This is a genomic window from Pseudomonas lijiangensis (assembly GCF_018968705.1).
In the GTDB taxonomy this organism is placed as follows: Bacteria; Pseudomonadota; Gammaproteobacteria; order Pseudomonadales; family Pseudomonadaceae; genus Aquipseudomonas; species Aquipseudomonas lijiangensis.
In genome coordinates, this window is record NZ_CP076668.1 from 2,569,131 (window position 1) to 2,626,801 (window position 57,671).

General features: G+C 58.8%; 48 protein-coding genes (2 of these 48 cut by a window edge). 26 read left to right on the forward strand and 22 right to left on the reverse strand.

Annotation, left to right across the window (positions count from 1 at the left end):
* The 3 genes from norR to KQP88_RS11205 form a co-directional block, all read left to right on the forward strand.
* On the forward strand, positions 1-14 hold the final stretch of the coding sequence (gene norR / locus KQP88_RS11195; protein WP_216705698.1) for a nitric oxide reductase transcriptional regulator NorR. Its footprint begins 1,537 nt before the window's first position; the window shows 14 of its 1,551 coding nt (coding positions 1,538-1,551); the start codon falls outside the window, past its left edge; the stop codon is at positions 12-14.
* Positions 15-139: 125 nt separating this feature from the next.
* Entirely contained in the window at positions 140-364 is a 225-nt protein-coding gene (locus tag KQP88_RS11200) for a DUF6555 family protein (RefSeq protein WP_216705699.1), read from the forward strand.
* A 95-nt stretch (positions 365-459) separates the two neighbouring features.
* Positions 460-1,914 (forward strand): MFS transporter, encoded by a 1,455-nt coding sequence (locus KQP88_RS11205; RefSeq protein WP_216705700.1) that lies wholly within the window; start codon positions 460-462, stop codon positions 1,912-1,914.
* Here the strand turns inward: KQP88_RS11205 and KQP88_RS11210 are convergent.
* The 4 genes from KQP88_RS11210 to KQP88_RS11225 form a co-directional block, all read right to left on the reverse strand.
* Positions 1,904-2,128 carry a hypothetical protein gene (locus tag KQP88_RS11210; protein WP_216705701.1) on the reverse strand — a complete coding sequence of 75 codons (225 nt, stop codon included), beginning with the start codon at positions 2,126-2,128 and terminating at the stop codon, positions 1,904-1,906. The genes KQP88_RS11205 and KQP88_RS11210 overlap by 11 nt on opposite strands.
* 116 nt (positions 2,129-2,244) lie before the next feature.
* Positions 2,245-2,439, reverse strand: coding sequence for a hypothetical protein (locus KQP88_RS11215; RefSeq protein ID WP_200980148.1), 195 nt, complete (start codon positions 2,437-2,439; stop codon positions 2,245-2,247).
* 70 nt (positions 2,440-2,509) lie between these two features.
* Entirely contained in the window at positions 2,510-2,980 is a 471-nt protein-coding gene (locus KQP88_RS11220; protein ID WP_025259956.1) for a hypothetical protein, read from the reverse strand.
* Positions 2,981-3,126: 146 nt separating this feature from the next.
* Positions 3,127-3,747, reverse strand: coding sequence for a LysE family translocator (locus KQP88_RS11225; RefSeq protein ID WP_216705702.1), 621 nt, complete (start codon positions 3,745-3,747; stop codon positions 3,127-3,129).
* Between the two features lie 165 nt (positions 3,748-3,912).
* Between KQP88_RS11225 and KQP88_RS11230 the strand changes: the two genes are divergently transcribed.
* Positions 3,913-4,395 carry an Lrp/AsnC family transcriptional regulator gene (locus KQP88_RS11230; protein WP_216705703.1) on the forward strand — a complete coding sequence of 161 codons (483 nt, stop codon included), beginning with the start codon at positions 3,913-3,915 and terminating at the stop codon, positions 4,393-4,395.
* A gap of 20 nt (positions 4,396-4,415) precedes the next feature.
* Here KQP88_RS11230 and KQP88_RS11235 read toward each other — a convergent pair whose 3' ends face one another.
* The 3 genes from KQP88_RS11235 to KQP88_RS11245 all read right to left on the reverse strand — a co-directional run bounded on the left by KQP88_RS11235 (position 4,416) and on the right by KQP88_RS11245 (position 6,039).
* Positions 4,416-4,712 (reverse strand): RcnB family protein, encoded by a 297-nt coding sequence (locus KQP88_RS11235; RefSeq protein WP_200994907.1) that lies wholly within the window; start codon positions 4,710-4,712, stop codon positions 4,416-4,418.
* A gap of 71 nt (positions 4,713-4,783) precedes the next feature.
* Complete coding sequence (locus KQP88_RS11240) at positions 4,784-5,083, reverse strand: RcnB family protein (RefSeq protein WP_198723746.1); 300 nt, start codon at positions 5,081-5,083, stop codon at positions 4,784-4,786.
* A gap of 98 nt (positions 5,084-5,181) precedes the next feature.
* Complete coding sequence (locus KQP88_RS11245) at positions 5,182-6,039, reverse strand: SDR family oxidoreductase (protein WP_216705704.1); 858 nt, start codon at positions 6,037-6,039, stop codon at positions 5,182-5,184.
* 91 nt (positions 6,040-6,130) lie between these two features.
* Here KQP88_RS11245 and KQP88_RS11250 point away from each other — a divergent pair, with 91 nt between their 5' ends.
* A complete protein-coding gene (locus KQP88_RS11250; RefSeq protein WP_216705705.1) occupies positions 6,131-6,553 on the forward strand; it encodes a winged helix-turn-helix transcriptional regulator in 423 nt (140 codons plus the stop codon).
* Between the two features lie 135 nt (positions 6,554-6,688).
* Positions 6,689-8,578, forward strand: a complete 1,890-nt coding sequence (gene mrdA / locus KQP88_RS11255; protein ID WP_216705706.1) for a penicillin-binding protein 2 — start codon at positions 6,689-6,691, stop codon at positions 8,576-8,578.
* Between the two features lie 6 nt (positions 8,579-8,584).
* Here the strand turns inward: mrdA and KQP88_RS11260 are convergent, their stop codons facing one another.
* Positions 8,585-9,847, reverse strand: a complete 1,263-nt coding sequence (locus KQP88_RS11260; RefSeq protein ID WP_216705707.1) for an MFS transporter — start codon at positions 9,845-9,847, stop codon at positions 8,585-8,587.
* A 300-nt stretch (positions 9,848-10,147) separates the two neighbouring features.
* Between KQP88_RS11260 and KQP88_RS11265 the strand changes: the two genes are divergently transcribed.
* The 7 genes from KQP88_RS11265 (at position 10,148) to KQP88_RS11295 (ending at position 30,266) form a co-directional block, all read left to right on the forward strand.
* Positions 10,148-11,068, forward strand: coding sequence for a LysR substrate-binding domain-containing protein (locus KQP88_RS11265; protein ID WP_216705708.1), 921 nt, complete (start codon positions 10,148-10,150; stop codon positions 11,066-11,068).
* 117 nt (positions 11,069-11,185) lie between these two features.
* Positions 11,186-11,800 carry an antibiotic biosynthesis monooxygenase gene (locus KQP88_RS11270; RefSeq protein WP_216705709.1) on the forward strand — a complete coding sequence of 205 codons (615 nt, stop codon included), beginning with the start codon at positions 11,186-11,188 and terminating at the stop codon, positions 11,798-11,800.
* Positions 11,801-11,945: 145 nt separating this feature from the next.
* Positions 11,946-13,784, forward strand: coding sequence for an amidohydrolase (locus KQP88_RS11275; protein WP_216705934.1), 1,839 nt, complete (start codon positions 11,946-11,948; stop codon positions 13,782-13,784).
* A gap of 56 nt (positions 13,785-13,840) precedes the next feature.
* Positions 13,841-14,464, forward strand: coding sequence for an isochorismate family cysteine hydrolase YcaC (gene ycaC / locus KQP88_RS11280; protein WP_025259968.1), 624 nt, complete (start codon positions 13,841-13,843; stop codon positions 14,462-14,464).
* A gap of 519 nt (positions 14,465-14,983) precedes the next feature.
* On the forward strand, positions 14,984-15,304 hold the full coding sequence (locus tag KQP88_RS11285) for a hypothetical protein (protein ID WP_216705710.1): 321 nt from the start codon (positions 14,984-14,986) through the stop codon (positions 15,302-15,304).
* Positions 15,305-15,741: 437 nt separating this feature from the next.
* Positions 15,742-29,841: a hemagglutinin repeat-containing protein gene (locus tag KQP88_RS11290; protein ID WP_216705711.1), complete on the forward strand. Its 14,100-nt coding sequence runs from the start codon at positions 15,742-15,744 to the stop codon at positions 29,839-29,841.
* 179 nt (positions 29,842-30,020) lie between these two features.
* The gene (locus tag KQP88_RS11295; RefSeq protein WP_216705712.1) at positions 30,021-30,266 is read left to right on the forward strand and encodes a hypothetical protein; all 246 of its coding nucleotides are present in this window, start codon (positions 30,021-30,023) and stop codon (positions 30,264-30,266) included.
* Between the two features lie 142 nt (positions 30,267-30,408).
* Here KQP88_RS11295 and KQP88_RS11300 read toward each other — a convergent pair whose 3' ends face one another.
* Positions 30,409-30,978, reverse strand: a complete 570-nt coding sequence (locus KQP88_RS11300) for a GNAT family N-acetyltransferase (RefSeq protein ID WP_216705713.1) — start codon at positions 30,976-30,978, stop codon at positions 30,409-30,411.
* Between the two features lie 186 nt (positions 30,979-31,164).
* Between KQP88_RS11300 and KQP88_RS11305 the strand changes: the two genes are divergently transcribed.
* The 10 genes from KQP88_RS11305 (at position 31,165) to KQP88_RS11350 (ending at position 41,167) form a co-directional block, all read left to right on the forward strand.
* Positions 31,165-32,115, forward strand: coding sequence for a LysR family transcriptional regulator (locus KQP88_RS11305; RefSeq protein ID WP_216705714.1), 951 nt, complete (start codon positions 31,165-31,167; stop codon positions 32,113-32,115).
* 212 nt (positions 32,116-32,327) lie between these two features.
* Entirely contained in the window at positions 32,328-33,788 is a 1,461-nt protein-coding gene (locus KQP88_RS11310; RefSeq protein WP_216705715.1) for an FAD-dependent oxidoreductase, read from the forward strand.
* On the forward strand, positions 33,785-34,759 hold the full coding sequence (locus tag KQP88_RS11315) for an ABC transporter permease (protein WP_216705716.1): 975 nt from the start codon (positions 33,785-33,787) through the stop codon (positions 34,757-34,759). Before KQP88_RS11310 ends, KQP88_RS11315 begins: the two co-directional genes overlap by 4 nt.
* Positions 34,756-35,661, forward strand: a complete 906-nt coding sequence (locus KQP88_RS11320; RefSeq protein ID WP_216705717.1) for an ABC transporter permease — start codon at positions 34,756-34,758, stop codon at positions 35,659-35,661. The genes KQP88_RS11315 and KQP88_RS11320 overlap by 4 nt, the downstream gene beginning before the upstream one ends.
* Positions 35,658-36,656 (forward strand): ABC transporter ATP-binding protein, encoded by a 999-nt coding sequence (locus KQP88_RS11325; protein ID WP_216705718.1) that lies wholly within the window; start codon positions 35,658-35,660, stop codon positions 36,654-36,656. The genes KQP88_RS11320 and KQP88_RS11325 overlap by 4 nt, the downstream gene beginning before the upstream one ends.
* The gene (locus KQP88_RS11330) at positions 36,646-37,653 is read left to right on the forward strand and encodes an ABC transporter ATP-binding protein (RefSeq protein WP_216705719.1); all 1,008 of its coding nucleotides are present in this window, start codon (positions 36,646-36,648) and stop codon (positions 37,651-37,653) included. The genes KQP88_RS11325 and KQP88_RS11330 overlap by 11 nt, the downstream gene beginning before the upstream one ends.
* Positions 37,654-37,710: 57 nt before the next feature.
* On the forward strand, positions 37,711-39,276 hold the full coding sequence (locus KQP88_RS11335) for an ABC transporter substrate-binding protein (RefSeq protein WP_200994916.1): 1,566 nt from the start codon (positions 37,711-37,713) through the stop codon (positions 39,274-39,276).
* 86 nt (positions 39,277-39,362) lie between these two features.
* Complete coding sequence (locus KQP88_RS11340) at positions 39,363-39,887, forward strand: CMD domain-containing protein (RefSeq protein ID WP_216705720.1); 525 nt, start codon at positions 39,363-39,365, stop codon at positions 39,885-39,887.
* Complete coding sequence (locus tag KQP88_RS11345; RefSeq protein WP_200994918.1) at positions 39,884-40,471, forward strand: peroxidase-related enzyme; 588 nt, start codon at positions 39,884-39,886, stop codon at positions 40,469-40,471. Before KQP88_RS11340 ends, KQP88_RS11345 begins: the two co-directional genes overlap by 4 nt.
* Positions 40,472-40,657: 186 nt before the next feature.
* Positions 40,658-41,167 carry a chalcone isomerase family protein gene (locus KQP88_RS11350; protein WP_216705721.1) on the forward strand — a complete coding sequence of 170 codons (510 nt, stop codon included), beginning with the start codon at positions 40,658-40,660 and terminating at the stop codon, positions 41,165-41,167.
* Between the two features lie 53 nt (positions 41,168-41,220).
* Here KQP88_RS11350 and moaA read toward each other — a convergent pair whose 3' ends face one another.
* The 9 genes from moaA to KQP88_RS11395 form a co-directional block, all read right to left on the reverse strand.
* On the reverse strand, positions 41,221-42,219 hold the full coding sequence (gene moaA, locus KQP88_RS11355; RefSeq protein ID WP_200994920.1) for a GTP 3',8-cyclase MoaA: 999 nt from the start codon (positions 42,217-42,219) through the stop codon (positions 41,221-41,223).
* A gap of 89 nt (positions 42,220-42,308) precedes the next feature.
* Positions 42,309-43,661 (reverse strand): cation:proton antiporter, encoded by a 1,353-nt coding sequence (locus tag KQP88_RS11360; RefSeq protein WP_216705722.1) that lies wholly within the window; start codon positions 43,659-43,661, stop codon positions 42,309-42,311.
* A gap of 169 nt (positions 43,662-43,830) precedes the next feature.
* Entirely contained in the window at positions 43,831-44,883 is a 1,053-nt protein-coding gene (locus tag KQP88_RS11365; RefSeq protein WP_216705723.1) for an ABC transporter substrate-binding protein, read from the reverse strand.
* Positions 44,880-46,064: an NAD(P)/FAD-dependent oxidoreductase gene (locus tag KQP88_RS11370; protein ID WP_216705724.1), complete on the reverse strand. Its 1,185-nt coding sequence runs from the start codon at positions 46,062-46,064 to the stop codon at positions 44,880-44,882. The genes KQP88_RS11365 and KQP88_RS11370 overlap by 4 nt, the downstream gene beginning before the upstream one ends.
* Complete coding sequence (locus tag KQP88_RS11375) at positions 46,061-47,440, reverse strand: FAD/NAD(P)-dependent oxidoreductase (protein ID WP_216705725.1); 1,380 nt, start codon at positions 47,438-47,440, stop codon at positions 46,061-46,063. The genes KQP88_RS11370 and KQP88_RS11375 overlap by 4 nt, the downstream gene beginning before the upstream one ends.
* Positions 47,437-47,727 (reverse strand): (2Fe-2S)-binding protein, encoded by a 291-nt coding sequence (locus KQP88_RS11380; protein ID WP_216705726.1) that lies wholly within the window; start codon positions 47,725-47,727, stop codon positions 47,437-47,439. The genes KQP88_RS11375 and KQP88_RS11380 overlap by 4 nt, the downstream gene beginning before the upstream one ends.
* Before the next feature lie 24 nt (positions 47,728-47,751).
* Entirely contained in the window at positions 47,752-48,546 is a 795-nt protein-coding gene (locus tag KQP88_RS11385) for an ABC transporter permease (RefSeq protein ID WP_200994926.1), read from the reverse strand.
* A gap of 3 nt (positions 48,547-48,549) precedes the next feature.
* Positions 48,550-49,422: an ABC transporter permease gene (locus KQP88_RS11390; protein ID WP_216705727.1), complete on the reverse strand. Its 873-nt coding sequence runs from the start codon at positions 49,420-49,422 to the stop codon at positions 48,550-48,552.
* Positions 49,419-50,447, reverse strand: a complete 1,029-nt coding sequence (locus tag KQP88_RS11395; RefSeq protein WP_216705728.1) for an ABC transporter ATP-binding protein — start codon at positions 50,445-50,447, stop codon at positions 49,419-49,421. The genes KQP88_RS11390 and KQP88_RS11395 overlap by 4 nt, the downstream gene beginning before the upstream one ends.
* 245 nt (positions 50,448-50,692) lie before the next feature.
* Here KQP88_RS11395 and KQP88_RS11400 point away from each other — a divergent pair, with 245 nt between their 5' ends.
* Together KQP88_RS11400 and KQP88_RS11405 are read left to right on the forward strand one after the other, a co-directional pair.
* Positions 50,693-51,526 carry an IclR family transcriptional regulator gene (locus tag KQP88_RS11400; protein ID WP_095068018.1) on the forward strand — a complete coding sequence of 278 codons (834 nt, stop codon included), beginning with the start codon at positions 50,693-50,695 and terminating at the stop codon, positions 51,524-51,526.
* Positions 51,527-51,616: 90 nt separating this feature from the next.
* Positions 51,617-51,997 carry a RidA family protein gene (locus KQP88_RS11405; RefSeq protein ID WP_200994930.1) on the forward strand — a complete coding sequence of 127 codons (381 nt, stop codon included), beginning with the start codon at positions 51,617-51,619 and terminating at the stop codon, positions 51,995-51,997.
* A gap of 128 nt (positions 51,998-52,125) precedes the next feature.
* On the opposite strand, the gene KQP88_RS11410 is transcribed toward KQP88_RS11405, so the two are convergent.
* The 4 genes from KQP88_RS11410 to KQP88_RS11425 form a co-directional block, all read right to left on the reverse strand.
* Complete coding sequence (locus KQP88_RS11410) at positions 52,126-53,322, reverse strand: HD-GYP domain-containing protein (RefSeq protein ID WP_216705729.1); 1,197 nt, start codon at positions 53,320-53,322, stop codon at positions 52,126-52,128.
* A 74-nt stretch (positions 53,323-53,396) separates the two neighbouring features.
* The gene (locus tag KQP88_RS11415; protein ID WP_216705730.1) at positions 53,397-55,019 is read right to left on the reverse strand and encodes a methyl-accepting chemotaxis protein; all 1,623 of its coding nucleotides are present in this window, start codon (positions 55,017-55,019) and stop codon (positions 53,397-53,399) included.
* A 288-nt stretch (positions 55,020-55,307) separates the two neighbouring features.
* Positions 55,308-56,675, reverse strand: a complete 1,368-nt coding sequence (locus tag KQP88_RS11420) for a heavy metal sensor histidine kinase (RefSeq protein ID WP_216705731.1) — start codon at positions 56,673-56,675, stop codon at positions 55,308-55,310.
* Complete coding sequence (locus tag KQP88_RS11425) at positions 56,672-57,346, reverse strand: heavy metal response regulator transcription factor (protein WP_216705732.1); 675 nt, start codon at positions 57,344-57,346, stop codon at positions 56,672-56,674. Before KQP88_RS11425 ends, KQP88_RS11420 begins: the two co-directional genes overlap by 4 nt.
* 313 nt (positions 57,347-57,659) lie before the next feature.
* Between KQP88_RS11425 and KQP88_RS11430 the strand changes: the two genes are divergently transcribed.
* Positions 57,660-57,671, forward strand: the 5' end (the start) of a protein-coding gene (locus KQP88_RS11430) for a TolC family protein (protein WP_200994951.1). It continues 1,224 nt past the right edge of the window; only the first 12 of its 1,236 coding nucleotides appear in the window; its start codon is at positions 57,660-57,662; its stop codon lies beyond the right edge, outside the window.

Genomic DNA, 57,671 nt, shown 5'->3' on the forward strand with positions numbered 1-57,671 from the left:
TGCGAATTCGCTGAATACCCTCTCGATAACAGGCGATATGTGCTCACTGGTCGGCTGTTATTAAAAAAGAATGAATTTTTTGGCGTGCCGTTGTGTCATCTCTAGTCCATGGACACTACTCAAGAGGTATAGCCTAATAATGGCACTGCCCAAGCACTACCGCATTGATTACTTATTAAACGGATCGTTCAAAAGTTTCTATATCCGTGCCGATAATATGGACAACGCTGAGGCCTGGCACTACGCAAGTGTTGATGCCGGTCTGGCTCGTATTCCCAAATACCGACTGGAGAAAGTACCCCGTGTAACGAAACCACATGCCGAGAACTTTGGTATTACCAATGTTGAGTGGGTAAAAACCTGACAGCCGCTTAGTTCTCGTTAGTGCAGCATCGGGCGGGCTCTGATCCTGCCTGATGCGATCATCCGATGCCTGATTTTCCTTGAGTGAAACCGGCCATGAAGACCATTGAGCCATTCCAGCAGGGGCGTGTCTTCGAGACGGACCTGCCTGCACGACTGGATCGGCTGCCGTGGGGCCGTTTTCATACTCTGCTGGTAATAGCCCTGGGGATCACCTGGCTGCTCGACGGTCTTGAAGTGACCCTGGCCGGTTCCGTCGCGGGCGCTCTGAAAGACAGCCCGGTTCTCAACCTCTCCAACAGCGATATCGGCCTGGCAGGTGCGGTGTATATCGCCGGTGCGGTGCTGGGAGCGCTGTTCTTCGGCTGGCTGACCGACCGTCTCGGGCGTCGCAAACTGTTTTTCATCACCTTGCTGCTGTATGTAGGGGCCACAGCCGCCACAGCGTTTTCATTCAACCTGTGGAGCTTCCTGCTGTTTCGCTTTTTGACCGGCATGGGCATTGGCGGTGAATACACCGCGATCAATTCGACCATTCAGGAGTTCACGCCCGCGCGCTATCGAGGCTGGGTGGACCTGAGTATCAACGGGACGTTCTGGCTGGGCGCAGCCCTGGGGGCCGGCGGTTCTATCCTTTTGCTGGACCCGCAGTGGCTGGGTGGTGAAGCGGGCTGGCGGCTGTGTTTCGGCATTGGCGCCATTCTGGGGCTGTTTATCCTGCTGATGCGTCTCTGGTTGCCGGAAAGCCCGCGCTGGCTGCTGATTCATGACCGGCCCGAGGAAGCCAGGCGTATCGTCGAGCAGATCGAGGCCGATATGCGTCGTCAGGGGCATGTGCTGCCCGAACCGCAAGGCCCTCCGTTGCGTCTGCAGGCACGGGATCACACGCCGCTGAGGGAAATAGCCCGAACCCTGCTGGTGACCTTCCGCCAGCGTTCGCTGGTCGGGCTGACCCTGTTGACGGCCCAGGCCTTTTTCTACAACGCGATTTTCTTTACCTACGCTCTGGTGCTCACCGAGTTTTATGGCGTCCCGTCAGCACAGGTGGGCTGGTATGTGTTGCCCCTGGCCCTGGGTAATTTCTGCGGGCCGTTGCTGCTGGGGAGGCTGTTCGATGTCATCGGTCGGCGGATCATGATCAGCTTCACTTACGCAATTGCCGGCGTACTGCTGACCATCAGTGGCTATCTGTTCGCAGAGGGGCTGCTGGATGTAAGGCAGCAGGCCATTGCCTGGATGGTGATTTTCTTTTTTGCTTCGGCCGCTGCCAGCTCTGCCTACCTGACAGTGTCGGAAACCTTCCCGCTGGAGATTCGTGCCCTGGCCATCGCGGTGTTCTATGCCTTCGGCACGGGCCTGGGAGGCATCATCGGTCCGACGCTGTTCGGCCAGTTGATTGAAACTCAGGATCGCGACAATGTGCTGATCGGCTATCTGATCGGCGCGGGCCTGATGATGATCGCCGCTCTGGTGCAGGCCATCTGGGGCGCTGCCGCTGAGCGCAAGTCGCTGGAGGAGGTGGCCCGGCCTCTGTCTCAGGTCAGGGGTTAGGGGATGTCTGATCGATCAGCCTGACGACGCCGCGCAGATCCTGGACCGAAGCCTGCAAGCCTTCGATCTTGGCACTGACTTCCTGCATTTCAGTCGGGCGAAAGGTGTGCTGCAGGTACATGACGTGGCCTGCCAGATTCATTGACACCTGTTCCAGATCGTTCGCTGTCCGTTGCAAATACTCCTGAATGTCTTTCAGTGGTTCGATTTGCACCAGCTTCTACTCCGGCAGTTTCGTGCCAATGGTTTGATTGAGCCCTGTTCCCTGGAATGTGTATGGTCCTTATATCGGCAATGGTGGCATTGTGCTTTAGTTTATTTGTCAAAAACTTACTGCTCGTCGGATTCCGAATAAGAATCCAGTAATTGAGCCAGCGCACGGGTGCGTTCCAGGCCACTGGTGGTGGACATGATCTGTGCCACGGCTTCAATGGCGTCTGCTTTGGCAGCAGCGCGCTCGGCATCGGTGTTATTGGGCGTGGCGTCCTGCGCGGCTTCAATAATCGATTGCTCAAAGGTGTTCATGGTTCTCGCTCTTTGGGGGCAGATGTCTTTGATACCGACAGCGGTCCGTTATTTCAAGTTGCACGCTGGCTCAGTCTCCCTCGTAGGGGAAATCCTGCAGGGTCTGTACCAGCGACACGTCGTCCGGTCCCTGAAGGTTGTCCAGTACCCAGCATTGGCCGCCCGGGTTCCTGGCCAGCAGCAGGCGAGTGCTCTGGGTGCTTGCGCCGAGCGGATAAACCATCTCGACCACGGCCTGTTTGTCTGAGCTGGACACCAGCTTCCACTCGGTCGCCTGGATGACCTCGTTATCCTGGGTTCCGGTCCACGGATCGGCGCTGATCGCGCATTGATCGCCCGGCTGCTGGCAACTCCAGTCCTTCTTCAGCAGGCCCAGCAAGTTCTTGGACAGATACTCCGGTCCACCTTTGCCACTGACATAGAAATCATGGTGATTGGTGTAGATCCAGCGTGCCGTATCGACCGGAGTGCCAGCAGGGCAGGCGGCCTGAACGGCGGTTGAAAATACACAGGCAAGAACGATGGCAAGCGATCTGGACATGGAACGAAACTCGGTAAATGGGCAGTCGATGAAGATGTAACGCTGATGACACACATTTGGAGGCCAAGCGCGGGAAAAAGCAATGGTTTTGGCTGCCCAAATGGCTATCGGGCCCAGATTGATCCGGTCCGATCATGTCTGTGGGCTTAGCGGGCCAGCATCGATACGGCGGCCATCACCATGATTGCCGCTGCACCGCGAAACAGCTTTCGCTGAGCGGACTGGCCTGAGAGTAAATGGCGGATTCGGACGGCTGCGAGAATGAATAGCGCTCCGACAGCCAGCAGCACCAGGACGGTAAGCGGAACCAGCACCAGCGCCCAGGTCTTTAACGAGACAGCGTCCAGATTGATGGCCAGCGGCAGAAGCGCCAGGTAGAAGGCGATGGTTTTCGGATTGCTCAGCGTGATGGTCAGCCCGGAGAGGGCTGCGGACAGCAGCTCCTTCTTTGCGGTTTTCTTGTCTGGCGCCATGGCCTGATGGTCGGCGAACCAGAACTGCCAGGCCAGATAGCAGAGATACAGGGCCGCGCCCCAGCGCACCAGCTGAAACAGCGCGTTGAAGTGCTCGGCGATGAGTGCCAGCCCGAAGACTGCAAACGACAGGTAGGTCAAGTCACCCAGGATCAGCCCGCACAGCAGGCAAAAGCCTGAAAGCGTGCCGCCACTGACACTGCGCGCTACCAGCGCTGCCATACCGGGGCCGGGAATGGCGGCGGCAATGCCCAGGGCGGCCGCATAAGTCAGTATTTGGGTCATATCCAGCATGTTCATCTCCTGAAGGGGGCGTGCCTGTAATCCGTTCCTCGAAGTCGTGTCGCTTCGAGGTCGAAAAATGCTACGTCCTTCACTCAGGGAAAACTTGTCTGTTTTTATTGCGTGTTACGCTGAAACAGGTAGAAGCTACCTGTTTGATATCAAAATGTGGAATTTATGACCGATCAAGCGCTGAGTCTGACTGATGCCCGAATTCTCACGGCTTTGCAGCAGGATGGCAGGGTCACCAACCAGACCCTGGCCGATCAGCTCGGTATGTCGGCTTCACCCTGCTGGCGCCGGGTAAAGCAACTGGAAGAGCATCGCTACATCCTGAGTTACAAGGCGGTGCTTGACCGACGCAAGATCGGGCTTGGTGTCATGGTGTTCATACGGGTCAGTATCGACTGCCATGGCGAGCCCGAAGCGAAGAGGTTCGAGCAGGAGGTCATGCAACTGGAGGATGTGGTGGCGTGTTACAGCATCGGTGGCGATGCGGATTTCCTGTTGCAGGTGGTGGCGCGGGATCTGGATTCGTTTGCCGACTTTGCCATGACCACCATCCGGCGGTTACCTGGCATCAAGGAAATGCAGAGCATGTTCGTGCTCAAGGAGATCAAGCCTTTCGTATCCTTCCCGGTCAAAGGCCCTCAAGCCTGAGGGCGTTTGCTCTGACCGTTTCATCTCGGTGCTTCGACAATCTCCAGGACTTTGCCGGTACTGATCTGCACAAGGGCGTATTTGTCCTGAATGCGTACCCACTGGCTATTGGTGCCCGGTGACTTCAGGCCTTTGGCTTTCCAGTCGTCCATGGCGGCCTTGGAACTCTGGAATCGTTGAGGCACCAGTGAGCCGACGTCCAGTTCCTGGTAGGTGGTGCTGGGCGCTTCTACCCGTTGTGCCGCCTGAGCGGGCAGGGTAGTGATGGCGAAGCAGCCCAGCAGTGCCATGCAGGCGGTCAATGATTTGCTGTTCATGTCAGGCTCCCGGTCCGTTGAATGGTGGTTTTATGCACCGGGAGTCTCTACATTGCAAATCATTCGTTGGGTTACTTCTTCGAGACAGGAACGATATCGACGATCTGCCCATTGGTGATCTGCACGCGGACATATTTGTCATTGATCCGCACCCACTGGCTTTCTTTGGCGGGCTCGGCGAGGCCTTTGCTTTTCCAGTCGGTGATGGCAGCGTCGGGGCGCTGGAATTGCTGCGGGGCCCGTGAGCCCAGTTCCAGTTCGTGCATGTTGTCTGCGGACTCTTCGACTTTCTGCTCCGCCTGTACAGGCAGGCTGGTGAAAGAGAAGCAGCCCAGCAGGGCCATGCAGGCGATCAACGATTTGCTGTTCATGTCAGAGACTCCCAGTCTATTGATTCATGGCTTTATGCCGGTTGCATAGACTGGGACCCTGAGTGCTGCAAAACATTCGATTGGATATGACGCCCCGATTATCCAGCCAGTGCAGCTGCAATGCTGACCGACACCGGCGTGGTGGCGCGGCCTATGAGCGTGCTGAGCTGACGGCTGTCATCGTAGAGTGCGCCTTTGGATGCGCCGCTGTCGGAGTCGGCCAGCAAGTGAGCAATCGGTTGGGGTAAACCGGCGTTTTCCAGTGCGCCTTGATAATCGGCCTGTGTGAGGTTCACGTAAGGCAGGGTTTTGCCACTCTGTTGCGACAGCTGTGCGGCGAAGTCGGTCAGGGTGTAGGACTCATCGCCAGCCAGCTCGTAGACACGGCCTGCCTGGTTCTCGTTTGAAGTCAGCACCACTGCGGCGGCTTCTGCGTAGTCCTGGCGGCTTGCCGAACTGATGCGGCCATCGCCCGCGCAACCATAGACCGAGCCGAGGCCCAGGGCTGCAGGGATGCCTGCGGTGTAGTTTTCGTGATACCAGCCGTTGCGCAGAATAACGCTGGGTACACCGCTGTCGCGCAAGGCGCTTTCGGTTTCGGTGTGCTCTTGTGCCAGACCCAATACGGAAGTATCGGCATGGAGAAGGCTGGTGTAGGCTAGCAATTTGACATCGGCGCGTTTGGCGGCTTCGATCACGGCCTTATGCTGTGGCAGACGTTGGCCTACTTCGCTGGACGAGATCAGCAGCACCTTGTGCGCACCGGCCAGGGCAGCGTCGAGCGTAGAAGGCTGCGAATAGTCCGCATGGCGGATCTGCACGCCCAGTGCCGCGAGGTCGGCGGCTTTTTCCGGGCTGCGTACAGCCGCGACGATCTGTGAAGACGGAACGCGCTTGAGCAGTTGTTCAATGACGAGGCGGCCAAGCTGGCCGGTAGCACCTGTGACGACGATCATGAGTGGACCCTTTAAGCTCATTGAATTGAAGTGAAAGGCCAGCATAAACTTGAAGCTAACCTTTCGTAAGTACTAACAAAAAGGTAAGTATATGAGCCATCTTTTGAGCGGGCCCGGAACAGACTCCGAAATACCGAGCGCCGTCCCTGGGCGTCAGGGTGAGCTCATGGCCGCCGAGTGCCCGTCACGCAGTGTACTCAGTCATGTGTGCAGCCGCTGGGGGGTATTGGTGCTGGTGGTGTTGCGCGATGGAACCCATCGTTTCAGCGAGATCCGCCGCAAGATCGGTGGCGTCAGCGAAAAAATGCTCGCTCAGACCCTGCAGAATCTGGAATACGATGGCTTTGTGGATCGCAAGTCCTTGCCGGTGGTGCCGCCTCATGTCGAGTATCGCCTGACGCCCATGGGCGAGGAGATCGCCCTGCAGGTCGAGACCATGGCGCGCTGGATAGAAGGCAACATGCCACGCATCATTCAGGCCCGTGAAGCCACGGCCGAGCCGCTGCTGGAGTAGTCTCTTCAATGGGGCGTCTTGCTTCCTCTCGGCAGACAATCCCCTGCAACCCTCAACTTCTTGGTATCGTGCGCGCCGAAATATTTACTTACATGTGTCGCCCGCGCCGTTTGTCATTACCGAGAAGCTGTAGAAATGCCCAATCCCATTCCTCTGAAGGATCATGAAACAGAGAGTCGCCTGGTCAATTTGCGTGTAGCGGCCTGTGCGTTGCTGGTCATTACATTGAGTTGTTGCCTGATTGCTCGCATGTACTTTCTGCAAGTCATCGAGTTCGACTATCACTCCACCATCTCCGAAAACAATCGGGTGCATGTGCTGCCGATTCCGCCCGAGCGCGGTTTGATCTATGACCGCAATGGTGTGGTGCTGGCCGACAACCGTCCCAGCTTCAATCTGACCCTGACCCGCGAGCGCGCCAACGACTGGCACAAGGTCATCGACGAGTTGATGAGTATCCTGTCGCTCCCTGACGAGGACCGCATCCTTTTCGAGAAAGAGCTGAAACAGGTGCGTCACCCGTTTGAGCCCGCCACTTTGCTCTACGAATTGACCGAAGAGCAGATCGCCTTGTTGGCGGTCAATCAGTTCCGCTTGCCGGGTGTCGATGTGGCGCCACAGTTCATTCGCCACTATCCCCTGGGTGCGCACTTTGCTCATTCAATCGGCTATGTCGGGCGGATCAACGAGAAAGAATCCAAGCAACTGGACACCGATTACCGTGGCACCCAGTCCATAGGCAAGACCGGCATCGAGCGTTTCTACGAGTCCGAACTGCATGGGCATGTGGGCTATGAAGAAGTCGAGACCAATGCCCAGGGTCGTGTATTGCGGGTGCTCAAACATACCGATCCGACTCCGGGCAAAAACATCACCCTGAGCCTGGATGTGCATTTGCAGGAAGCGGCCGAGAAGGCTCTGGGGGACCGGCGTGGTTCGGTGGTGGCGCTGGATCCGGCCACGGGTGAGGTGCTGGCGATGGTCAGCAAACCCAGCTTCGACCCCAATCTGTTCGTGACCGGCATCAGCTTCAAGCAGTACGCCGCGCTGCGTGATTCCATCGACCGGCCATTGTTCAACCGGGTATTGCGCGGCCTGTATGCGCCCGGTTCGACGGTCAAGCCCGAGGTGGCGATTGCCGGGCTTGATACAGGCGTGGTCAATGCTTCGACCCGGGTGTTCGATCCCGGGTATTTCCAGTTGCCGGATTTCGATCACAAATACCGTAACTGGAACCACAGCGGCGATGGCTGGGTGGACATGGACACCGCGATCATGCGGTCCAACGACACCTATTTCTACACCCTGGCCCACAAGCTGGGCATCGACCGCCTGCATGACTACATGGCCATGTTCGGCCTGGGCCAGAAAGTCTCGCTGGACATGTTCGAGGAATCTGCAGGTCTGATGCCTTCGCGGGAGTGGAAGCGGGCGACGCGCCGTCAGGCCTGGTTCCCCGGCGAAACGGTGATTCTGGGCATTGGCCAGGGTTATATGCAGGTTACGCCGCTGCAACTGGCTCAGGCGACTTCACTGATTGCCAGCAAGGGCGTCTGGCATCGTCCTCACCTGGCCGTCGAGGTGGGGGATGTGGCACCGGTGGATGAACATCCGATGCCCAATATCGTGCTGCATGACCCGAACGAATGGAATCAGGTCAATCTGGGCATGCAAATGGTCATGCACGATCCGCGTGGCATTGCCCGTGACGCGGCCAAGGGCGTGCAGTATCACATCGCAGGCAAGAGCGGCACCGCGCAGGTGGTTGCGATCAAGCAGGGCGAGCGATACAACCGCCTCAAGACGCTGGAGCGCAACCGGGACAACGCCTTGTTCGTCGGCTTCGCCCCGGCCGAGCATCCGAAAATCGTGGTTTCCGTCATGATCGAGAACGGCGAGGCGGGTGGTCGGGTTGCGGGGCCGGTGGTCAGGGAAGTCCTCGATGCCTGGTTGCTGGACGATGCTGGCAAGCTCAAGCCGCAATATGCAGCGCCGGGCAAGGCTGAAGGTCCTCCCCATGCGTGAGGATGTTCATTTGCCTTGCGGGCCGGTTTCTCGCAGGAAAACCGCCAGCACCATGGCGATCACGATACCCGCCAGCAGGTAGCTGCCAGCCTGCTGGAAGACCGAAAGGGACAGCTCGCCACCTGCGGCAATTCGGGTCAGCAGATGGCCGAATACCGGTGTCAGCAGGGCGCTGAAGGTAAATACCAGGAAGTTGATGGCACCGGTTGCGCTGCCTTTCACGTTGTCCGGGTTGACCTCCTTGATGATGGTGTAGGGAATCATTGCGGCTCCCGAACCAATGCCCAGCAGCAGGCCGAACAGGTAAGGCGGGGCGATGCCGGCGGGCAGATACAGAATCCCGGTACATGACACCAGCATCAGCAAGGCACCGGCCAGCATGACCGGCTTGCGCCGACCCATCCGGTCCGAAATATAGCCCAGCAACGGACAGCCTATCACCCAGCCCAGCGGCACCATGCTGCTGCGATTCACCGCCTCGGCATAGTCAATGGACAGGCCTTCGCGCAGGAACGGAACACCCCAGATCATGTCGCCGATGGTGGTCGGCAGAAACAGCAGGCCCGCGCTGAAACCACAGAGATAAGACTGAGGATTGCTCAGTACCTGCTTGTATGGCGTGAGCAGCGAACCTGTCGCACCACTGCTGTTGACCGGTCTTGGATCATGACCTTTGGGCGTCGCGATCAGCACCAGAATCGCAACCACCGCCAGGCAGGCAGCGGAAATGAACCAGAACTGCTCCCAGAGGATCGTGCCGTGAATCAGCGGCCCGACCCCGAACTGCCCGGCAAAACCGCCCAGCATGCCGAAGCACTGAGTAAACCCCACGGCGGTTGCCAGGTAGCGCGACGGAAAACCGTGAGTGGCCAGATAGACCGCTCCGATAAAGGAACAGGCCGAGCCTGCGCCTTGCAGCAGGCGCCCGATCTGCGCGGCCTGCAATTCGCCGAGGCCGAACAGGGCGGCACCGAGGGCAACCATGAGAATGCCCAGAGGAATCACATACTTGGCACCCAGGCGATCCAGCGCAGCGCCCGCGAGGATCGAGAACACCGAGTAGGTGTAGTAATAGAGCCCGATCAGTGCGCCGATGGCCACCACATCCTTGCCGAATGCCTGGGTCAGCTCCGGCATCATCACGCCGGGCGCCGAGCGCAGCGAATACTGAATGAAGTAGAACAGGACGCAGAACAGCCAGGCAATGACAAAGCCCGTATGCAACCGCTCGGAGCGTATGGACAAGGTGGCGGAGGAGGCGGGTGGCATGGTGTGGGCTCGCTTACAACAAATGGAGATTCCCAACCATAGCCCGCTTTGGCGAGCAGGGCCTTGCAGCAGGTCAATAAAAACGCTGTAACACCTGATGCAGAGCGATGCCGCATAAATCACTCTGTGGGAGGCAGCTTGCTGGCGACTTGTAGCTGTCGCGGCCAAGGCCCCTCCCACAAGTGACAGGTATGCCCTAGGTTTCCCGGCCGATCATCTAAAGGCACAGGCATACAAGGCTTGCGCAGACCGCTCATGCCTACTGTGGGGTTTGCATCTGGCAGCCTCTGGAAACTTCACATGAATCGCAATGATCTGCGCCGCGTCGATCTGAACCTGCTGGTGATTTTTGAAGCCTTGATGTTTGAGCGCAACCTCACCCGTGTTGCCGAGAAGCTGTTTATCGGTCAGCCAGCGGTCAGTGCCGCGCTGGGGCGCTTGCGCGATCTGTTCGATGATCAACTGTTGATGCGCAATGGCCGGGCCATGGAGCCTACAGCCAGGGCTCTGGATATCCTCAAGGAAATCCGGCCTGCGCTGGATACCATTTCCGGCGCGGTCAGTCGGGCCAAGGAATTCGATCCTTCCACCAGCAGCGATGTCTTTCGCATCGGGCTTTCCGATGATGCCGAGTTCGGCTTGTTACCGCCGTTACTCAAGCAGCTTCGTGAAGAGGCTCCCGGCATCATCGTGGTCATTCGCCGGGCCAATTACCTGCTGCTGCCTGCCTTGCTGGCCTCAGGGGAAATCTCGGTAGGTGTCAGCTACACGGTGGATCTGCCCGCCAACGCCAAGCGTAAAAAATTGCGCGAAATCGGCTGCAAAGTGATTCGTGGTGATGCCCGTCCGGGTGCCTTGAGTCTGGATGATTACTGTGAACGACAGCATGCGATGGTGTCGTTTTCCGGTGACCTGAGCGGCAATATCGATCTGGACCTGGCCAGAGTCGGACGTGCGCGCAAGGTGGTATTGGCCGTGCCCCAGTTCAATGGCTTGCGCGCCTTGCTGGCCGGTACCGAACTGATTGCCACCGTCCCGGATTACGCGGCCTGTGCGCTGGTGGAAGGAAGCTCATTGCGTGCCGAAGATCCGCCATTCCCCATCGTGCCTGCCGAACTGTCGATGGTCTGGAGCGGCGTGCATGACAACGACCCGGCCGAGCGCTGGCTGCGCTCGCGCATTGCTCACTACATGGCTGCTCCGCTGGATGTGAAAGCCTGAGGTGCAAGACAGCACATACATTCAATTTCCGGCCTGTAATCAACGGCACTATCTCCCTCGGTCAAGCACATCGTCTGGCCTGGAGATTTTCATTCTGTGTTTACGGAGCTGCCGGCCATGTCCGATCCCATTCGTCTCGATGCACAAGCAGGTGTCCTGAACAGCGCGGTCTTCAATGAAGTCGTCACCCTGGTCATCAAGCACCGGATCAAGGCCGGACAAGAGTCGGCTTATGAGGCCTGGCTGCGCCGCATCGTCACCATTGCCGGTGGCTATCCGGGACATCTGGGTGTGGATGTGATCCGCAGCAAGTCCGGCGGCCTGCATCTGTTTACCTGTGTCCTGCGTTTTCACTCCACCGAAGCCATGCAGAGCTGGCTGGAATCCGATGAGCGCAAGCAACTGGTCCAGGAAGCCGCGCCTATGCTTGCCGATGGCGACCAGACGCAGGTCAACCCGCACAACGAGTTCTGGTTCACACCGGTGACGGATGAGGCCGGGCCTCCACCTCGCTGGAAGCAGGCGTGCGTGACCTTTCTGGTCATCCTGCCGCTGAGTCTGTTGATTCCTCTGCTGTGGAAGCCGGTCTTTGCGTTCAGTCCATGGCTGTCGGGTTATCTCGTCAGCAATGCGCTGGTGACGGTGACCATCGTTCTGCTGGTGGTTTATCTGCTGATGCCAGCAGCAACCCGTCTGTTTGCGCCCTGGCTCAAAGCCTCACAAGGAAAGTGATCCCATGAGTGATGAGAAAACCGATTTGCAGCGCAGGCGCTTCATCGCCAAAGGCTCATTGCTGAGCGCCGCTGCGGCGATCCTCCCAGTCTTGCCGTTCGCCGGTCATGCCGGCGCTTCCCAAACGTTTGCCAAAGGTGCTGCGATGAATGTCGAACTGATTCTCTTCAATGGTCAATTTCATACGGTCGATCGTGAAAAGCCCAAGGCCAGTGCCGTGGCAATCAGTGGCGGACGTTTTGTGGCCGTGGGCACCGAGGCCGAGGTGATGGCGTTGCGCGGCAGCGCCACTCAGGTCATCGATCTGCAGAAGCGTACGGTGATTCCCGGTCTGAACGACTCACACCTGCATCTGATTCGCGGTGGACTCAATTACAACCTGGAACTGCGTTGGGAAGGCGTTCCGTCCCTGGCCGATGCCTTGCGCATGCTCAAGGAACAGGCCGACCGCACGCCGACGCCACAATGGGTGCGTGTCGTGGGTGGCTGGAATGAATTCCAGTTTGCCGAAAAGCGCATGCCGACTCTTGAAGAACTCAATCAGGCGGCGCCTGATACCCCGGTATTCGTGCTGCACCTCTATGACCGAGCCTTGCTCAACCGCGCCGCCTTGCGAGTGGCAGGCTACACCCGCGATACCCCCAATCCGCCCGGTGGCGAGATCGTTCGGGACTCGCAGGGCAACCCCACTGGCATGCTGGTGGCCAAACCCAATGCCATGATCCTGTATTCGACACTGGCCAAGGGGCCGAAGCTGCCGTTGGAGTATCAGGTCAACTCGACCCGACAGTTCATGCGCGAACTCAACCGCCTGGGCGTCACCAGTGCCATCGATGCGGGCGGCGGCTTCCAGAACTATCCCGACGATTATGCGGTGATTGAACAGTTGGCCCGGGAAAAGCAGCTTACGGTGCGTATTTCCTACAACCTGTTCACCCAGAAGCCCAAGGAAGAACTGGCCGATTTCAAGAACTGGACCAGCTCGGTCACTCTGCATCAGGGCGACGACTTCCTGCGGCATAACGGGGCAGGGGAGATGCTGACCTTCTCGGCTGCCGACTTCGAGGATTTCCTTGAACCACGCCCAGACCTGCCGCCTGGCATGGAGCAGGATCTCGAGCCTGTGGTCCGGCATCTGGTCGAGCATCGCTGGCCGTTCCGTTTGCATGCGACCTATGACGAATCCATCAGCCGGATGCTGGATGTCTTCGAGAAGGTCAACCGCGATATCCCGTTCAATGGCCTGCCGTGGTTCTTCGACCACTGCGAAACCATTACTCCCCGCAATATCGAACGGGTCAGGGCGCTGGGCGGTGGCATTGCGATCCAGGACCGCATGGCGTTCCAGGGCGAGTATTTCGTCGACCGTTACGGTGCCAAGGCTGCCGAAATGACGCCGCCGATCAAACGCATGCTGTCCGAAGGCGTGCCGGTGGGGGCGGGCACTGATGCTACACGGGTTTCCAGCTACAACCCCTGGACGTCGCTGTACTGGATGGTCAGCGGGCGCACGGTGGGCGGGCTTGAGCTGTATCCCGAAGGCTTGCCTCGTGAAACCGCCCTTGAACTGTTCACCCACGGCAGCGCCTGGTTCTCGTCCGAACAAGGCAAGAAAGGCCAGATCAAGGTTGGCCAACTGGCGGATCTGGTCGCCTTGTCGGCGGACTACTTCAGTGTCGAGGAAGAGTCCATCAAGTGGATCGAGTCGGTGCTGACCGTCGTTGATGGCAAGGTCGTCTTCGGCTCCGGCGATTTCGAGAAACTGGCTCCAACGAGTCTGCCTGTGCTGCCGGACTGGTCGCCGGTTGCAAAAGTCGCCGGGCACTGGCGACCTGCATCGCCGGCACTGGCCCAGGTTCACCAATGCAGCGGCCCTTGCGCCGTGCACTCCCACAGCCATGAGCGCGCACGGCTTTCCAGCGTGCCGGTCAGCGACTTCCAGGGTTTCTGGGGCGCGTTTGGCTGTTCATGTTTTGCGTTCTGATTGTTTCACCCTTGCATGCAAACACCGGATGTCGATAAAAAACCAAGGAGTCAACCATGAGCACCCCGTACAAACGCTTGAACAAAGATGACGCAGCCGTTCTGTTGGTCGATCACCAGACTGGCCTGATCTCTCTGGTCCAGGACTTTTCGCCCAACGAATTCAAGAACAATGTCCTGGCTTTGGGCGATGTAGCCAAGTTCTTCAACCTGCCGACCATCCTCACCACCAGCTTCGAACAAGGCCCCAACGGCCCGCTGGTGCCTGAACTCAAGGAAATGTTCCCGGATGCCCCGTACATTCCGCGTCCAGGACAGATCAATGCCTGGGACAACGAGGATTTCGTCAAGGCCGTCAAGGCGACCGGTCGCAAGCAGTTGATCATCGCAGGTGTGGTGACCGACGTTTGCGTGGCATTCCCGACCCTTTGCGCTCTGGCCGAAGGTTTCGAAGTGTTCGTGGTGACCGACGCTTCCGGTACTTTCAATGAAACGGTCCAGCAGGCCGCGTGGGCACGCATGACTGCTGCGGGTGCGCAACTGGTCAACTGGTTCTCGGTGGCCTGCGAACTGCAGATCGACTGGCGCAACGACATGGAAGGTCTGGCCAATCTGCTTTCCCAGCGCATCCCCAACTACCGCAACCTGATCAACAGCTACACCGCTTTCACTGCCCGCTAAAACCGGCAGCCCCTCTACGTCGGCAGTGACCGGATAGTCACTGCCGACGCTTCTTTTGCGGGTTTCAAAAAATTATGTAGTGATCAAAAATAATCACTACATATTGGTTGACGCCTGCCTTTTCCTTTTGCATTATGCAGCTGTCTCCCTGATCGGGAGCGCTGGAAAAGATGTACTGAACAGGCTCGGCAAGCCGTCGAGATGTTCCCCGGATGCAGGCTGCCCACAAGGCAGATTGATGAAGCTGACCCGGCATGGCCCGTCCGACAGGGCGAGCAGCTGGCGAAACGTCCTCATGATACTTGTGGCAGACCTTGTAACGGTCGCCAGCCAGGTCTTTGGCTTTCGCTACGCTCTCCTTCCGTGACGCCTCCCTGTTGTAGTGGCTTTATCACAAGGCTACCTGCATGTCCTCTGGGTCGGGTTGCAAGACGTGAACATGACGCACTGTCTCTCACCCGACAGGCAAGTTTATCTATCAATGGTCTTAAACAGGTTAACGAGCGAAGGAGCATCAACATGAATATCAACAATCATCCAACTATTGATGAACTGGCTCGTCTGTTTGCAGCGCGCAAAGATACTCTGGACAGCCATATCCTCTGGATCGAACACTCGGGTGAGGTCCATATCGACCCCATGTCGCCCTGCACGGCAGAGAGCGAATTCCAGGAAAACCACCCGCAAATGCTCGCCAGCCTGAAGATGTTCCGCAGAGGGCAGGGCTACGTCGGCAAGAAGGCTGCCGCTGATACCGAGTTCATGAAAGGTCTGTTGCAGAACCTGAAAGATGAATGGCAAAACGCTAAAAAACAACAGCGTTTTGTTCGGGTCGCCTGATAGAAACGACAACTAAAAAATACACGACTATTAAAATATGCCCTCTTATTGAGGGCATTTTTTTAACAGCGTTATTAGTCTTTAAAAGATAAAACAGCTCCACACTTTCTTGCCGCTTGCCGCTTGCCGCTTGCCGCTTGCCGCTTGCCCGCGTACCAAACCCGACACACGGTCGACACAGAAATTTGACGTCATAATGATGTCAATCTACAATCGCGCCGAATTTGATATCAATATGATATTGCAAGGATGCGCGCCGTGTACCTATCCGCCCAAAGACGGCTTCGCCAGTCCTTCACGCTGCCACTCCTCTGGTTTCCCCGACCATTCCCGCTCCCGCCTCCGGTGAGCAGAACCTGATCTGCCGATCGGTTTTCGCTTTGAACTGCTTTTCAAAATCTTTCCAGACTTTCTGATCCCCGCAGGAATACTTCCGCATGGACGCCAAGCATCTCGCCTTCCTGGCCCGTCAACCGTCGGCCCGTGTCCAATCGCGTGAACATTTCTGGGGCCTGCCCAAACGCGGCATTGCGCTGATCCTGGCCAATGCCATGTTCTGGCAGCCGATGTGGGCACAGGCCGACGGGATTGTGGTCAGTGGGTCGGGGACCGGCCTGGCGCAGGCGGGCAATGGCGTGCCGATCGTCAATATCGCGACGCCCAATGCCACGGGGCTGTCGCACAACCAGTTCCAGCAGTACAGCGTCGACGCCCAGGGCCTGATCCTCAACAACATTGCCCAGCAGACCGGCGCGACCCAACTGGGCGGGATCATCGTCGGCAACCCGAACCTGAACAATGGGGTGGCGGCGCAGGTCATCCTCAACGAAGTGGTGGGCGCCAACGCCAGCCAGCTCAAGGGTTACACCGAAGTGGCCGGGCAGGCGGCGCGGGTGATCGTGGCCAACCCGTACGGGATCACCTGTAATGGCTGCGGCTTTCTCAACACTCCCCAGGTGACCCTGACCACCGGCAAGCCGGTGCTCGACAGCAACGGCGGTCTGGTGCGTTTCAATGTCCAGAACGGCAGCGTGGCCATCGAAGGGTTGGGCCTGAACGCCGATAACGTCGATCAGTTCGACATCATCACCCGCAGCGCGAAGATCAACGCCGAGCTGCACGCGAAAAAGCTCAACATCATTGCCGGTCGCAACGACGTCGATGCCCAGACCCTCAACGCCACGGCGCTGGCGGACGACGGCAGCGCCAAGCCGGAACTGGCCATCGACAGCTCGGCGCTGGGCGGCATGTACGTCGGGGCGGTGAAACTGGTGGGCACCGAGGCGGGTGTCGGGGTTCGGCTGGCGAGTAATGTGGCGGCCAGTGCCGGTGATATCCAGATCGATGCCAACGGCAAGCTGACCCTGAATCAGGCGGTTGCCAGCGGTGCGGTGGCAGTGAATGCCAATGCGGTCGAGGTGAAGGGGCCACTGTATGCGGGGACTTCGCTGTCGGTCACCACACCGGGCGATCTTGCGATTCAGCAAAACGTCGCCGCACGCGACGTCGTCACACTGTCCAGCACCGGCCAGTTGACCAACACCGCGATCATCGAAGCGGGCATCAATCCCGACAACAGCCGCAACACCACCGGCGATGTCGTGCTGTCGGCAGGCAACCTGACCAACACCGGCAGCGTCGTGGCCAGCCGTGCCCTGCAGGCGACGGCCAGCCAGACCCTGAACAACCAGGGCGGGACCCTGAGCGGGCAGGCCAGTACCCGGATCACGGCCACGACCCTTGATAACCGCCAGTCCGGACGCATCCTGAGCCAGGGTGGCAGCGTCGAGGTCACGGCCAGTGGCGTGTCGAACGGCCAGAAGGGCCTTATCTCCAGTGCGGGCGCGCTGACGATCAATGCTGCCTCGCTGGATAACCAGCAAGGCGTGGTGCGCAGCACGGGCGCCTCGACCCTGACCGTCACCGACGCCGTGGTCAACCAGGGCGGCGAAGTGCTGAGCGAGGCGGGCCTGACCCTCACCAGCGGGCGTCTGGACAATAGCCGCAGCGGGCGAATCACCGGCAAAGGCGTCACCGTCACCACCGGCGCGTTCGACAACCACCAGAGCGGTCGCCTGACCAGCACCGAGGCCTTGCGCCTCACCGCTGCGCAGGTCAACAACAGCGAAGCGGGGCGTATCGCCAGCGCCATGGCCCTGACCGCCGTGGTCACCGGTCTGGACCAGCACGCCGACGGTCGCCTGTACAGCAATGGCGACGTCAGCCTGGACTTGGGCAACGGCCACCTCAATAACCAGGACGGCCTGATCACTGCGCCCGGTCAGTTGCTGCTGACCCGTCTGGGCACCGTGGATAACCAGCGCGGCGAAATCTCCAGCGCCAAGGGCTTTACCCTGGCGGCCACGTCGCTGGACAACACCGACGGCACGGTGCTCAGCGACGAGGCGTTGATCGTGCGCATCGACAAGGCGCTGACCAACCTGCGCGGGTTGGTGTCCGGCAAAGGCGTGGACCTCACGGCCGCGACCCTGAACAACGACAGCGGCGAGGTGAGCAGCGAGGCGAGCCTCACGCTGGACGTGACCGGCGAGGTCAGCAACCGTCAGGGCCTGCTGAGCAGTGCGGCGTCCACCACCCTGGAGGCCCAGAGCCTGGACAACGCCGAAGGCCAGGTCATGGCTGACGAGGAACTGACGGTCATTCTGGCTCAAGCCCTCGACAACCAGGCCGGGACCCTGGGGGCCGGGCTGGGGCTGGACCTGCGGGCCGCGAGCCTGGACAACCGCCTGGCCGGTGCCGTGCTCACCGATGGCCAACTGGACATCACCCTGACCGGCACCCTGGATAACCGCACCGGCGGGCAGGTGCAGGCCAAGGGCATGCTCACCCTGACCAGCCAGGTCCTGAACAACCAGGGCGGCCGGGTGGTGGGGCAGGACCTGCTGACCGTGCACAGCGACAGCGCCCTCAACCGGGGCGGGGTGATCCGCGCCGACCAGCTGATGAAACTGTTCATCGGTGACCTGGATAATAGCCAGACCGGATTGACCGCTGCCCAGAAGGGCGTCATCACCAGCCAGGCCGGACTGGAATTCATCGGCCAGCGACTGGACAACCAGAACGGCCTGCTCAATGCCGTGGGCGTGATGACGTTGCAGGCCGACACGCTGCTCAACGGGTCGGGCCGCATTGCCAGCCAGAGTGACCTGACCGCCACGGTCGACACCGTGTCCCAGCAGGGCGGTGAACTGGTGGCCCAGGGTACCCTGACCCTGACCGGCCAGCGCCTGGATAACCGGGCCGGTGGCCTGGTGGGCGCCACAAAAGCGCTGAAACTCACCGTCGACGACATCGATAACCGGGCCGGTGAAGTGTCCAGCCAGGTGGGCGTGGAACTCATCGGTGATCGGCTCGACAACCGCGACGGCGGCAAGGTGCTGGCCGGGACCGCCCTGCAACTGCTCGTCGAGCGGGTGATCAACGAGAACAAGGGCCTGCTGTTCGGCCAGACCCTGACCCTGGACGGCCAGCGCCTGGACAACGCCGGTGGCACCCTGGCCAGCCAGTTGGCCCAGATCCTGACCCTGACCGGTGCCCTCAACAACCGCGCCGGCCTGCTCAGCAGCGAAGCGGCGCTGACGGTCAAGGCCGCGTCCCTGGACAACACCGGCGGCACGCTGTCCAGCGCCGGTGCGCTCAAGGTCACCACCGACGACGCACTGATCAACCAGAGCGGCTCGATCACCACCGATGCGGCCCTGACGGTGGTCAGTGGCAGCCTGGACAACAGCCAGAAAGGCAAGCTGTCCGGCCAGGGCGCGACCAAAGTCACCACCGGTGCCTTTGACAACCGCCAGGGCGGGCAACTGACCAGCCGCGACACCCTGGAACTGATCGCCGGTCAGGTCATCAACCAGAGCGCGGGGCGCATCGCCAGTGCGCTGGCCCTGACCGCCAGCGTCACCAGCCTGGACCAGCAAGGCGGCGAGCTGTTCAGCAACACCACCCTGAGCCTGGACCTCAACAACGGGCAACTGAACAACCAGGGCGGCCTGATCAACAGCCCGGGCGCGCTGCTGCTGAAAAACCTCAAGGCGGTGGACAACCAGGGCGGCGAAATCTCCAGCGCCCAGGCCTTTACCCTCAAGGCCCAGTCGCTGGACAACAGCGGCGGCAAACTGCTGGGCAGCCAGGCCCTGACCCTGGACCTGGTCGAGTTTTTCCGTAACCTCAAGGGCACCGTGTCGGCCACCGGCCTGACCCTCGACAGCGACAGCCTGACCAACGACGAAGGTCTGATCAGCAGCCGGGCAGGGATGACCCTGACCGTCGACCAGGCCCTGAGCAACGTCAAGGGCAGCGTGATTGCCGATGGCGATCTGGATGTCAGCGCCGCGACCGGCAACAACGCCCAGGGCGAGATCTCCAGCCAGAAAGCCCTGACCGCGGTGATCGGCAACCTGCAACAGCAGGGCGGGCAACTCTTCGCCCTCGGCTCGCTGAGCCTGACCGGCGATACCTTGAACAACCGCCTCAAAGGCTTTGTGGGGGCCGGTGAGGCCCTGACCCTGACGGTGGAGGACATCGACAACCAGGGCGGTGAGATTTCCAGCCAGAAAGGCATCACCCTGACCGGCCAGACCCTGACCAACAGCGGCGGCCAGGTGCTGGCGCAACAGGCCCTGACCCTCGCCATCGCCAAGGCCACCACCAACCGCAACGACGGCGTCCTGTCCGGCAAGACCGGCCTGACCCTGACCGGCGCTTCACTGGACAACACCGGCGGGGTGATCAGTGGCCTGCAAGGCCTGGGCCTCGACCTCTCGGGCGCGCTGGACAACAGCCAGGGCCTGATCAGCAGCGAAGGCACGCTGAGCCTCGAAGCGGGCAGCCTGACCAACACGGCGGGCAGCGTCTCCAGCGCCGGCCCCCTGACCCTCGACATCGCCGGCACCCTCGGCAACCAGGGCGGTGAACTGGTCACCGATGACGCCCTGACCCTGACTAGCACCGGCCTCGACAACAGCCTGCAAGGCACCGTCAGCGCCAAGGGCCGGGTGACGATCGACACCGGCGACCTGGACAACAGCCAGAAAGGCCGCATCAGCAGTGGCGAGCGCCTGGACCTGACCGCCGCCCGACTGACCAACCACGGCGGCAGCATTGCCAGCCAGCAGGCACTGGTCGCGAGCGTCAGCAGCCTGGAACAACACAAGGGCAGCCTGACCAGCGCCACCGCCCTGAGCCTGGACGTGAACCAGGGCCTGCTGGATAACCAGGGCGGCCTGATCAACGCCCCCGGGACCCTGTTGCTGAAAAACCTCAAGACCGTGCTCAACCAGGGCGGTGAAATCTCCAGCGCCCAGGCCTTTACCCTGACAGCCCAAAGCCTGGACAACAGCGGCGGCACGCTGCTGAGCAACCAGTTGCTGACCCTGCGCATCGCCCAGGCCCTGAACAACGTCAAGGGCATGATCGCCGCCGCAGGCGTCGATGCCACGGCCGCCAGCCTGGACAACACCGGCGGTACCCTGACCAGCCGCAACGCCCTGGACCTCACCGTCACCGGCCTGCTCACCAACCGCGACAAGGGCCTGATCAACGCCGCCGAAACGTTGAAAATCACCTCCGGTGACCTCAACAACCGGGCCGGGCAACTGCTGGGCACCACCGCGCTGACCCTCGACAGCGCCGCCCTCGACACCGGTGCCAAAGGCCTGATCAACAGCCAGGGCACCCTGACCCTGACCGCCGACAGCCTGAGTGCCGACACCGGCGGTGAAGTCTCGGCCCTGGGCACCATGACCCTGGTCCTCAAAGCCTTGTCCCTCGATGCCAGCCGCCTGATCGGCAACGCCGGACTGAGCCTGGACCTCAACGGTGCGGACCTCGACAACCGCGCCGGCCTGATCACCGCCAAAGGTCCCTTGACCGTCAAGCAGGTGCGGGACGTCAACAACCAGGGCGGTGAAATCTCCAGCGCCCAAGCCTTCACCCTGACCGCCCGGACCCTGGACAACAGCGGCGGCCAACTCATCAGCAGCGACCTGCTGACCCTCAACGCCGACAGCCTGCTCAACCAGAACGGCCTGATTTCCGGCTGGCAAGGACTGGACGTGACCGCCACGTCCCTGGACAACCGCAACCGCGGCACCCTGTCCAGCCGCAACGGCGCGGTGGAGGTGGACCTGAGCGGCGCGTTGCTCAACAGCGGCAATGGCGCGCTGGTGAGCCAGACCGCCCTGACCGTGACCGCCGACAGCCTCGACAACCGCGGCGGCATCCTCTCCAGCGGCACCGGGCAGACCCTGACCGTCACCGGCCTGCTGAACAACAGCCAGAGCGGCCTGATCGACAGCGGTGCGGACCTGACACTCACCGCCAACGCCCTCGACAACAGCGCGGGCACGCTCATCAGCACCGGCAAGGCCACCCTCGACCTGATCGGCGCCCTGACCAACACCGGCGGCAAGCTCGCCAGCGGCGGTGACTGGCTGCTCAAACGCAGCAGCGCCGTGCATAACCAGGGCGGGCAACTGATCAGCCAGCGCCTGATGACCCTCACCACCGGGCTGCTGGACAACAGCACGACCGGCACCGTCGCCGCCAACGGCACGCTGCTGATCACCGCCACCGGCAAGGTCCTCAACCACACCGATGGCCTGATCTACAGCCAGAACGCGGGCGTGGAACTGGACGCCACAAGCCTGGACAACACCCGGGGCGCGGTGCAAGCCCAGAGCACCCTCAAGGTCGAAGTGGGCGAGGGCGTCGATAACCTCAACGGTCGCCTGATCGCCCAGAACGGCGACCTGACGGTAGAAGCCGCCAGCCTCGACAACCGTGGCGGCCTGCTCTCCAGCCTCAAGGGGCTGTTCACCGCACAGATCAGCGGCGTGCTGAAAAACGGCTACGACCTCGCGGCCAACCGCCAGGGCGGCGTCATCCAGGCCCAGCGCCTGAGCCTGACCGCCCTGGGCGGCTTCGACAACTACGGTGGCCGCGTCTCGGCCAGCACGGGCGAAGCCCTGCTCACCACCGCCAACCTCGACAACCGCAACGGCGGTATTTACGCCAAAGGCCTGGTGCGGGTCATCGCCAAGGACCTGGACAACAGCGGCGACAACGACGGCCAGATCGCCGGGGGCCAGGTCGACCTCAGGCTGACCGGCGACCTGAACAACCGCCTGGGCATCATCGAAAGCGACAGCACCCTGGCCATCAAGGCCGCCAGCCTCGACAACCAGACCGGGCAGATACGCTCGCTCGGCACCCTTGATGCCGCCGACTTCCAGATCGGCACCCTGTTCGACAACCGCCGCGGCACCGTGGAAGTGGCCAACAGCAACCTGATCCTCAACGCCGCGAGCTTCCTCAACGCCAATGGCAGCCTGCTGCACGCCGGCGCAGGGACCTTCGGCCTCTCCACCGCCAACCTCATGCAGGCCGGCGGCAACCTCGTGACCCGCGGCGGCCTGACCGTCACGGCCGATAGCTGGACCAACAGCAGCGTGATCCAGGCCGGTCGCCTGACGGTCAACGTCGGCACCTTCAACCAGACCGCCAGCGGGCAGTTGCTGGCCTCGAGTGCGTTTGTGGGGACTGGGGGAAGCTGGACGAATGAGGGGGTGATTGCGAGTGACGGGACGCTGAGTCTGAACCTGACCGGGGGGTATGGGGGAGGTGGGCGTACGAGCAGCCTGGGCACTCTGGGCCTGACCGCCAGCCAACTGGCACTGACCAGTACGGCCAGCCTTACGGGTGGCGCTCGGACCGAACTCAACATCACCGGTCTGGCCAGCAACTACGGGCGTATCACGTCGGCGGCCGATTTGATCGTCAATGCCGGGAGTGTCACCAACTACGGCACCTTGGGCGCGACTCAGAACCTCACCTTCAATACCGCGAGCCTGCTTAACAGCCAGGGGCTGATCTTCAGCGGTGGGGATATGCAGGCCAATGTGGGGAGTTTGAGCAACCTGAAGGGCGACTTTTATGCACTGAATAACCTGACCATCAAAGGGTATGGCGCTGAGCGGGCCAATCAGGTCTCGAATATATCGGGTTCGATGGAGAGTGGCGGCAACTTTGCGATCAGTGCGACGGCGTTTGAGAACCGCACTGAGGGTTCGGATGGTCAGCAGGCTTCTACTGCGGGTCGGACTTTGGTGAAGGGGGTCATGGCGATAAATTGTCTCGATTGTGGTAGGGGGTTTTTAGTTGATCACGTTGTAAGGGAGTACTTTGAAGGGGGGCAGGATACCGATGTCACGGCTTCTGCTTTACTTGCTTCTGGCCAGAATTTTACTTTTGATGGTGGTGGTTTTTTAAATAGTAAGAGTACGATCAGAGCTGCCGGTAATATTGTCATAAATGCTGATAGTTTTAAGAATGTAGGCTCCATCGGTGGGGTAGTAGAACGGACTCGTATTTATCGCTCCAGTGATTGGTATACTGTAGAGTATGCCAAGGGTTATAATGAGCGAAATAATCCAGATTATCCAAATGTTTACTATGTCGATGGGGGTGGTGAGCTTAGGTTGGGTATTGTTGTTGGAGATATTCTTGATGCCGGGTCTGATACTACTTATCAGTATATTTCTTATCGTATAATTGATGCGGTTACTTCGGCGCCTGTGAATAGTGTGCCTTATATGTATTATCCAGATACTAATGACATTAATCGGGGGATGCCCTCGTTGTATGATCGAAGTGATCTTGTTGATATTCCTGATGTTATCAAGAGCTTAGAGTTAATAAGTGATGTGGAAAAAATTGTGGATGGCGGCAGTGCTGCTCGAAGCGCTGTTATCCAATCCGGCGGTAGTGTGTCTATTACGGCCACACAAAACTTGCAAAACAGTGTCATCCGCCAGGATTACACAGCCGCTGGCGGCACCAGCAAAGTTCAAGGCACCAGCCCCTCCGGTACAAGCACAGCGATCATTCGCGTCAACGCCCAATTGCCCCCCGATCTGTCCCAACAACAAGTCAACCCACTTACCCTGCCGGGCTTCAGCCTGCCCACCGGCCAGAATGGCCTGTTCCGCCTGAGTGCCCAGACCGGCAGTAATGCCGCCGCCACTCAAACCAGTACTGCACCACAGAACTGGACACTCGGCAGTGCCAGCGTGTCGGTCGCCCAACGCGAGCAGACCGTTTCCGATACTCAGTCCCGAGCCCTCCAGTTCGGGACTGTCGGGCAGGTTTCGACCACTACTCGCCAACTGGCTGATGTGGTCCGTCAGAACTCCGGGTTGAGCGCCAACGCTTCTGCCTTTGACTCAAGCGCTCCAGTCGATTCAGTGAGCAATCTCAAGCTCACCGGCCATAGCGCCGACCTCACCGGCGTAACACAGGTTGCCAACGTCCAGGCCTTGCCAGGCTCAAGCAACGCAACCTCCCAGGTCGCCCGCGTACAGGGCTTACCAGGCAGCACAACCCCGTCAAACCCGCATAAGTACCTGATCGAAACCAACCCGGTCCTGACCGACCTGCGCCAGTTCATGAGTTCGGACTACCTGCTGGCCGGCTTGGGCTACGACCCTGAAGCCAGTGCCAAGCGTCTCGGTGATGGCCTGTACGAGCAGCGTCTTGTCCAGCAAGCCATCGTGGCCCGTACCGGTCAGGCGTTCCTGGCTGGGCAGACCTCCAACGAGGCTCAGCTCAAGTACCTGATGAACAACGCCATCGCCAGCAAGGAGCAACTGAACCTGGCGATCGGGGTGACATTGAGCCCACCCCAAGTGGCGGCCCTGACCCACGACATCGTCTGGCTCGAAGAACATGAGGTGAATGGCGAGAAAGTCCTGGTGCCCGTGCTGTACCTGGCCCAGGCCAACAACCGCCTGGGCCCGACCGGAGCGCTGATTGCAGGCAACGACGTAACGCTGATTGCGGGCGATGAACTCGATAACGTCGGCACATTGCACGCCACCAATAATCTGTCGGCAACGGCGGGCACTAATCTGGTCAACGTCGGCTTGATCGAGGCGGGTAACCGTCTTGACCTCCTGGCAGGCAACGACCTGATCAACAAGGCTGGTGGCATCTTATATGGCCGTGATGTGACGCTGACGGCTACCCGTGGCGATGTCATCAACGAGCGGACAGTAACCCGAGCTGTCGGCGCAACGGGATATCAGGATTTTGCTGATAGCGCTGCCCGTATCGAGTCCGCCAGCGACCTGACCGTCAAGGCCGGGCGCGATGTGATGAATATCGGTGGCACCCTGCAGGCCGGTCGCGACCTCAGCCTGATTGCCGGTCGTGACGTGAATATAGGCGCCGCACAAACCGAAACAGCGAGGGCACAGGGAGCGAATACCCAGTCCAGCATTACGCAAATAGGTTCCAATATTAGCGCCGGACGCGACTTGATAGCCCAGTCAGGCCGTGACATCAGCATTATCGCGAGCAATATTGACGCCAAGCGTGACATCGCTATGGCAGCGACAGAAAACCTGACCCTGTCGTCTGCAGCGGATGAGCAGCATTCATCCAGCAAGGCCAAAAAGTCGACCTCCCAGCAGGATCGCATCGATCAGGTTTCTGCCTCAATGAATGCGGGTGGCAACGTTGCCTTGAGCGCTGGAAACAGCATGGCAATAATTGCCAGCCATATTCAGGGGGGCGGGGATCTTGATATCGATGCTGCTCAAAACCTCACTATAACTTCTGCAGCAGACGAACAGCATTCGTACAGTAAGACTAAGAAAGTTACTTCCCAGCAGGATCGTATTACTCAGGTTTCCAGCACATTGAGTGCAGGGGGTAATGTTGCTTTGGGCTCCGGTAAAGACATGGAAATAATTGCCAGTCATGTCCGCGGAGGAGGGGATGTCGATATCGATGCTGCCCAAGACCTTACTATTACTTCCGCCATGGATGAGAGTGCCTCATTCTATTCTAAAAAGAGCAAAGGTTCTTTTGGCCGAGGCAGCAGCAAGCAGCAGGAGAGTTATGACAGTACTAACGTAGCCTCGATAATCGAGGCGGGTGGCGACTTGACTGTCAATACCAGCAAGTCTGTTGATGATGGAATTGTTCTGGAGGGTGGCCATAACGTCACGGTCATTGGTAGCCAACTGAGAGCGGGTGAGGACTTGCTGGTAGGCGCCACGAACGATGTGGCAGTGCTATCGGGAGTTGAAGAGCATGGTTCCTATAGCAAGAAAACCAAGTCCGGTTTCCTTGGCTTGTCAAAAAGTGGCAAGAGTCAATTAACAACGACTGCCTCTCAGGTCGCCAGTGAGCTGGAGGCTGATAACGATGTAGTGATTGCGGCGGGGAATGATGTTCGTTTGCGCGCCAGTGAAACCTCGGCTGGCAATGATGTCGAGTTACGAGCAGGGCTGGTTAACGATAGTGGTGATATCAATCTGGTTTCAGCCAATGACACCGCTTACAGCCGTAGTGAAGAGTATAAAAAGAAAACCGGACTTTCTGTCTCGGGTGGTTTCCTTTCCATCAGCTCAGCCAAAGAGGCAGGACGGGAAGCACAAAGCAGTACCAGCGTAGGCAGCAACGTATCGGCTGATCGTGATGCGACGTTGCAAACCACGCGAGATATCAATGTATTGGGCAGTGGTATTAGCGCTGGGCGTACCGTCAGTCTGAATGCCGGGCGTGACGTAAACATTGCGGCGGCGCAAAACGAAAGTGCTGAGCAGCAGTGGTCCAAGAACAAGCAGGTGGGTCTTGGTGTTGCAGGTAATGACAATGGCGTGAGCCTTTTTATCGGCGCCGATAGCCTTCAGGAGAAAGCCCGATTTGAACAGCAGACTGCTGCAGCCAGTCAGGTCAGTGCGGGTCAGGATCTGGTCATTAATGCCAAGCGAGATATCAATCAGATCGGCTCTGATCTGAATGCCTCCAATGACATTGATCTGACCGCTGGGCGCAATATCAATATTGATGCAGCTCGCGAGGCCCAACTGGTCGAGCAGCAGCGCGAAACCGAACGGAGTGGTCTTGGTGTAAGCCTCAACCACAATTATGGGAAGACCAAAGATGCTGTTAACGGCGCGGGCCAAGGCGATGATGCCGTCAGTCAGGGTTCCAGTACGCTAAAAGGCATTGATGCTATCGGCCAGTTCCTCGCAGGCCCGACAGCGGACGTCAAACTCGGAAACAGCAAGCAGAGCACCAGCCAAGAGATCATTGAGCAGACCAGCAGGTCTTCAACCCTCAATGCTGGCAACGATGTAAATATGACTGCCGGTAACGATGTCACGGTCAAGGGTGCCCAGTTGCAAGCTGGACGCGATATTAATATCAAAGGACGTGATATCACCCTTGATGTAGCGAAAGACAGCATCAGTCAGGAGAGCAGCCAGAGTGAAAGTTGGGGCGGTATCCATGGCGGCACCAGTGGTGGTTTCAAGTTAGGTATTGGTGGCAGCTATGGTGTTGCTAGCGAGGATGGGACCTATGGCTCTTCAACTGCGACTCAGGCTGCGGCAGGTCGGGATATCAACCTCGATGCCAGCAACGACATAAACCTTGTGGGTACTCAGGTTACGGCGGGTAGAGACATCGACCTCAATGCCGGCAACGACTTGAATATCCGTTCGGCACAGAATGAGAGCAACAGTGAAAGTGACCGCCATAGCGGTGGCGGTGAGGTTGGTCTGACTTTCGGTTCTCAAGGCGTTGGTGTGTATGCCAGTGTCAGCATGGGCAAGGGTAATCTGGATCGTGAAAGCGCTCGCCAGCAGGATGCCAACCTCAATGCAGGTAACCAACTTGGCTTTACCAGTGGAAACGATACCAATGTAGCGGGTGCCACATTGCGTGGCGATGAGGTAGTTGGGCGTGTAGGTGGTGATCTCAATGTCTCTTCGGTGACTGACACCGGTAAGGTTGAAGGCAAGGAATTCGACATTAATGCCACCGTGACCATCGGACCGGGTGCGGGTGTCAGTGGCTCTGTTGGCTATGGCGCAACCAATGGTTCAACCAACTGGGTTGGGCAGCAGACGAGTATCACTGGCAAAGACAAGGTTGATATTCGTACCGAAAATCATACTCAGCTGGATGGTGCCCTGATTGCCTCCGATAGCGGCAACCTCAAGCTGGATACTGGAACGCTGGGCTTCAGCGATATTGTGGGGAAAGACAAGGAGCATGGTTATTACCTGAATGTTGGGGGGACCTATAACCCGAGTGGTTCCGCTGCTCAGGACTCTAGCCAGGAAGGTAAAGGCGAAAAGTCCAAGAATGGCTGGAGTGTCGAGGGTTGGAACTATGAGAAGGACCGCGAGCAGATCGTACGAGCGACTGTCGGTGCTGGCGAAGTTGTAGTACGCAATGATGCAGAAACGGGAAGTGACTCTACTGCAGGGTTGAACCGTGATGTAAGCAAAGCGTACGAAATTACCAAGGATGAGGAGTCTCGTACTGATCTCTACGTTTCTAAATCTTCTCTTGAGGCTGTATCAAACCCCAAAGCAACACTTCAGCAGTGGCAAAAAAACATTTCTCTCTATGGCGAAAATAGTAAAGAGGCTGTAGGAAAGCTGATTGATTTGCTTGTTTTGATGGCCTTGCTGCCTCAGGAGGCAGTATCAGGGAGGGGCGTGGAAACAGCAGAAGTCTTTGTTTTTGCAAGAGAAAATGAGCGGCAACTTTCTAGCCAAGACGCAGGAAAGAGAGCCGATAGGGTTCGATTGCTTTTAAATGCGGTAACACAAGGAGAAGCTGGTCCAGATAGCGAAGCTCTTGTGTCGCGTCTTTCAGCACTCGCTGCGGAAGATCCTGCTAAAGCAATGCGGGCAATTGGTTTGTTGGCCTCCTTGAATGAAGGAAGCAGTGGGGTATCGAATTTTGTTCCGATAGCTGCTTTGGGGGCGGGAGCGATTGCCGCTCTTGGTGGGGCTCTGGCGATAACGGCTACTACGCCAGAAAGCCAGGAACGCATGAAAGAAGCTGCTAACGCAGTTGTGAGTGCCGTCGCCAAATCAGGTCAAACGGCACAGATACAGACCAGTATGTCCATAGAAATATGGAAGTTCTTGTTCAATACGACCTTTCCGGTGCATCTGCTGGATGCTGAAAATAGCAGATTGGTAAACCCAATCGTCGAGGCTCAAGCTCCTAATCCTGCCAGTGGCGGGTACGCAGCGGGTTCTCCGATAACCACTCCGATTTCTACAGGTGGTAGTCCGGCTGTAGATCAGGCGGCGAATGACTATTCCAACCCCATTGCAGAGCTTCCGGCTCCTGGGGTTATGAACCAAGAGGATGGTGCAAAAGACGCAGGTGATGCAAAAAACCTAGCGAGCTCTAATGGAAGACTTACCGCGCAAGAAATATCTAACGGTCATGCATTTGAAAAGCATGTGGTGCAGCAGGGTGAATATAAGGATTTAGGAATAACTACTCGCGAGCAGTTTGCTTTGCATATTGAAAGCATCGTTAATAATCCAAGCTTATTTCGTGAGCTAAGTGGCGGGCGAACTGCTTATTGGGATAGTGCCAGTGGTACGGTAGTTATTAAGAACCCTAAAGCAATTGATGGCGGCACTGCATTTCGCCCTGTGAATCGACAAGCTTACTTTGATGGATTGAGGTGATTTCTGGAGGGGGCGTAATTTGGTGAGTACTGGTTTTTATGGGGATGGAGCGGTCATGGGGTATGCTCTAAATGAGAATATTTAATGTGTTAAGTGGCGGGGTGGCGCTTGATGTGATATTGTCAATAGCGGTTTTTTAAGAGCCCTAAAGCACTCGATAAAGGTGTCTAAGTTTTTTTGTGGATGAGAAGTTTTTAATGTTTGGAGGTGTGACTGTGGAAAATATTAGTTGTTCACATGATTTGGCGAGTGTTAGCCTTAGTCGAGAAGAGCTGCTGGTCCTGAACTCAGCTTTAAATGAAATATGTAACGGGATAGAAATTTTTGAGTTTGAAACGCGAGTCGGTGCGGATCATGAGTTTGTTGTAAGTCTGCTTCAAAAGATTGGTTTTTTGCTTGACGATATGGATCAACAAGTAAGCTGATCTGTAATGGACTTTTGGCATGTTGATGTTTGCCTTGTGCTGGTGTTTTTCAGCCTATTTGCAAACTGCCCGTTGACGGCTCGATAGCCAAAAAGTCTTATTTTTTAAGAGCAGGCTTGAGTATGCGAAATGACGAAAGTACTCACAACCCCACCTTATAAACAACCTGCCCCCGCTCCAGCGGATCCGGATGACACTCAAACCCCAACGACCGCGCCAGATTAAACATCCTTGCATTCTTCACCGCGTCTATCGAAAACATCCTGTAAAACCCGTTCAACCGCGCAGCATTCATAAGGTGCTGCATCAGCAACTTGCCCAGCCCGAGATCTTGCCATTTTTCGGCGACCACGACGGCGCATTCGCAGCAGGAGTCGCCTTCTGTCGCGGCGTAGCGGCTCAGGCCTATTTCGGTCAGTTGGTTGTTGTCTTCCATGATCAGGGCGACGTAGGTCATGCGCTGTTGGTAGTCGGTGTCCATGATCTGGTCGAGGGCCAGCGGGGCGGGTTCGTTGTTGGGGGAGAGGAAGCGGAAGTGTTGTGTCTGTGGCGAGAGGCGTGTGATGAATTCGAATGCTCGTTGCCGGTCGTCTTCCTGGATCGGTCTGATCAGCAGGTGGGTGCCGTCGTTCAGTTCTTCGATCCAGTGGATGAAGCGCAGCTCAGGGGCGTAGAGGTCGTCGCTGATCGAGTCGCTGGTGACGGTGTTCATGTCTATCCTCTGGGGCCGTGCGTCGATTGAGCAGGCGGTTTACCTATCTTTTACGCTTCGGCACCTTCAGGTCATGATCCAGATCAATACTTCTGTTTGCCCTGTCTGCGTGTAGACTGCCTGCCGTTTGTTCATCGCAGTCTTTGCCTGATGGACGTTTCCACTTCATTGATTCAAGGCGTGCATATGGATCTGCGACAACTCGAGGCTTTTGCGGCTGTCATGTCGGCGGGCAGTGTGACGGCGGCGGGGAAGATGCTGGGGCGTTCGCAACCCTCGGTGACCCGTGCCATCCAGGAGTTGGAGCTGGAGCTGGGTTTTGCCTTGTTCGAGCGCAGTGGGCCGAAGGTCACGCCTTCGCAGAAGGCGTTCATGATGTATGCCGAGGTGGAGAGTGCGCTGCTGGGTATTCGCAATATCCGGCAGCGCGCGCAGCATATTGCGCTGGACGAGAACCGGCAGATCAAGCTGGTGGCGATACCGGCGCTGGCGGCGGGTTTGTTGCCGCTGGCCTTGTCCCGTTTGCCGGATGATCTGCGCCCGCAGCATATCCAGTTGCACAGCATGTCCCCTGAAAATGTCGTGCAGGCGGTGCTTTCCAAGACCATGGATCTGGGCGCAGTCAGCCTGCCGCTGGAGCATCGCGGGCTGGATATTCACTGGATCGGTGAGTCGCCTTGCGTTGCCGTGCTGGCTGCGGATTCTCCGCTGGCCCGTTTCGATGTCTTGCCGATGCAGGTTCTGGCCAGCCAGACGCTGATTACCATGTCCAACCCTTATCGTTTTCGACGCCGTATCGACAAGGCTTTTCAGGATGTCGGCGGCGCTGTGCCGCACATGCTCGATACCAATACGTCGCTGATTGCCATGCAGATGGCGCGGGTGGGGCTGGGTGTGGCGCTGGTCGATCCGTTCACTGCGCTGGGTGTGCCGGTGGATGGGGTGGTGGTGCGGCCGGTCGAGTTCAATATCCCGTTCTTCTTCGGTCTGGTTTCGGCGTTCGCCAGCCCGCTGTCCGACGTGGCGCAGGCGCTGGTGACGGAGCTTGCTGCATCGGCTCAGGCCTTGCTGCCCTCCGTGATCATGCATGCCCCCAGCGAGCATGACGCTCTGTTGCAGAGCATTTACGCCGGTTGAAGCCCGGCAGCGAGCGTCGTGCTTATGCGCCTTTCTGATTTCTTATCGTTTTAAGCTATATCAATATTCATTTTTTGCCGTTGTAGTAATAAATATCAGCTTTTAGTATTCGTTTTTTGAATTCATAAGCCTTATGAATTCAGTAATTGTGAGTTTGGAGCGTTTTTTGTATGGATTCGCTCTATCCATGATCTTCAGCACGAGTACTGAAAATGCCCGATACAAACGCACCGATTGGCCTTGCCGCCCTGCAGGCCCGGCTCAAGCAGGATCTGGAGTGGCTGGATCTGCCAGCCTCGCCTTGGGTCAAGCCGCGTTTGCATCAGGATGCCCCGGTACTGGATGTTGCGATCATCGGTGGCGGAATGGCCGGCTTGGCGCTGGCAGCCGAGTTGCGTCATCTGGGTGTGGTGACGACGATTTTCGATCAGTCCCCAACCGGTTTTGAAGGCCCGTGGGCGACCACGGCGCGCATGGAAACCCTGCGTTCACCCAAGCAACTGACCGGTCCGGCGCTGGGTTTGCCGGCCCTGACATTCCGTGCCTGGTTCGAGGCGCAGTTCGGGCTTGAGGCCTGGAATGCGCTGGACAAGATCCCGCGTCTGCAATGGGCGGATTACCTGCGCTGGTATCGCAAGGTGCTGGATCTGGATGTGCGCAATGAGCACCGGGTCAGCCGCGTTCAGCCTCGCGCCGATGGTCTGGTCGAGCTGGATATCGTCAGCCCCGGCCACAATCAGCACTATGTAGCCCGGCATGTGGTGCTGGCGACCGGGCGTGATGGCCTCGGCGGCCCTTGGGTGCCGGATTTTGCTCATGAGCTGCCTCGCGATGTATGGGCGCACTCGGCCGATGGTTTGCAGGATGACTGGTTTGTCGGCAAGCGGGTGGCCGTGATCGGTGGTGGTGCTTCGGCCATGGACAGCGCTGCCACGGCACTGGAGGCGGGCGCGCAGAAGGTTGACTTGCTGATACGTCGTGCAGAGTTGCCGAGGGTCAACAAAGGCAAGGGCGCGGGTAATCCGGGTATGACCCACGGTTACTGGCGTTTGCCGGACAGCTGGAAGTGGCGCATCCGCCGTTACCTCAATGCCCAGCAAGTACCTCCACCCCGTGGCAGCACGCAGCGGGTTTCCCGTTCACCCGACTCGCGCTTTCTGCTTAACAGCCCGGTTGTTTCGGTCCGGCAGAACGAGTCCGGCGCGCTGGTGGTGCGTACGCCCAATGCGAAGCTGGAGTACGACTTTCTGGTCTTTGCTACAGGCTTTCGGACCGACTTCAACCTGCGCCCCGAGTTCTCTTCTTTCGCCAGGCACATTCAGGTCTGGAGCGATCGCTTCGAGGCACCGGAGGATGAGTTCGATGCCGAGCTGGGTTCCCTACCGGATCTGGGAACCTGTTTCGAGTTTCAGCAGAAAACCCCAGGCGCGTGTCCGGGGATCGAGAAAATTCATTGCTTCAATTACCCGGCAGCCCTGAGTTACGGGGCGGTATCCGGGGACATTCCGGCCATCAGCGAAGGCGCCAAGCGCCTGGCTCATGGGCTGGCAGGGCAGTTGTTCAACGAGGACATCGATTTGCATTTTGCCTCCATGCAGAGCTACAACGAGCCCGAATTGCTGGGCGACGAATGGGTCGCCGGTGCGCCCACAGCCCAAGAGTTGCTCGGATGATCGGCTGGGCTGTGCGGCGCCTGGTGCAGTCGTTGCTGGTGGTGTTGCTCATGACGCTGGTGGTGTTTATCGGCCTGAATGCCATCGGTAATCCGATGGACATTCTGGTGGGTGAGGACCTGAACCAGGCCGAGCGTCTGGCTGCCATCGCCCATCTGGGGCTGGACAAGCCGCTGTGGCAGCAATACCTGCTGTTCCTCAAGGGCGCGGCGAGCGGCAATCTCGGTCAGAGTTTCGTCTATCACGAAGATGCCATGCGCCTGATCCTGCAACGCCTGCCTGCCACGTTCGAACTGGCGTTCAGTGCCTTGTTTCTGGCGGTGTTGCTGGGTGTGCCGCTGGGCATGTTCGCGGGCACCTATCCCGATCACCCGGTATCGCGGGTGATGATGGCCAGCAGCATCGTGGGCTTCTCGCTGCCTGCGTTCTGGGTGGCGCTGATGATGATCATGCTGTTCTCGATCCATCTGGGCTGGCTGCCGGCCAGCGGGCGCGGGGAAACGCGGGAGTTTCTCGGCGTGCAGTGGTCGTTCCTGACCCTCGATGGCCTGCAGCACCTGATTCTGCCGGCGCTCAACCTGGCGCTGTTCAAGATTTCCCTGGTGCTGCGCCTGACCCGTGCCGGTGTGCGTGAGGTCTTGCCTCAGGAGTTTGTCAAGTTCGCCCGTGCCAAGGGCCTCTCGCCGATCCGGGTGATGTGCATGCATGTGATGCGCAACACCATGATCCCGCTGGTGACGGTGCTGGCAATGGAGTTGGGGTCGACCATCGCCTATGCCGTGGTGACTGAAAGTATCTTTGCCTGGCCAGGTGCCGGAAAGCTGATCCTGGACAGTATCAATATGCTGGATCGCCCGGTTGTCGTGGCTTATCTGATGGTGGTGGTCGTGATCTTCGTGGTACTCAATCTGATCGTCGATGCGTTGTATTACCTGCTTGATCCGCGTGTGCGCGTCGAGGCTGGCCGATGAGTCAGGTACAGGTCGCACGCCTGCACGTGCAATCGCCATGGCGGCTCGGCGCCGTGGAGTTTTCTCGCTCCTATACGGCCATGTTCGGTCTGCTGGTGTTGCTGGTGATCATGTTGATGGCGGTGCTGGCGCCCTGGATAGCGTTTCAGAACCCCTATGACCTGATGCAGCTCAATGTGCTGGATGCTCGCCTGCCGCCGGGCAGCGAAAACCTCGACGGTGGCTACACCTACTGGCTGGGCACCGACGGACAGGGCCGGGATCTGCTGTCGGCGATCATCTACGGGCTGCGTATCAGTCTGTGGGTCGGGATCGGTTCTGCACTGATTGCCGCTGCCGTTGGCACCTTGCTGGGCTTGCTGTCGGCTTATGTCGGCGGATGGCTCGATGCCTTGCTGATGCGTCTGGTGGATCTGCTGCTGTCTTTCCCGGTGATTCTCATGGCGTTGATGATTCTGGCCTGGCTGGGCAAGGGCGTCGGCAATGTGATGCTGACGCTGGTGTTGCTCGAATGGGCCTATTACGCCCGTACCGCACGGGGGCAGGCCTTGACCGAAAGCCGCCGCGAGTACGTTGATGCGGCGCGGGGGCAGGGGATCGGCTCATGGCGGATCGTCGTGCGGCATATCCTGCCCAACTGCCTGCCGCCGCTGATCGTGATCGGTGCCTTGCAGATTGCCAGGGGGATCACTCTGGAGGCGACCTTGTCGTTCCTGGGCCTCGGCGTGCCGATTACCGAACCGTCCCTCGGGCTGCTGATTGCCAACGGCTTCCAGTACATGCTCAGCAACGAATACTGGATCAGTTTCTTTCCGGGGCTGGCGCTGTTGATCACCATTGTGGCCATCAATCTGGTGGGTGACCGCCTGCGTGATGTCTTGAACCCGAGGTTGCAACGATGAGCGTGCCTGAAGTTTCCCTGGCGCAACCGACTCTGGATGTGCGCAACCTCTGTACGTCGTTCGATACCCGGGCGGGCGTCCTGCCTGCCGTGCGCGATGTTTCCCTGCGTCTTCAACCGGGGCGGATTCTCGGTCTGGTGGGCGAGTCGGGATCCGGCAAGTCGGTGACCGGTTTTTCCATTCTCGGGCTGGTCGATGCGCCGGGGCGTATCAGCGGTGGTGAAGTGGTGTTTCAAGGGCGCGATCTGACGAAGCTCAGTACTTCGCAGTTGCGCAGCCTGCAGGGCAATCGCATTGCGATGATCTTTCAGGACCCGATGATGACCCTCAATCCGGTCCTGCGCATCGACACGCAAATGATCGAAGCGGTCCAGGCTCATCGCTCGATGGGGCGTCGCGAGGCGCGTCAGCATGCCAGCGATACCCTGGCGCTGATGGGGATTCCCAGCCCGGACGAGCGCCTGAATGCCTATCCGCATCAGCTTTCCGGCGGCATGCGCCAGCGGGTGGCGATTGCCATTGCCCTGTTGCATGCACCGGACCTGATTATCGCCGACGAGCCGACCACGGCGCTGGATGTGACCATTCAGGCGCAGATTCTCAGTGAAGTGCAAAAGCTTGTGCGTCAACAAGGAACCTCCCTGATCTGGATTACCCATGACCTTTCAGTGGTGGCCGGTCTGGCGGATGACATCGCCGTGATGTATGCCGGTCGTATCGTCGAGCAAGGCCCTGTATCGGCGGTGCTGGATCGTCCACAGCATCCTTACACCCAGGGCCTGATCGACAGCCTTCCGAGCCGCAACAAGCGTGGCCAGCGTCTGCGTCAGATCCCCGGCATGGCCCCGGATCTGTTGTCGATGCCTGCCGGATGCGCCTTTGCTGCACGTTGCTCCCGAGCGAGCAACCAGTGCGAGCAGGAGCCACAGAGTCGCGAAATCGAAGCGGGTCGCCTGGTCCGTTGTTTTCATCCGGGAGCTGCCGATGAGTATTAACCAGACGCCCATCGTCGAATTGAGCCAGGTCAGTAAAACCTTCGGTAAGCGCAATAACGACAGCACATTGAATCAGTGGCTGCAGCGCATGAAGTGGTCCAGGCCATCAGCCGTGACCCATGCGGTGGATCGCGTCGACTTGCGTATCAACCGTGGCGAAGTCGTAGGGCTGGTGGGTGAGTCCGGCTGCGGCAAGTCAACGCTGGGCCGCATGGTGGCCGGGTTGCTGCCTGTTTCTTCGGGGACGGCTTCCATCGACGGCAAGCGCCTTGAAGACCTGACGCCCGAAGAGCGTCTGGCAGCGCGGCTGAAGATCCAGATGATTTTTCAGGACCCGTCTTCCAGTCTCAATCCGCGCCTGCGGGTCGACCGTATTGTCGGGGAGGGCGCCTTGCTGCATGGCCTGACCGACAAGGCCGGGTTTGACGATTATGTCAGCGCGCAGCTACAGCGTGCCGGTCTGAGTCCGCAACTGCGCCAGCGTTACCCGCATCAGTTCAGCGGTGGCCAGCGCCAGCGCATCGGCATTGCCCGGGCGTTGGCGGTACAGCCGCAGCTTCTGGTGTGCGACGAGTCGGTAGCGGCGCTGGACGTGTCCATTCAGGCGCAGATCCTCAACCTGTTCATGGACCTGCGCGATGAACTGGGCCTGACCTATCTGTTCATCAGTCACGATCTCGGAGTGGTGGAACACCTCTGTGATCGCGTGGTGGTGATGTATCTGGGGCGGGTGGTGGAGAGTGCCAGTGTCGATGACCTGTTTGCACGAGCCAATCACCCCTATACGCAGGCTCTGCTGGCACAGATTCCGCGCTTCGATGTCCGCAGCGCCCGTTATGACGCGATAAAAGGGGAAATCCCCAGCCCGCTGAACCCGCCTGCCGGGTGTCATTTCCATCCTCGCTGTCCGCATGCCACGGCGCGCTGCCGCGAGGAAGTTCCAACGCTCAGGGAAGTCGCACCCGGCCACCTGAGTGCCTGTCACCTCAATGAATAGCACCGAACGAGCGCTGCAATGCTGGCGCTCATTGCCATTACGCACAAGGAATAGCCCATGAAACCACTTGTCCGTTCACTGTTGGCCTCGGCCCTGATCCTGGCCGCCGGCAGCGCAGCGGCGCAGAGTCTGCGTATCGGTTATGCCGATCCGGTCTCCTCGCTTGACCCGCAATTGAACAACTATGCCGGTGACCGCTCGGTTGCCCTGCATGCCTTCGAGTCGCTGGTCAATCGTCGTGACGACAAGACCCTGCCGGGTCTGGCGCAAAGCTGGAAAGTCCTGGACGACAAGACCTGGGAGTTCAACCTGCGCAAGGACGTCAAATGGCAGGACGGCAAGCCCCTGACCGCCGATGACTTCGTGTTCTCCTTCGAGCGTGCCCGCAAGGTGCCGGGCAGCGTGGCGTCTTATGCCGGGGCCATGCGCACGGTGGAGTCGGTCACGGCCAAGGATGATCACACCCTGATCATCAAGACCCTTACACCCAACGCCAACCTGCTGCCGGACGTGGACTCGATCTACATCGTCAGCCGCCACGTGGGTGCCGACGCGCAAAGCGCCGATTACAACAGCGGCAAGGCGATGGTCGGTACCGGGCCTTATCGCTTTGTGTCATTCGTGCCGGGCGACCGCACGATCTTCGAGCGCAATGCCGACTATTGGGGGCCGAAACCGCTGTGGGACAAAGTGGATTATCGCTTCATCTCCAACGCCGCGAGCCGTACGGCGGCCTTGCTGGCCGGTGATGTGGACGTGATCGACAAGGTGTCGCCGACCGATGTCGAGCGCCTGAAGAAGAGCCCGAATGTCAGTGTCTTCGCGTATCCGGGCCTGCGGGCCTTGCTGATTCAGCCAAGCTTCCGTGAAGGCCCCAACGAGTTCATTCGTGACAATGCCGGCAAGCCGCTGGCCGAGAACCCGCTGCGAGATGTGCGGGTGCGCAAGGCCTTGAACCTGGCCATCAACCGCCAGGCGATTGTCGAGCGCATCATGCAGGGCACGGTGACCGAGGCCAATCAGTGGATGCCGGCCAAGACCTTTGGCTACAACTCTGAGCTGAAGAACATTCCTTATGACCCGAAACAGGCCAAGGAGCTGCTGGCTCAGGCTGGCTTCCCCGAAGGCTTCCAGTTGACCGTGCACGTACCGGGCGACCGTTACCCGCAGGCGCCGGAAACCCTGCAGGCGGTGGCGCAGTTCTGGTCGCGCATTGGCGTCAAGGTGCAACTGGAAGTGCTGCCGTGGGCTGTTTATGCAGGCAAGGCCAACAAGAACGAATTTGCGATCAGTGTGGTTGCCTGGGGTAACGGCACGGGCGAAGCCGCCTATGCACTGACCAACATCCTGACCACGGTAGACAGCGTCAAAGGTCGCGGTGCCTCCAACTGGGGCCATTACAGCAACCCGCTGGTGGATAAGGCGCTGGTCGATGCTACTTCCGAGTTCGACGATGCCAAGCGCCGGGCGATCCTGGAGCAGTCTGCCAAGGTAGTGGCTGACGATGTCGGCATCATCCCGCTGTTCCATTACCAGAACATCTGGGCGGCGCGCAAAGGCCTGAAAGTCGAGCCGCTGGTCAGTGACCGCACCGCCGCGAGCATGGTGACCGAACAGCCTTGAAACCCACCAGTGACAAGTCTGTAGGACCGGATTTATCCGGGAAGGCAGTCACTCATGAAGTTGCATTTTGTTTGATGGAAATGAATATGACCTCAACTGTAGAACCGGGCCTCGATGTCCTGGATACCTTGCTGGGCATCGGGCCTGAAACCGCTCTGTACAAGGTGCGCCATGCCCGTGACAAAGTCGTGGCGGCAACGCAGGGCAGTCATGAGCTGTTTTTCGACCCGGCGCTGCAAGACAATCTGTCACTCGTCGAGCGTCTGCTGGTGGCGTATTACGCCAGCCATCTGACACCAAACGCCTTGCTGGCGGGTTACTACCTTGAGCAGTTGCAGGCGCTGAATATCGATCCGGCGCTGGTGGCCTCGATTGATTCGGGTTCCGTCGAGGCACTGAGCGATGCGCGCCTTTCGGCGATTCTGCTGTTCACCCGCACCTTGATCGAGTCGCCGGTCGAAGGTGATCGTGCGGCCTTGCAGGTTCTGCAGGCCGCAGGTCTGTCGTCCTCGGAAATCGTGGTGCTGGCGCAGTTGATTGCATTCCTGTCGTATCAGGTACGGCTGGCGGCCGGCCTTGGTGCCTTGTCGGCCTTGGGAGAAGCACAATGAGCGAGCCCATTCGCAGCAACGGTTTTACCAACGAAGTGCTGGGCTGGAAGGCCTGGTTGCCCACGGTGCAACTGGACAGTGCCACGCCGGAGCAACTGGCGGTGCTGGAAGAAAGCCATCCCCAGGCCAAGACGTCGGATTACTACCTGACACTGGTCCATCAGCCGCAGATCCTGCGTCAGCGCTCCGTTGCGTTCAACGCGATCATGTACGCGCCGGGCGGTTTGTCCCGTGCGGAGCGCGAACTGGCCAGTACCGTCGTGTCGCGAATCAATCAGTGTGTTTATTGTGCTTCAGTGCATGCCCAGCGCTTCGAGCAACTGGCCAAGCGCAATGATGTGATTGCGCAGATATTTGCCGATCCACAGACGGCGGGAACCACGGAACGGGAGAAGGCCATTGTGCGCTTTGCCATCGATCTGACCCTGGACCCGGCTGCCCTGGGCGCCGAGCAGATCAGGCCGTTGCGTGAGCAGGGGCTCGATGATGGACAGGTACTGGATCTGATCCACGCCATTTCCATCTTTGCCTGGGCCAACCGGTTGATGCTCAACCTGGGTGAACCGCTTTATCCGGCAATGTGAAAAATTGTTTCATTTTTGATAAAAAACTTTGTCCGAGTGTTGTACAAAATTACCGCTGTAGTATAGCTTTTACAGCAGAGCCAGCCGGTATGGCGCTGACATTGCCGTTCGCGGTATAGACCACGCCGCTGGCTCTTCCATCTTTCTGCCTGTGGGCCAGTCCCGCAGGCGCCACAGAGGCTTCACATGATTGCGCCGCGCTGGTTGTGGCTGGTGCTTATGCTCAGCGGCAGCGCATTTGCCGACTGGCGTGAAGCATTGCCCGATTCCCGTGTCGTCGGTTCCGGCGACTTCAGTGTGTTTGGATTTCGTATCTATACGGCCCGTCTGTGGAGCCCTGCAAAGCCGTTTGTGGCGGATGCGCCCATGGCGCTGGAGCTCACTTATCATCGTGCCATCGACCGGGAAGACCTGGTGGATGCCAGCATCGATGAGATCCAGCGTATTTCCGGATCGGCCGTCAGTGACCAGCAGTTGTCCGTATGGCGCCAGCAGATGCAGCAGTCTTTCGTCGATGTCCAGCCGGGCATGAAAATCACGGGTGTCTACCTGCCGGGACGTGAAGCGCGCTTCTATGTCGGCCCCAAGCTGCAGCATGTGGTTCAGGACAGCGAGTTCGCCAAGGCGTTCTTCTCCATCTGGCTGGACCCCAAGACCCGCAACCCCGATTTGCGTGAGCAATTGCTGGGCAAATGACGTTCATGAGCTGTGAGTGTTTCAGCTCAATATGACTGCTGTAGTCGTGTTGACTAGCCGCCCGTCATGTTCATGAAGCGCACGACCTGCACATTGTCATCGAGCGTGAAGTTATGGCTCCACGGCTTGAGTTGCATGGCGTCGACTATGGCCTTTTCCAGCTTATGGGGCTGGCCGGGGTTAGCCCGCAACACGGCCTTGAGGTCAACCGAATGCTCGTTGCCCAGGCACAGCAGCAAACGGCCTTCCACTGTCAGGCGCACGCGGTTGCAGGTGCCGCAGAAGTTATGGCTGTGGGGAGAGATGAAGCCGATGCGAATATCAGGGGCTTCGGCCAGGCGCCAGTAGCGCGACGGGCCCTGGGTCGAGTCGGTGGACGAAACCAGTGTGTAGCGCTCGGCGATGCGCTCGCGGACCTGATCACTGGAATAGAACGACTCGGCGCGGCTGTGTTCGCTGATGATGCCCAGGGGCATTTCCTCGATAAAGGAAACGTCCAGCTTGCGGTCGATGGCAAAGGCCAGCAGATCATTGATCTCATGATCGTTGCGGCCTTGCATCACCACGCAATTGAGCTTGGTGTGGGTGAAACCGGCGGCATTGGCGGCGTCGATCCCGGCAATCACCTTGCTCAGGTCGCCGGTGCGTGTCATTTCCCGGAAACGTTGCGGGTCCAGACTATCAAGACTGATGTTGAGGCGAGTGACCCCGGCGTCGAACAGCGGTCTGGCCAGTTTGTCCAGTTGCGAGCCATTGGTGGTCATGCACAGTTCCCGCAGGCCGGGCAGGGCGGCGATGCGCTTGCACAGGTCGACAATACCGGCACGCACCAGCGGCTCTCCACCGGTCAGGCGGATCTTGCGGGTGCCCAGGGCAACGAAGCGTTCGGCAATCTGGTGGATTTCTTCCAGGGACAGGATCTGCTGGCGAGGCAGGAATGTCATCTCTTCGGCCATGCAGTACACGCAGCGAAAATCGCACCGGTCGGTCACCGACATGCGCAGATAATCGACTTTGCGTGCAAAACGGTCCATCAGGACGGGATCTGACATCTCACCTTCTCAATATGCTGTAGCCGTAAGCTTGCTGAGTCCAATTGCCGCAGTCCAATCGCTTGTGATGATGACATGATCGACTGGATCTATGGCGTCTTGCTATCGCCTGCCGAACGGCGTTCGTAATGCTCCAGTAATGGCTGGATGCTAATGCCATGCAGCAGGATACTCAACGCAACCACCGACAACGTCATCCCTATGGCGGTATGGACTGCATCTTGCGGTAAACCGTGGGTCAAGGCAAAACACAGGTAATAAAGGCTGCCGATTCCACGTATGCCGAACCAGCCGACCAGAGCCTTCTGGCGCCGGTCCAGCAGGCGTCTGCCCACCAGCAGCCAGACGCTGGCCGGACGAATGATGCAGAACAGGGCCAGGCCAAGACCAATGGCTCGCCAGTCCCAGTACAACGCAAGTGCCGCACCCAGCAGGGTAATCAACAGTACTTCCATGGAGCGTTCGATCAGGCTGCCGAATGCCAGCATATCCCCCATCATGATTCCGGCAGCCAGTTGTGATTCGGTCAGGTCCTCGGCTTCGGCCACCGTGGCCTTTTCCTGATCGGCCGTCATATGGCCAATCACCGGTTGAGCGATATGCTCCGAGGGAACGTGGGACTGAGTGATGCGCGCTTCTGCCTGTCTCAAGCCGAATCCGGCAGCGAATACCGAGAGAAAACCAAAAGCGCCTGCACTTTCTGCAGCGATATAAGACAGGGCAATCAGGGCCAGCGCCAGGAAGTCATTGGGGGAGGTGGTGCTGTCCGCATTCCTGATCCGCAGGAAGATCATCAGATGCCCGACGCCACGGCCCATGCCATAACCGATCAACATGCCGGCCGGCACGCCCCAGACCAGGCTCTTGAGTGCCCAGTGCTGAATCCATCCGGCTTCCAGCCCGCCATTGTTCATATACAGCAAGGCAAAGATCACGAACGGGAACGCCGTGCCATCGTTCATGCCAGCTTCGCCGGAAAGTCCGAAGCGCAGGCGGTCCTGATCCTGGGCATTGGTTACCTGAACCAGCCCGGCCAGCACCGGATCGGTGGGCGAAAGTATGGCACCCAGCAACAGCGACATGCCCCATGACAGGCCGAGCAGGTAATGCGCAGCCAGGCAGGTGCCCGCAATGGTGGCAAGCATCACCGGCCCGGCCAGCCAGTAAGCCGAGTGCCAGGCCTTGCTGCGCAGCGGTTGGCGCAGCTTGATTCCGGTATTGAACAACGAAAACAGCACCGCGATTTCGGTCAGACGCTCCAGCCAGTGCCTGGCTTCCTGCACGTCCAGTTTCAGCATCTCCAGCCCCATGGGGCCGATCACGAAACCGAATGCCAGACACACCGCCGACGTCGTGACCGGCAGCCAGCGAAGGAAGGATGATGTCAGTGCCAGCAGCATCAACAGTACGCCGAGCACTGTCATGCAGATCGTGAAGCTCATGTCGCCATGCCCCCCTGTCGCCTGAATAAGGCGAACCTAGGGTTGTGACTGTGGGGTAGTGGGTTAGTTGAAGAAATCGTAAGCGTGTTGCTCGAGTGAGTGCTGAAGTGGGAGGCAGCTTGCTGGCGACTGTTGTGTTGCCAGCCAGCTGTCTCTGGTTTCAGGCGTTTCAGCGCTCGATGCTGCGACTCCAGCGTGCATTCCACTCGGGACGGATCTGGTTGACCTGATCCCAGTCGATGGTCACGGCGGTTTCCAGGTATTTCTTCATGGCCTGGACCTGATCGCGGGTCTTGTCAGTGGTGGGCGTATTGGGGTTGGACGGGATCTGGTCGCCAAGCTCCAGGGCCGGAGCCTGAGCTTCTGCGGTCAGCAGGTAGGCTGCCAGCTTCTGGGTCAGTTCCGGCTGGTTGTTTTTGGCGATGGCACATTCCGCGACGTTCAGCACCACAGCGCCTTCCTTGGGTTGTGCGTATTCTACGGGAACACCCTTGAGTTTCAGGGCCGTGACCTGAGTCGGTGTCAGGGGAAAGAGGGCGGCTTCGTCGGTCTGCACCATCTCGGAGATTTTTGCCGAACTGGCGATGTATTCCAGCACGTTCGGGCCAATGGTTTTCGGCCAGGCCTTGAAGCCGGGTTCGACGTTGCTCTCGGTGCCGCCCTGGATACGGTTGAACATCAGAAAGCCATGCAGACCAAAGGTCGAGGATGCCAGTGACTGGAACACGACCTTGTCCTTGAAGCGCTTGTCGGCCAGATCCATCCAGGAGGTAGGAGCACTCCAGCCTTTTTCCTTGAACATGCGGGTGTTGTAGGCCAGACCTGTTACACCCAGGCTCACGGCGGCAGCCTGATCCTTGATTCTGGCCTGAGGCGGTAATTCGGCCAATGCCGCGCTGGGTTGCAAGGTATCGCACAAGCCCATGGAAATGGCGCGATACATGATGCCGTCATCAAGGAATATCAGGTGCATCTGCGGATTGTCCTTGCTGGCCTGAACCTTGGCCAGGATGTCCGAAGAGGTGCCGGGCACGATCACGACCTTGACGTTGTTGGCCTTCTCGAAAGCCGGCAGCACATGATCGGCATACAGACGCTCCATGGTTCCGCCGTTCATGCCCAGATACAGTGTCGTTTCGGCCAGTGCAGGCTGAGAAGCGAGCAGGGCGGCGAGTGGCAGGCATGACAGGCCTGAGAGTGCGATACGTTTGGCAATCTTCATTTGGGCGACCTTCCTCTGTGTATTGGAATGACGTTGCTGGCAAGTACGGGGGCAGTGGCTGGCGTTTCCGGAGTCTGGAAGCGACCGATGGAAAACGCTTCGATGGCAATCGATGAACGGCCCTGGCAGACCCATTCGGCCAGGGCTTCTCCTGCTGCCGGACCAATCTGGAAACCCGCACCGGCAAAACCGAAACCGTGCAGCAGGCCGGGTTGGCGCAGGCTGGGGCCGAGCACAGGCTCGCGATCGGGCAGATAGCCCTCGGTGCCGCTCCAGGTGCGAATGGCGTGGGCGCCAGCCAGTGGCGGGTAGAGTTCGACGGCATTGCGCAGGATGTCCAGAATCGCTGTCTGCCCCGGTCGGGCGCGCAACGGGTCCAGGGCGAATCCCTGACCTCCGCCCAGGATGCAATTGCCTCTGGCCACCTGCCTTGCATAGATACCGCCACCTTCGACCCCGGTGCTGACATCCATGAACATGGGCAGGGGTTCGGTCACCAGCATGGCGGGATAACCCGAATACATCGGCACGGGTTCACCGAATTGCGCCGCCAGCGTACCCGCCCATGCACCGGCGCAATTGAGCAGCCAGGGAGCGCGCACTTGCAGGCCACTGGCAGTGCGGACGATGAATGCCTGACCGTCATGTTCCACATCGATGACCTGAGCCTGCTCGAAGATCTGCGCACCCGCCTTATGCGCCGCACGGGCGAAGGCCGGTGATACCAGGCGCGGGTTGGCATGCCCGTCGTCCGGGCACAGTGAGGCCCCGACTGCGCCATCACCGGCCCAGGGGTAACGAGCCTGCAACTGTGCGCGGTCAAGCAGTTGCAGGCCCAGGCCAAAGGCCCTGCTGGCTTGCTCGTAGGCGCGCAAGGCATTCATGTCCTGCTCGTTGCGGGCCAGTTTCAGGTGCCCGGAACGCACGTACTCACCGTCACTGCCGATCAGTTCACGCAGGCTGCCCCATAGCTCGTGAGCCCGCTGTGACAGAGGCAGTTGGGACAAAGGCCGACCCTGGCGCCTGACGCCGCCGTAATTGACCCCGCTGGAGTGCGAGCCGCAGAAGTCTCGTTCCAGCAGCGTCACCCGCTTGCCCTTGAGTGCCAGCATCAGCGCAGCAGAGGCGCCGACGATGCCACCGCCAATGATCAGTGCATCGGTTTCCATAGGGCGGCTCATGCTTCAGTCTCCAGGCCGAACGGCAGCGGTTTGATCGGAGCCTGGCCGCGCAGTCGACCAATGTTGTCCAGCCTGCGATGGCTTTCCCGGGCAATGATTTCCGCTGCGGCCATGCCACACAGGCGGCCCTGGCAACGCCCCATGCCGACCCTGCACATGGCCTTGACCCGATTGATCTCCCAATGGCCTTCTTGCACTGTGGATCTGATGTCGCCTGCACTGACTTCTTCGCAACGGCAGATGATGGTTTCGTCAGGTACGTTGGCGGCCCATTCGGCGGGGAACGGAAAGGCCGTCTCCAGCCCCAGGCGAAAGCGCTCGATCTTGTGCAGCTTGCTTTGCAGAGTCGAGAGGCGGTTCTGGTCGACAGGATGGCCGCTGTCTTCAAGCAGGCTCAGTGCTGCCAGCTCCCCGGTCATTTCTGCCGCATCGGCGCCCATGATTGCTGCGCCATCACCTGCCAGATAAACCCCTGAAACGCTGCTGCGCCCCGCATTGTCGCGGGTCGGCAGCCAGGCACGGTTCTGTGGGCTCCAGCTGAATGCGCAGCCGAGTATATCCGCCAGTTGGGTTTCGCTGCGCAAGGCATGGGCAAAGGCCACGGCATCGCACGCCAGTTGCTTTTGCTGGCCCTTGTGTTGCCAGCGCACGCCACTGACGCGCTTGTCACCTTCGATACGCTCCAGCGTTGCGCCCTGATGCACCGGGATGCCATGAGCCGTCAGCCATGCCCGGTAATAAAGACCTTTGGCAAGGGTGGCCGGTTGATTCAGCAAGGCAGGCAAGGCTCGGCATTGCGCGGAGAAGGGCGCGCTATCGAGCACGGCCACGACTCTGGCTCCGGCCTTGGCATATTGATAAGCCACCAGATAAAGCAGAGGGCCACTGCCCGCCAGCACAACGTTTTCGCCGATGGCGCAGCCCTGATACTTCAGGGCGATTTGCGCAGCGCCCAGGCTGTAGACACCTGGCAGTGTCCAGCCCGGAACGGGGAGAATGCGATCCGTTGCGCCGGTGGCGACAATCACTTGAGAGAAGTCGATCTGCCCCGCACGCGACTGATTCAGGGTGTCGAGCCGGCCGTTTTCGGCATTCCAGACCAGTGTCTGTGCACGATAGTCGATGCTGTCGGCCAGATCGTCCACGGCCTTATGCACTGCAATCGCTTTGCCGGCTTCAAAACCGTACAGGTCCTTGGGTGAGCGCTTGAAGTTCTCCGGCTGGCGGCGATAGATCTGCCCGCCGCCGCGCAGGCCTTCGTCGATCAGGCAGGGTTTTACGCCATGTTCGAGCAAGGTTTGCGCCGCCCGGATTCCGGCAGGGCCGGCGCCGATGATGACGACCTTTCTGGTGTCAGTTGCGATATGGTCGTTCATGACTGACGCCCCGGTTCGCGACTGACAACCTGGTCGGCTTGCAGCAGGGTCGAACAGGCCCTGACCCGCTGCCCGTCTCCCAGGCGTACCCAGCATTCCTGGCAGGCTCCCATCATGCAGAAGCCTGCACGAGGTTCTGCACTGAAATCGCTGCCGCGCAGGTGTTCGCTCGCCGTCAGTACGGCGGTCAGCAATGTATCGCCTTGCAACCCGCTGGCGGGCTGGCCATCCAGGGTGAAGGACAGGGCCGGACGGTCGAGTTCGACCAATCGTTTCAGCAATGCCATTGAATATGCGCTCCGGGCCTGAAGTTAATGTTTGCCGACCAGTACGCGATCCAGGCCATAGACCCGGTCGAGCAGAATCATGGTGGCGGCAGTCAGCGCAATGACCAGCGCCGAGACGGCGGCCATCATCGGGTCGATGGATTCGGTGGCGTAGACGTACATGCGCACCGGCAGGGTCTGGGTGGCAGGCGAGGTGACGAAGATCGACAGGGTCACCTCGTCGAAACTGTTGATGAATGCCAGCAGCCAGCCTCCGGCGACGCCGGGCAGGATCATCGGCAGGGTGATCTGGCGAAACAGCGTGAAGCGGCTTGCACCCAATGACTCGGCAGCCTGTTCGGCGCTACGGTCGATGCCGATGGCGGCGGCGATCACCAGTCGCAACACATAAGGCGTAATCACCACCACGTGGGCCAGGATCAACCATGTAAAGCTGCCATTGACGCCCATCAGCGCAAACAGCCGCAGCATCGCCACGCCCAGCACCAGATGCGGAATGATGATCGGCGACAGGAACAGCGCATTGAGGAAGTTGCGTCCCGGGAACTCATGGCGGGTGATGGCCAGCGCAGCAGGCACGGCAATCAGGGTGGCCAGCGTGGCAGAAACGAAGGCCAGCATCAGGCTGTTATAGAACGAGTCGATGAAGTCCGCCCGCTCGAAAACCGCCTTGAACCAGCGCAGCGAGAAGTCGGTGGTGGGCAGGCTCAGGGTGTTTTCCGGGGTAAAGGCCACCAGGCAGACAACCACCAGTGGCGCGAGCATGAACACCACGACCAGCGCATGAAATGACAGGGCCAGAGGACCGTTCTTGGACATGGATCATTCCCCCAGGGATTTTTTATAACGGCCTTCGATCATGCGATTCCACGACAGCATGATCAGCAGGTTCACCAGCAACAGCGCCACCGCGATGGTTGCGCCCATGGGCCAGTTCAGTTCCGAGAGGTACTGGTCGTAGATCACCGTAGCGACCATTTTCAAACGTCGACCACCCAGCAGGCCCGGGATTGCGAAGGAACTGGCTGCCAGCCCGAAGACGATCAGGGTGCCGGACAGCACGCCTGGCATGATTTGAGGCAGAACCACCATGCGCATGACTTTGGCCTGGCTCGCACCCAGTGACAGAGCCGCCTGTTCGGCAGCCGGGTCGAGCTTCTGCAGCGAGGTCCAGACCGGAATGATCATGAACGGCAGCATTACATGCACCAGGGCGATAATGACGGCGAACGGCGTATAGAGCAGCTTGACCGGTCGTCCGCCCATGGCCTGGATCATCTGATTGACCAGACCGTCGGCCCCCAGCAGCAGGCTCCAGCCAAAGGCCCGGACTACCACTGAAATCAGCAGGGGCGTGAGGATCAGAATCAGATATATCGAGCGCCATGGAGTGCCCATGCGGCTGAGAATGTAGGCTTCCGGCACACCGATCAGCACGCAGAGCAGGGTGACCAGCGCACTGATCCAGAAGGTGCGCAGAAAGATTTCGTAGAAGTACGAATCCGTCAGGACGGCGATGTAGTTGGCCAGTGTATAGCTATCGCTTTTGACCCCGACTTCGTAGTCGAAGACGTTGAACGACAGGATCAGTGTCAAGCCAAGAGGCAGAACCAGCAGGCCGATGAACAGGGCCAGCGCGGGCGCTGACAGCCAGTAGCCACGACCGTTCTGACGCATTTGCTTCAGCGGGTTCATGGCCGTACCTCATCGCTATCGAGCACGCGCAGCAGATCGGTCTGCCAGTCCATGCCAACGGCTGAACCTTCCGGCAGCGGCGGCTGGCCATCGTTGCGGCGTACAACGGTCAGTTCGCCAATCCCGGTTTCAATGCGGTACAGCCATTGGCTGCCGAGAAAGTAGCGGGTGATGATCCGGCCTTGCAGGCGGCCTGTACCGGGTTCTGTCAGGTCGATCTTTTCCGGGCGCAGACTCAGGGTCAGGGCACCATCACCGGCAGCCACCCGGACCTGAGGCAACCCGCTTTCATCCAGATCCCCCGACAGCATGTTGGCTTTGCCGACGAAGCCTGAAATGAAACGCGTGCGTGGGTGTTCGTAGAGTTTGTAAGGCTCGTCGATCTGGGTAATGCGTCCGGCCTGCATGACGACCACACGGTCGCTGATGGACAGCGCTTCGGCCTGATCGTGGGTGACCATCAGCGTGGTAATCCCCACTTCATTCTGTATACGCCGGATCTCGAACTGCATTTCCTCGCGCAGGTTGGCGTCCAGATTGGACAGCGGCTCATCGAGCAACAGCACCGGAGGCTCGATGACCAGCGCCCGGGCCAGTGCGACACGCTGGCGTTGCCCGCCCGATAACTCTCGGGGGTAGCGATCAGCATGCTGACTCAGGCGTACCAGTTCCAGCACCCGGCTTACCCGACGCTGGATATCTGCCGCAGGCACTTTGCGCATGCGCAGGCCAAAGGCGACATTGTCGGCAACGCTCATGTGCGGGAACAGCGCGTAGCTTTGGAACACCACGCCCAGGCCTCGGCTGCTGGGTTTGGCATGAGTGATGTCGCGACCGTCCAGCACAATGCGTCCGGCGCTGACTTCGACAAAGCCCGCGATCATTTGCAGTGTGGTGGTCTTGCCGCAGCCTGAGGGGCCAAGCAGTGAAACGAACTCGCCTTTTTCTACCGCCAGATGGGTGGCGATGACGGCATCGATGGAGCCGTAGCGTTTTGATAGTCCTTCAAGCTGGAGAAATGCCATGTCTGCTTGCACCTTGTTCTACGTGCGCGCCGAGGCACGCGTTTATCGTGGGCAGATGCGAAGTGAGGTCATGCAGTTGCGTGGACGTGGTGCTCGCTCTGTGTCGGCTACCGATGATTGTTCAAATCGCCCTTGTGGACTGAGAGTAGGACGAAGGCTAGGATGCACTCAATGAAGAATTTCACTGAATAACATCTTTTTTTGAATTTATTCATTTAATGAATTTAATGTTTGGAAAATGGACAATGAATTCCACTGATCGGAATGAAGAATCAAAAGAGGTCGGTACAGGTGCTGTTTCCCGTCTGTTTGCCGTGTTGCGTTGTCTGGGCGAATGCCCCGAAGGAGGCGAGCGTGTCACGCAGCTGGCCCAGCAGGTCGGTCTTTCCCAGCCCACGACTCATCGCTTGTTGCGCAGCCTTATGGACGAAGGGATGGTCGAGCAGGATGTACTCAGCAAACGCTATCGATTGAGCATCGAATTCTTCGCCCTGGCGGCCAGGGCCGGTAATGCCGGCAACCTGCGCGACCTGGTGCGGCCTGGCTTGTTGAGGCTGTCGGCATCCCTGGGCGACTCATTGTTTCTGCTGGCGCGCAGTGGTTTTGATGCCATCTGCCTGGACCGCAGCGAAGGGCCGTATCCCATCCGTACCTTCACGGGCGATATCGGTGGGCGTGTGGCGTTGGGTGTGGGGCAGGGCAGCCTGGCGATCCTGGCCTTCCTGCCTGAGGAAGAGCGCGACACCGTCATTCGCTACAACCTGCCACGGCTCAAGGATTTCCACCTGTACGACGAAGTCTTTCTGCGCTCGGAAGTCGAAAACGTCAGGCGCCAGGGGTATGCAGCCCGTAATACCGGCGCCTTGCCGGGGATGGCTGGGCTGGCCGTCCCCATTCTCGATCGCACCGGCCGTGCCGTCGCAGCGTTAAGCGTGGCGACCATCAGCGACCGGCTGGGGCCGGACCGGCTCATGACCGTGGTCGAACTGCTCAAGCGCGAAGCCAGCGCCATCACTGCAAAGATCAACCCGTTTGATCCTTCCCTGAGGCGGCCGAGTCAGGTGTTCGGGTTGGGGTAGAGTGGCCATGTCGTTTTTTGAAGTGTGTAAACTGCAGCGCGAAAAGGCGTGATACCACGCGCCAGTCTTACCACTGATCAAGAGATTCCCATGGCCAACCAGGACATCACCTTCACCCCCGATCCCGACCCGACTTCCATTTCTTCCGACGTTGCCGGTTTCGGTGGCTTGCTGGTTTCTACCCAGATTCCTACTCGCGCTGATGGCAGTCTGGAGTTGGGCGGTATCGTCGAACAGAGCGAATGCACCCTGCAGGCACTCAAGGTCGCGCTGGAGCGTGCGGGCAGCTCCATGGACCGTGTATTGCACCTGACCATCTACCTCACCGACATGGCTGACCGCGCTGCGTTCAACGAAGTCTATCAGCGCTTCTTCGCCAAACCCTGGCCAGTGCGTGCCGCCGTTGGTGTGGCATCCCTGGCGGTTGAAGGGATGCGCGTGGAAGTGACGGCAATGGCCGCCAAGGCTTAATCAAGGTCAATAAATCACTTTGTGGGAGGCAACTGCTGGCGACTTCAGCGTACGACGCAGAATATTTGCCGGTTTCAGGCCTTTTTCGCCAGCAAGTTGCTTCTCACACGTTTTGTTTGCGCCTTCTCCTACTGGGCCACGCTTTCAGGTGCTCCCGCCCACAAGTGGTCCAGGTTCTTGAAACCCCAGGTCTTGGCACATTCACGGCTGATGATTCTGTCTTGTCCGATCAGGGTAGAGAGGTCTATCAAGGTGTGGGCGATGGGCATCTTGAACAGTGCCGAGTAGAACACTTTGACCTTGGGGGTCAGCAGTGAAGCCTTGTTCTGTTCCATGACGATGCCCAGGTTGCCGCTTTCCAGGCGCACCAGAGAACCTACCGGGTAGATACCGACGCATTTGACGAAGGCCTGGAATATCTTCTCGTCGAAATGCCCGGTCCATTCAGCCATCCTGCTGATGGACTCTGCCGGGCTCCAGCAGGCCTTGTAGGGGCGGTCGGAAGTAATGGCGTCGTAGACGTCGCAGATGGCACCCATGCGCGCAAACAGGCTGATCTGTGAACCAGCGAGCCGGTCGGGGTAGCCGCTGCCATCGAAGCGTTCGTGGTGGTGCAGGCAGACATCCAGCACTCTGGGGCTGAAGTGTTTGCTTTCGCCCAGCAACTGGCAGCCGATTTCCGGATGCTTGCGCACGATTGCAAATTCTTCGTCGCTGAGTTTGCCGGGCTTGCCGAGAATGGCCGCAGGTATCGCCAGCTTGCCGACATCGTGCAGCAGGCCTGCCATGCCGGCTTCCTTGACCAGGCTTTCAGGCAGTGCCAGTTGGCGTGCCAGAGCAATCATCAATCCGCCCACCGCGACCGAATGCATGTAGGTGTATTCATCCGCCGTTTTCAGGCGGGCCAGACTGAGCAGGGCGTCGGGATGACGGGCCAGGGAGTCGGAAATGTCGTCGATCAGGTCACCCATGTCTTCCAGTTCCGCGATCCTGCCCATGCGTACATCGCTGAAGATTTTGACGACTGCGGCTTTGGACCGGGCGCAAAGCTCCCGGGCGTAGCCGATCTCTTCTTCCAGCGCGCAAGTCTGGTCCTGGCCATGGGGTGGGGAAGGCGCCTCGCAGAGGCTGACAGGTTGTACATCAAGTCCCCGGCTGCCATCGATCCACAGCCGGGTGACGCTGGAGTTCCTGATGCGTTGCAGATCGCTTTCATGCTTGAGCAGAAAACTGCTGGTCCAGAAAGAGTGGTCGGCGCGCAAGTCGCACAGTTCGTGGACATACATGCCGAGGCGAAGCTCGGTGACGGGAATGTGTTTCAGCACGATAAATACCTGCTTTGGCTTGATCGTGAATCAGCAGAACATTCATCCCTGTACTGTTCAGACGAGTTCGTTAGTTAGACAGAGAACCGGGAAACCAGTCGGTTCAGATCGACAGCCAGTCTTGAAAGCTCCTGGCTCGCAGTTGAGGTCTGATCGGCAGCCGAAGAGCTTTGCACCGAAAGATCCCTGATGCTGACCAGGTTCTGATCGACGGACCGCGCTACATGGGCCTGTTCTTCGGAGGCTGTGGCGATCAGCAGGTTGCGTTCGTTGATCTGGGAAATGGCAGTGTTGATTTCCTTTATCGCGGTTCCGGATTCCTGGGCGATCAGCAAAGTGGCATCGGCTTCCTCACTGCTTTGCTTCATGGATTGCACAGCCAGAGTCGAGTCCTTCTGGATGCTCTGAATCATCTGCTCGATTTCCTGGGTCGAGGATTGAGTGCGATGAGCCAGTGCCCGGACTTCGTCGGCAACCACTGCGAAGCCACGACCCTGTTCACCGGCACGGGCTGCTTCGATGGCCGCATTGAGTGCCAGCAGGTTGGTCTGTTCGGCAATGGCGCGAATGACATCCAGCACCTTGGTGATGTTCTGGGCCTGATTGGCCAGTCCTTCAACTTCGGTGCTGGTGCGGTCGACCGTAGAGCTGAGTTTTTCGAGTGCGTTTATGGTCTTGCTGACGCATTCCTGCCCGGTCTTGGCAGAGCGTTCCGAGGCCTGGGTGGATTCCGAGGCGGACACCGCATTGCGAGCTACCTCTTCGATGGCCGCAGTCATCTCATTGACGGCAGTGGCTGCCTGTTCGGTTTCCATGGATTGACGCTGGATGCCGTTTGTCGATTCCTGAGTGATCGAACTCATTTCCTCTGCCGCCGAAGCCAAGAGGCCGGAGGAGTCGGAGATATGCTGGATGGTACTTTTCAGGCTGGCGAGCATGGCTGCCGTTGCACTTTGCAGTTCGGTCAGTTCATCGGCACCGGTAATTTCCACTTGCGTACGCAAATCACCTTCGGCAATGCGTTTGGTGGTTTCAAGCAGAGCCTTGACGGGGCGGGCAACGCTGCGGGTAAACACGGTTGCGACCAGTACAGTCAGGATAACGGCGATAACAATAAAAGCGATGGTGACGGTCAGTCCGTTTTCATAGGCCTTGTTTGCCGCGTCACTCGACTTTTCCGCTACTTTGACATTGACCTCTATCAAGGACTCTATGGACGATTGAAGTGCCTTGGCCTGTGGGCTGCTGGTGTCGCGGATAAAGATGAATAGTTCATTGTTGGTCTTGGTCTTGCTGAGCTCCATCAACTCATCGATCTTGGCGGTATAAGCCTGAACATTGGCTTTGACCTGACGATAAACCTGCTCTTCAGTATCGCTGGATACCATGGGAGCATAGCTGTCGGTCATCTGAATCAAGGTGTTTTTCAGATTCTTCAACTTGTCGATGGAGGCGCTGCTCTGTCTCTCTTCGTCCATCACGAATCGCCGGGCATCCAGGCGGTAGAGCAGGCCAGCGCTTTCGATCTTGCCTGCTTGCCTTACGCTGGGCAGCAGGTCGGTCTGGAACTTGCTGACCGAGTCATGCAGGCTGTCCATCTTGTAAATGACCGTTGTCCCCAAGCCTACAAGAAGCAGGCAAATAATGCCGAAACTGAAAAAGGCGCGGGTGTTCAATCTGATATTTCTTGTTTTCATTTTTGGATCCTCTTTGCTCACTATAGAGCAGCCGCCAACAACCAGTCAGTTGGCAACGTGATATCAATGTAGGTGCTTGGATGTGAAAAAAATATAGTGAGTGCAGAAAAATTTTATTGCGTAAAAGCAGTATCAATTGAATCTATTAATTCAAGTTTTCTTGAATCTAGACGTGAGGAGGCGATAGACAGTTTTGAGGTTAACTGCCTATCGCTTTGGAGGGTTATAAAGTTTCACTTTAAGTGAATGAGAATAATTAATGCCGCGTCATTAATTTGCCGTCAAACATTAAACAGGTTGTTCTGTGGCGGGGAATATCATGGTGAAGCTTGTATAAGTCCCCGGTGTACTGTGTACGCTTACATGGCCTTCATGCAGGCTCATGATGGAGCGCACGATTGCCAGCCCCAGCCCGGTTCCACCCTGATGCCGCGAACGACTGGCATGAACCCTGTAGAAACGGTCGAACAGGCGTGGCAGGTGCTCGGCCTCGATGCCTTCACCCGCGTTACCGACATTGAGCGAAACCTGACCCTGCTGCTGTTCGAGGCTGATGTTGATCGTGCTGCCTTCAGGGCTGTGTCTGATGGCATTGGAGAGCAAGTTCGAGATGGCGCGCTGAACCATCAGGCGTTCGCCGTTTATCCGTGCGCGACCAGTCACCTGCAGGGCAATGTTCTTTTCCTCGGCTGAGAAGGCAAACAGTTCGACCACCTTGTTCACTTCTTCCTCCAGATCGATTCGGCTGAAAGCGATGGGGGCCAGCGGCTGACTGACACTGGCCAGAAACAGCATCTGGGACACCATGCGTGACATGCGCTCCAGTTCTTCGGTGCAGGATTCAAGCACCTGCTTGTACTCGCCGGGCGGTCTTTCCCGGGACAGCGTCACCTGGGCCTTGCCCATCAGGTTGTTCATGGGCGAGCGAAGCTCATGGGCCAGATCGTCCGAGAACTGCGTCAATTGTTGAACATCGCTGTCCAGGCGGTGCAGCATGAAATTGATCGCATGGGCCAGATTGCTCAGTTCGTCAGGCAAATCGCTGGTCTTGACCCGATGCGTCAGATCCCGGGCCGATATCATTTGCGCCACCTTGCGAAAGGCCCGCAACGGTTTGAGGCCGCGATGCACCACCCACCAGGCGACCGCGCCCACCAGCAGCAGAATCAGCGGCAAGGCGATCAGGGTCGAGGTCATATAGGACTGCAGCAAGTCAGTATCGCTTTGCCGGTCCAGAGACAGCAGGACGGTAACCTTCTCCTTGTCGCGCAATGGCACCAGCCTTGAGGCGATCAGTACCTTGCCGGTTTCGGGGCTGTCGGCGTTCATGGCCAGAATCTGTTCTGCCGTTGCATGACCCATGTTGAACAGCACATGTGTCGGCTCGTCCGGATCGATGATCGCCAGACTGAAATCGTCATGGCCCATGATCTGGTCACGCAGGTTATGGGGGTTGAGCATGATATCCGCGCTGCTGGCGGTCTCTGCCAGGCTGTGCTCGATCTGCTTGAGCTTTTCTTCAAGGCTGTTGCTGGCCCGCAGATCCAGTTGGCGCGAGATGGCCAGCGAGGCCAGCGTCGCCATGACGATCACCAGGATGGCGCACATCAGGCTGACGGTCAGCCCCAGTTGCATGGACAGCCGTGTGGGTTTCATTCCCGGTACTCCAGTACATAACCCACGCCGCGCAGTGTATGAATCAGCTTGTTATCGAACGGGTCATCGATCTTGGCCCGCAGGCGCCTGATGGACACCTCCACCACGTTGGTGTCGCAATCGAAGTTCATATCCCATACCAGAGAAATGATCTGGGTGCGTGAAAGGACCTCGCCACTGTGGCGCATCAGCAAATGCAGGAGTGCGAACTCCTTGGTGGTCAGGTCAATGCGCTGTTTGCCCCGAAAGGCCCGGTGCCGGCCCTGATCAAGTTCCAGATCTGCCACCTGCAGAACCTGAGGCACGCTGGCCTGCTCGCTGCGGCGCATGAGGGTGCGAATCCGGGCCAGCAGTTCGGGAAACTCGAACGGCTTGACCAGATAGTCGTCGGCTCCCGATTCCAGACCTTTTATCTTTTCATCGAGACGACCACGGGCGGTCACGATCATGACCCGTGTGTTACTGGTCTTGCGCAGTTGTGCCAGGACATCCCAGCCGTCCATGCCCGGCAGGTTGATGTCCAGGATGACCACGTCATAGATCTGTTGCTGGGCCAGACAAAGACCGTCGATACCTGTAGTGGCAACATCGACGACATAACCGCTTTCGGTCAGGCCCTGATGCATGTATTCGGCAGTTTTCGGCTCGTCCTCGACCACAAGGATTCGCATGGTTGAATATCCTGTTTGAATTGAGTCAGTGGTTGCTGAAGCGAAGGGATTCTGAAGTCTGTAGGGACTACAGAGTCAATGCTGATGTGTTACTTACTTTAAGGCCAAAGCGACGCGCTTTTTTCAGATAACGAAATTGTAATTTTCCAGCAACCCCGCTGATAGCTGCCATTCCCTAAAGTCCCTGCGTCAACCCCGGCAGCTCATGCTCGCCGGTGCAATCGCCGCTCAGGCGTGGATCATGCAAGTGGGGAAGTACAACGTGCGCGGCTATCGAATCTTGAACAGTTCACCGGGCAGCAGACCCGGCAGAATGAAAATGGGC

Bases quoted from the DNA above. Each gene is read 5' to 3' on its own strand.
- KQP88_RS11315 (WP_216705716.1), top strand. From the start codon at position 33,785: ATGATCGGCTGGGCTGTGCGGCGCCTGGTGCAGTCGTTGCTGGTGGTG.
- KQP88_RS11325 (WP_216705718.1), top strand. From the start codon at position 35,658: ATGAGCGTGCCTGAAGTTTCCCTGGCGCAACCGACTCTGGATGTGCGC.
- KQP88_RS11365 (WP_216705723.1), bottom strand. From the start codon at position 44,883: ATGAAGATTGCCAAACGTATCGCACTCTCAGGCCTGTCATGCCTGCCA.
- KQP88_RS11340 (WP_216705720.1), top strand. From the start codon at position 39,363: ATGACCTCAACTGTAGAACCGGGCCTCGATGTCCTGGATACCTTGCTG.
- KQP88_RS11405 (WP_200994930.1), top strand. From the start codon at position 51,617: ATGGCCAACCAGGACATCACCTTCACCCCCGATCCCGACCCGACTTCC.
- KQP88_RS11205 (WP_216705700.1), top strand. From the start codon at position 460: ATGAAGACCATTGAGCCATTCCAGCAGGGGCGTGTCTTCGAGACGGAC.
- KQP88_RS11335 (WP_200994916.1), top strand. From the start codon at position 37,711: ATGAAACCACTTGTCCGTTCACTGTTGGCCTCGGCCCTGATCCTGGCC.
- KQP88_RS11200 (WP_216705699.1), top strand. From the start codon at position 140: ATGGCACTGCCCAAGCACTACCGCATTGATTACTTATTAAACGGATCG.
- KQP88_RS11220 (WP_025259956.1), bottom strand. From the start codon at position 2,980: ATGTCCAGATCGCTTGCCATCGTTCTTGCCTGTGTATTTTCAACCGCC.
- KQP88_RS11380 (WP_216705726.1), bottom strand. From the start codon at position 47,727: ATGGCATTGCTGAAACGATTGGTCGAACTCGACCGTCCGGCCCTGTCC.
- KQP88_RS11345 (WP_200994918.1), top strand. From the start codon at position 39,884: ATGAGCGAGCCCATTCGCAGCAACGGTTTTACCAACGAAGTGCTGGGC.
- KQP88_RS11235 (WP_200994907.1), bottom strand. From the start codon at position 4,712: ATGAACAGCAAATCATTGACCGCCTGCATGGCACTGCTGGGCTGCTTC.
- KQP88_RS11290 (WP_216705711.1), top strand. From the start codon at position 15,742: ATGGACGCCAAGCATCTCGCCTTCCTGGCCCGTCAACCGTCGGCCCGT.
- KQP88_RS11230 (WP_216705703.1), top strand. From the start codon at position 3,913: ATGACCGATCAAGCGCTGAGTCTGACTGATGCCCGAATTCTCACGGCT.
- KQP88_RS11265 (WP_216705708.1), top strand. From the start codon at position 10,148: ATGAATCGCAATGATCTGCGCCGCGTCGATCTGAACCTGCTGGTGATT.
- KQP88_RS11245 (WP_216705704.1), bottom strand. From the start codon at position 6,039: ATGATCGTCGTCACAGGTGCTACCGGCCAGCTTGGCCGCCTCGTCATT.
- KQP88_RS11310 (WP_216705715.1), top strand. From the start codon at position 32,328: ATGCCCGATACAAACGCACCGATTGGCCTTGCCGCCCTGCAGGCCCGG.
- KQP88_RS11350 (WP_216705721.1), top strand. From the start codon at position 40,658: ATGATTGCGCCGCGCTGGTTGTGGCTGGTGCTTATGCTCAGCGGCAGC.
- KQP88_RS11390 (WP_216705727.1), bottom strand. From the start codon at position 49,422: ATGAACCCGCTGAAGCAAATGCGTCAGAACGGTCGTGGCTACTGGCTG.
- KQP88_RS11420 (WP_216705731.1), bottom strand. From the start codon at position 56,675: ATGAAACCCACACGGCTGTCCATGCAACTGGGGCTGACCGTCAGCCTG.
- KQP88_RS11300 (WP_216705713.1), bottom strand. From the start codon at position 30,978: ATGAACACCGTCACCAGCGACTCGATCAGCGACGACCTCTACGCCCCT.
- KQP88_RS11285 (WP_216705710.1), top strand. From the start codon at position 14,984: ATGAATATCAACAATCATCCAACTATTGATGAACTGGCTCGTCTGTTT.
- KQP88_RS11330 (WP_216705719.1), top strand. From the start codon at position 36,646: ATGAGTATTAACCAGACGCCCATCGTCGAATTGAGCCAGGTCAGTAAA.
- mrdA (WP_216705706.1), top strand. From the start codon at position 6,689: ATGCCCAATCCCATTCCTCTGAAGGATCATGAAACAGAGAGTCGCCTG.
- KQP88_RS11375 (WP_216705725.1), bottom strand. From the start codon at position 47,440: ATGAACGACCATATCGCAACTGACACCAGAAAGGTCGTCATCATCGGC.
- KQP88_RS11270 (WP_216705709.1), top strand. From the start codon at position 11,186: ATGTCCGATCCCATTCGTCTCGATGCACAAGCAGGTGTCCTGAACAGC.
- KQP88_RS11370 (WP_216705724.1), bottom strand. From the start codon at position 46,064: ATGAGCCGCCCTATGGAAACCGATGCACTGATCATTGGCGGTGGCATC.
- KQP88_RS11395 (WP_216705728.1), bottom strand. From the start codon at position 50,447: ATGGCATTTCTCCAGCTTGAAGGACTATCAAAACGCTACGGCTCCATC.
- KQP88_RS11320 (WP_216705717.1), top strand. From the start codon at position 34,756: ATGAGTCAGGTACAGGTCGCACGCCTGCACGTGCAATCGCCATGGCGG.
- KQP88_RS11415 (WP_216705730.1), bottom strand. From the start codon at position 55,019: ATGAAAACAAGAAATATCAGATTGAACACCCGCGCCTTTTTCAGTTTC.
- KQP88_RS11275 (WP_216705934.1), top strand. From the start codon at position 11,946: ATGAATGTCGAACTGATTCTCTTCAATGGTCAATTTCATACGGTCGAT.
- KQP88_RS11305 (WP_216705714.1), top strand. From the start codon at position 31,165: ATGGATCTGCGACAACTCGAGGCTTTTGCGGCTGTCATGTCGGCGGGC.
- KQP88_RS11240 (WP_198723746.1), bottom strand. From the start codon at position 5,083: ATGAACAGCAAATCGTTGATCGCCTGCATGGCCCTGCTGGGCTGCTTC.
- KQP88_RS11260 (WP_216705707.1), bottom strand. From the start codon at position 9,847: ATGCCACCCGCCTCCTCCGCCACCTTGTCCATACGCTCCGAGCGGTTG.
- KQP88_RS11250 (WP_216705705.1), top strand. From the start codon at position 6,131: ATGAGCCATCTTTTGAGCGGGCCCGGAACAGACTCCGAAATACCGAGC.
- KQP88_RS11215 (WP_200980148.1), bottom strand. From the start codon at position 2,439: ATGAACACCTTTGAGCAATCGATTATTGAAGCCGCGCAGGACGCCACG.
- KQP88_RS11425 (WP_216705732.1), bottom strand. From the start codon at position 57,346: ATGCGAATCCTTGTGGTCGAGGACGAGCCGAAAACTGCCGAATACATG.
- moaA (WP_200994920.1), bottom strand. From the start codon at position 42,219: ATGTCAGATCCCGTCCTGATGGACCGTTTTGCACGCAAAGTCGATTAT.
- KQP88_RS11385 (WP_200994926.1), bottom strand. From the start codon at position 48,546: ATGTCCAAGAACGGTCCTCTGGCCCTGTCATTTCATGCGCTGGTCGTG.
- KQP88_RS11225 (WP_216705702.1), bottom strand. From the start codon at position 3,747: ATGCTGGATATGACCCAAATACTGACTTATGCGGCCGCCCTGGGCATT.
- KQP88_RS11360 (WP_216705722.1), bottom strand. From the start codon at position 43,661: ATGAGCTTCACGATCTGCATGACAGTGCTCGGCGTACTGTTGATGCTG.
- ycaC (WP_025259968.1), top strand. From the start codon at position 13,841: ATGAGCACCCCGTACAAACGCTTGAACAAAGATGACGCAGCCGTTCTG.
- KQP88_RS11400 (WP_095068018.1), top strand. From the start codon at position 50,693: ATGAATTCCACTGATCGGAATGAAGAATCAAAAGAGGTCGGTACAGGT.